Below are 42,933 nucleotides of genomic sequence, written 5' to 3' on the forward strand. Positions count from 1 at the left end.
CTCCGTCTCCAGCGGCGAATGCTCCAACAGCTCCTCCAGCGGCGGCAGTTCGGGCGTCTCCGCCTCCTCCACGACCGGCGCCTCCGCCGTATCGGCGACGACCTTCGCGGCGGACCGCAACTGCGCGTCCGTCGCCGCGTCCAGGAAGCGCAGCAGCTCCACCGGGAACGGCAGCACGAGCGTCGAGTTCTTCTCCGCCGCCACCTCCACCACGGTCTGCAGCAGCCGCAGTTGGAGCGCCGCCGGGGTCGCGCTCATCACCGCGGCCGCCTCCGACAACCGCGCCGACGCCTGGTACTCGCCGTCCGCCGTGATGATCCGCGCCCGGCGCTCCCGCTCGGCCTCCGCCTGCCGAGCGATCGAGCGCTTCATCGACTCCGGCAGGGCGACGTCCTTGATCTCCACCCGGTCGATCTGGATGCCCCAGCCCAGCGCCGGACTGTCGATCATCAGTTCCAGGCCCTGGTTGATCGGCTCGCGGTTGGCCAGCAGGTCGTCCAGCTCGCTCTTGCCGATGATCGACCGCAGGGAGGTCTGCGCGACCTGGGAGATCGCGAAGTGGTAGTCCTGCACGTTGACCGTCGCCCGCACCGGGTCCTCCACCCGGAAGTACACCACCGCGTCCACCCGGACGGTCACGTTGTCCCGGGTGATGCCCTCCTGCGCCGGGATCGGCATCGTCACGATCTGCACGTTCACCTTGCGCAGCCTGTCCGCGATCGGCACCAGCGCGACCAGCCCGGGCTCGCGCACCTGCTCCCGCACCCGGCCGAAACGGAACACCACGCCCTTCTGGAACTGCTGGACCACCCGGACGCTCATGCTCGCCCAGAGCGCCCCCAGACCCACCAGCCCCCCGATCGCCCCCAGCACCGCATCGACGATCATCGCGGCCTCCTCGCGCGCCAGCCAGGCCCGGCCGTCGCCGACCCGGGCCGACCGGGGGCCGCCGGAGCAGCTGATTCCACGCTACGCCTGCGCAGACGCCGCCGGAACGCGCTCGTGGGTGCCCTGAACGTGCTCCTCGCGCCCCCTAGGATCATCGCCATGCCGCTGTCCCCCGCCGACGACCCCGGCCACCCCCGCCACCCCGCCGAGGCCGCCGCCCGCGCCACCGGACTGGCCGCCCTGGACCGCGTCGTCACCGGCTGCCGCGCCTGCCCGCGCCTCGTCGACTGGCGCGAGGAGACCGCCCGCACCAAGCGCCGCGCCTACCAGAACTGGGACTACTGGGCCCGCCCGATCCCCGGCTTCGGCCCGCCCGACGCCCCCCTCGTCCTCGTCGGCCTCGCCCCCGCCGCCCACGGCGCCAACCGCACCGGCCGGATCTTCACCGGCGACCCGTCGGGGGACCTGCTGTACGCGGCGCTGTACGAGCTGGGGCTCGCCAACCGCCCCGAGTCCGTCCGGTACGGGGACGGGCTGGAGCTGTACGGCGTCCGCATCACCGACCCGGTCCGCTGCGCCCCGCCCGACAACAAGCCGACGACGGCCGAACGCGACACCTGCCGGCCGTGGATCACCCGCGAACTGGAACTGCTCCGCCCCACCGTCCGCACCGTCGTGGCCCTCGGCGGCTTCGCCTGGCAGGCCCTCCTCCCGGCCGTGGCGGCCGCCGACTGGCAGGTCCCGCGCCCCCGGCCCGCCTTCGGCCACGCGGCTCACGTCACGCTCCCCGCCACGGACGGCGGCGCGCCACTCCAGCTGTACGGCTGCTACCACGTGAGCCCCCGCAACACCAACACCGGCCGCCTCACCACGGAGATGCTCCGCGCCCTCCTGCGCACCGCCGCCACCTCGGCCGGCCTCACCCCGGCCCCGGAGAACCCGGTCACCGGGCCCAACGGCTGACAGCGGCCTCCCGACGCGCCTTACGCGAAGCGCGCCAGGCCCCGCCCCGCCGCGCGCTCCCAGACCTCCGGCAACCGCTCGCGCGCCGCCTCCGCGTCGGCCAGCTGCCGGCCGTACAGCACCCCGTAGCCGAACGGCTCTCCACTCCCGTCCGCCTGGGCGGCCAGGGCTGCGGCGGCCACCACGGCGTCCTGGTGTTCGCCGAGGACCTCCTGCACGGCCTTCATCCGCTCCGCGTACTTCTCCGCCGCCGCGCCGACGGCCGGGGTCGCGGTCTCCCCGGCGTAGCGGGCGCGTTTGGCGGCCTTCCGGGCATCGTGCAGGGCGCTGTCGCGGTCCGACGCCTCCGCGGCCATCGCCGCCCGCACCCGCTGGCCCGTCCTCCGCTGCTCGCGGGCGGCGACGCGGGCCAGCTCGGGGACGGCACGACGGCCGGCCCGGCCGCGCAGGGGCGGGTCGGCGAGGAGGGTGGCAAGGGCGTCGGCGAGGGCGCGGCGGCGAGGGCTGTCGAGGGCGGCCACCACCTCGGGCCAGACCTCCCGGTACTCGGCGCCGCCCCACCGCTCCAGCTCCGCCGCGACCCGCTCCGGCCCGCATTCGGCGGGCAGCTCCCGCGCCCGCGCCGCCAGCCGTTCGGCGAGCACCTCCCGGTCCCGCGCGCGACCCAGTGCGGCGGCCAGCCATCGCAGCTCGGCGACCAGCTCATCGGTGGCCCCCGCCACGAACAGCCGCCGGTACGTCTGCAAGGCGCTCCGCAGCCGCCGGCAGGCGACCCGCATGCGGTGGACCGCGTCGGGTTCGTCCGCCCGGACGGCGTCGTCGAGCCCCGCAAGCACCATCACCTGTGCCTCGATGCGGGCGAGCAGGACCTGCCCCACCGTGGTCTCGGGCCGGGCCATGAGCGTTCACCCCCTCGTCGGAGTCACCGGAAACGGGGTCGCCGGAAACGGGGTCGCCGGAAACGGGGTCGCCGGAACGCCTTCCAGGCTAGTCCGCCCACCCCTGTTGTCCACCGCGCGTCATGGCCGTCAGGCCGCTGACGACCGGTCACCCGGATGAACGAACGGCCACCGCCGGGCAAGCGGGCGAAGCAGTCCCCGACGCGACCTCGTGCCGGGGGTAAGGCTCGTGGCATACTCCGGGACGTGACGACCTCCTCCCACGCGACCAGGGCCCTGCGGGCCGCGGTGTTCACCGCGCTCGCCGTGCCGCTGTCCGCGCTGGGCCAGGTGGTGATCACGGGTCGCCCGCTGCCGCTCTCGCTGGTGGTCGCCGCGACCGCCGTCGTCTTCCTGGTGTCGGCCGCGCTGGCCGGCGGGGAGCGGCGGCTGCTGCACATCACCGGCGTGATGGTGCCGGTGGAGCTGCTGCTCAACACGACGTTCAACCTGGGCCAGACGGGCTGTGGCCCGATCCTGACCGAGCATGTGCAGGCGCGCGGCATGAACCTGCTGGTGTGCGGCGGCGGTTCGGTGGACGGGTCGCTGCTGTCCGGTCCGCTGGGGCACGACGGGCCGGTCGCGCCGGTCGCCACCCAGCTGCTGGTCCTGCTGGTGCATCTGCTGATCGCGCTGGCCGCCTCCGCCTGGCTGCGGCTGGGCGACTCTGCTCTCTCCGGACTGGCCCACGCGCTGCGCGTGCTGCGCCAGTCGGTGGCGGCGCCGCTGCGCGCGCTGCTTCTGCTGCTGATCCCGGCTCCGGTGCGTCCGGTGCTGCGGGTGCCGCTTCCGGTGTCGGACCGGGAGCGTCCGCGCCGCGAGGACGTGGTCCTCAGCCCGGCGCCCCGGCGCGGTCCGCCGGTCTTCGCGCCTGCCTGCTGATCCTCGGCCGTTCGGCCGCCCGCAGGCACGGCGCACAACTCCCGCGTTCACCGACCCCGCCCCTCGGCATGCCTCCCGGCACGCCCGTGCGGGCATCCCGCGCGCACCCGCGCGCCGCGTACAGGAGTTGACTCCCCATGGCTCAGGCCAACAGCAAGCAGCAGTCCCAGCGCGTCAGCGCCCGCGACCGGATCCAGGAGGCGCAGCGCCGCGAGCAGGCGGCCGCCAAGCGCCGTCAGCGGATCGTCATCACCGTCTCGGCCGTCGCCGTGCTCGCCCTGGCCGGCGGAACGGCGCTGGCGATCAACTCGGCGGGCAAGGACGACAAGAAGTCCTCCGCCGAGGCGGCCGCGCCGACCGCGCTGGTCGTGCCGGCGAACACCTCCGGCCAGGACGGCACGGTGATCACGTACGGCAAGGCCGACGCCCCGCACACCATGGAGGTGTACGAGGACTTCCGCTGCCCGGTGTGCAAGCACTTCGAGGCGGCCAACGGCGAGACCGTCAAGAAGCTCACCGAGGACGGCCAGATCAAGGTGCAGTTCCACCTGGCCGCCTTCCTGGACAAGGCGCTCGGCGGCAAGGGCTCGCACACCGCGCTGGCCGCCGCCGGCGCCGCGCTGAACGAGGGCGTGGACAAGTTCAAGCAGTTCCACGACGTGCTCTACGCCAACCAGCCCGACGAGAAGAACGACGGCTTCGGTGACGTCAACCGCATCCTGGAGCTGGCCGACCAGGTGCCGGGGCTGAAGACGGACGCCTTCGTCAAGGCGGTCACCGACAAGACGTACGCGCCGTGGGCGGCGAAGGTCGCGGACGCGTTCAACGACAGCGGGGTGGAGGGCACCCCGACGGTCAAGGTGGACGGCAAGCCGGTCACGCTGTTCAGCGGCCGCAACACGGTGACGCCGGAGCAGTTCACCGCGCAGGTGAAGCAGGCCACCGGCCTGTAGTGAGCACCACCGGCCCGGCCGAACTCCCGGCCGGGCCGGCCCCTCCCAGCCATCGGAGCGTGCTGTCATGACCGCCTCGACCTCCGTGCACCTCTCCAGTCCCGCCTCCGGCACCGCCCCGGACCCCGCCCCGGTCGGCGCGGGCCGGGCGTTCTCGCTGCTGCTGTTCCTCGGCGGGCTGATCGGGCTGGCGGCCTCGGCCGTCCTGACCTTCGACAAGCTCCGCATCCTGGAGAACCCGTCCTACGTCCCCAGTTGCAACATCAACCCGGTGATCAGCTGCGGCTCGGTGATGCGCACCGAGCAGGCGGGGGTGTTCGGCTTCCCGAACCCGCTGATCGGGCTGGCGGCCTTCGGCGCGCTGGCGGCGATCGGCGCGGGGCTGCTGGCCGGTGCCGCGTACCGCCGCTGGTTCTGGCTGGGCCTGCACGCGGGCACCCTGCTGGGCCTGGTGTTCGTGCACTGGCTGATCGACCAGGCGCTGTACGCGATCGGCGCGCTGTGCCCGTACTGCATCGTGGTGTGGGTGACGGTGGTGGTGCTGTTCTGGTACACGACGCTGCACAACCTGCGCTCGGGCGTGATCCCGGTGGGCCCGCGGCTGCGGCCGGTGGTACGGGAGGCGGCGCGCTACCACTGGGCGCTGCCGGCGCTGTGGGCGGCGGTGATCGCGCTGATGATCCTCAACCGGTTCTGGTACTACTGGAGCACGCTGATCTGACGATGCGTCAGCCGAGGTACCCCGTCGAGTGCAGCAGCCCGGTGGTTCCGGTCCACTCTGCCGCAATTTCCCACCCTGGCACGGTGGTTCGTGCCACATCCACCCGATCGGGTGCCCCCGGGCCGCTCAGCCGAAGACGGCGGTCCGGAAGGCGTTGCGCAGGTCGGTGAGCGGCTGGATCTCGCGGTCGTAGTGGACCTTGTTGGTGAGCAGCAGCGCCCAGCGGCCGAGCCGGCGGGAGATCCAGATGCCGGTGCCGGTGAACCCGTAGTGGACGAAGGTGCCGTCGGCCGGGTCGGTGCCGGGCGCGCACAGCCAGGAGAGGCCGCGGGCGGGGGTGAGTCCGCCGGTCTGCTCGCGCAGCGATTCGGCGATCCAGGGCTCGCCCCAGGACAGCCCGGGCGGCTGGTCGAGCAGGGCGGTGAGGAAGCGGGCGAGGTCGCGGGCGGTGGAGAACGCGCCCGCGTTGCCCGAGATGCCGCCGAGCAGCCGGGCGGAGGGGTCGTGGACGACTCCGCGCAGGTGGGCGCCGGCGGCCTCGTCGTACTCGGTGGGCGCGGTGTGGGCGGCGTCGCCGGGGCCGAGCGGCCCGTACCGGGTGTCGGCCATGCCGAGGGGCCGCCAGATCCAGCGCGCGGCGAGTTCGTCGAGCGGGGCGCCGCCGAGGTGTTCGACGAGGTGGCCGAGCAGCACGGCAGCGCGGTCGGTGTACTCGACGGCCGTGCCGGGGGTGCGGTGCAGCGGGGCGGCGATGACCCCGGCCCGGATCGCGGCGAGGCCGCGGCCGTAGAGTTGTTCGAAGTTGGTCCGCGGGAGCAGTCCGGCGGTGTGGGTGAGGAGTTGACGGACCGTCACTTCGCCGGACGGCTTCCCGGCGGCGGCCGGCCAGTAGCTTCCCAGCGGTTCGTCGAGCGGGAGCCGCCCGGACTGCCACAGCACGCCGGCGCACGGCCAGAGCGCGACGATCTTGGTGAGGCTGGCGAGGTCGTACCGGGTGTCCGGCCCGGGCGACAGCCGCGCGTACGGGCCCTGCCCGAGCACCCCGTGGCTGCCCTGCCCGATGATGCCCTCGACGCCGCCGACGGCCCAAACAGCGCCCGCGCCGACGCGGCGCACGCCGTCGCGGACCAGCCGGTCCAGCTCCCCGCCGGGTGCGGCCAGGGCCGGGAGTTGGTCGGATGCGGGCGGTTCGTGGTTCATCCGTCCCCCTGGGCGTTCCCCCGAACTCGTCTGCCGGGAGCCTACCCGCCGGACGGGCCGTCAGACGGAAGCGGCGGTGAACCCCTTGCCGAGGCAGATGCACTCCGGGTGGTCGCGGTAGATGCCGAACTTCTGTATCGCCGTGTACCCCTCGGACCCGTAGAGCGCGACCGCCTCGGGCTGTTCGGTGCCGGTCTCCAGGATGAAGCGGGTGCGCCCGGCCTCGGCCGCGGTCTGCTCCAGGCGGCGCAGCACCCCCCGGGCGAGGCCGCGGCCGCGGGCGGCGGGGACGACGAACATCCGCTTCAGCTCGGCGTCGCCGTCGCGCAGCCCGTACGGACCGGCCTGCTTGGCCCGCCAGCCACCGCAGGCGACCGGCCGGCCGTCCAGGTAGGCGATCAGGAACAGCCCGGCCGGCGCCTCGAAGTCGGCGGAGTGCAGCACGGTGTCGTCCGGCTCGCCGTAGCGGCGGACGTACTCCTGCTGCACCTCGGCCGACAGGGCCTGGGCGTCGGGGTGGCCGTAGCCGGTGACGCGGAATTCGACGGTGCCGGTGTCCCGGGCTGCGCTGCTCTCCATGGTTGAAAAGCCTACGACCTCGGTTCAGCGGCCCTCGAACCGGGCGACCAGGTCCTCCTTGCCGAACATCCGGGCGGTGTCGACGGCGGACGGCGTGCCGGCCTGCGGGTCGGCGCCGCCGACCAGCAGCGCGGCGAGCACGTCCTCGGCGCCCTTGAAGACGGCGCCGGCGAGCGGGGTCTGGCCTCGGTCGTTGGCGCGGTTCGGGTCGGCGCCGCGCTCGATCAGCGCGGTGACGGTGGCGGCGTGGCCGTGGTAGGCGGCGAGCATGACCAGGGTGTCGCCGCGGTCGTTGGTGAGGTCCGCGGGCGCACCCGCGTCGACGTAGGCGGCCAGGGTGGCGGTGTCCCCGGCCCGGGCCGCGTCGAAGAGCTTCCCGGCCAGCGCGATCACCTCGGCGTCGGGGGCGTCGGCGGGCTGCTGGCTGGCGGCGTCGGTCATGTCTGGCGGCCTTTCACGGTAGGCGGGGCGGGATCTGCGCGTACGCACCGTAGCGGCCGGGCGCACGGGCGGGCCAGCACGCGTCCGGATGGCGGATGCCGGCTTTCCCCGGGCACGACACGCCGGCGGGAAGGTTGCGCAGCCATTCGAGCGAACTTACCCGGCCAACCGGAAACGTCCCGCCCACCCGCCGGGAATGCCTCGTCGCACCGAAACAGAGCGGCAAACAGCCCCCACCCGGGCCGGTTCGCATACCCCCGTCCGGGCCCCGGAGCGGTATTGAACGGCAAAACCACCCATTTGCACCGTTCCATCATCTATTACTTTTTGTCACGATTAAGGCACTTTCCGTGACACTGCCCCCTGTCCCCCTCCCCGAGGAGCAGACCGTGATCCTCTCGATTTCCGGCATCGTCCTGTTCGGCACCATCGCCTTTCTCTTCTTCCGCAGGGACGGACTAAAGGTCTCCCACGCGGTCGTCTGCTCCCTCTTCGGCTTCTATGTCGCCGGTTCCTCGATCGCACCGAGCATCACCGCGGGCGGCGCCAGCCTCGCCGGCCTGCTCGGCGGCCTCAAGTTCTAGCGCCGCCACTCCCCGTACGGGCCCGGGCGCGGATCCCACCGCCCCGGGCCCCGTCGTACCCCAGCCTCATCCCCCACCCGTCCCACTCGCCCGGGGAGTCAAGGAATGCCGCTCCACCGCCATCTCAGCAAGAGCCGTGACATCGCCCGAACCGCCGGGGACCACGCCTCCGACATGTTCGCCCCGCTCACCGTCATCGGCCGGGGCCTGCGCCACCACGCCGGCTGGGCCAAGGACCGCTGGCAGACCACCCCCAAAGACCGCCGCGGCCCCACGCTGTTCCTCACCGCCGCGACGCTCATCGGCATCTACCTGCTGCCGCACGGCCTGCTGTTCGCCCTGATCGCGCTCATGGCCAGCACCGCCTGGGCCGGCCGGGCCCCCAAGGCGCCGTCGGCCCCGCCCGCGCCGGACGTCTCCGACGTCAAGCTCAGCGCGCTCTACTCGGCCCTGACCCCGTACGTCTGCAGCCCCGAGGACGGCAACCCGCTGTACCACTTCGAGGGCAGCTACAAGAACGTCTTCAGCGCCTGGGAGTTCGACGGCGACGGCCGGCTCTCCCGGCTGGAGCTCACCTACCCCGCGTACTTCACCGACACCGAGCCGGGCGCCCGGGCCCGGATCGAGCAGGTCGTCCAGGGCAAGGCCGGGCGGGCCCGGGAGTACCGCTTCGACTGGGACGAGGAGTCCAACAAGCTGCGGATCACCGCGATGACGCCGCTGCCCACCGACATCGTCGCCCAGCGCTTCGTGGCAGCCCCCGGCGAGATCGTGCTCGGCTTCACCGACGAGGACGGCACCGCCCGCACCATCCCGGTCGGCCAGGGCGGCGCCCTCACCCAGCAGCCGCCGGTGGTCTGGCGCACCGGGCCGCGCTCGGCCGAGCCGCACCTGCTGGCGCTCGGCGTCACCGGCTACGGCACCTCCAGCCTGATCCGCTCGATCGCGCTCCAGGCGCTCCCGTACGGCGACCTCGTGGTGGTCGACGGCGCCGGCACCGGCGAGCACGCCTGCCTGGTCAACCGGCCCGGCGTGCACACCGTGGAGACCAGCCTGCACGGCGCGCTCGCCGCGCTGGAGTGGGCCGCCCAGGAGACCGAACGCCGACTCGCCGCCCTGAACGCCGCCCGGCACACCGGCACCGCACCGCCCGAGGACGCCACCCGGCCGCTGTGGCTCCTGCTCGACCACCCGACCGAGCTCAGCGAGCTCGCCCATGCCGAGGGCCGCCAGGACCCGCAGGACCTGCTGGAACTGCCGCTGCGGCACGGCCGCGCCGCCCGCGTCACCGTGGTGATCGCCGACGACATCGAGGCCCGGGACCGGATCACCCCCACCGTCCGGGCCACCACCCGGGCCCGCGTGCTGCTCGGCCCGGCCCGACCCGAGGAGGGCCACGCCGCGCTCGGCGCCCCGCTGGACATCGTGCCCGCCGCGCAGGCCCCGGTCGGCCGCGGCTACGCCCGGATCGGCAACGGCACCCCGGTCCGGCTCCAGGTGCCCGCCACCGTCGACCCGCTGGACGAGGAGGCCCCGGCCGCGCTGCGGGACGCGGTGATCGCGCTGCTGCCGCACCGCGACACCCGCACCGAGGCCGCCGCCGCGGTACCGCCGCGCCCCGAGCAGCCACCACTTGTTCGCCCGGCCGATCCGGCCCCCGCGTCCCGCCCGGTCGACCTGGCCAAGGGCGAGCCGATGATCCGTTCCCGTCCGATCTCCTGACGGCAAGGATCGGGGGCGGCCGACGGCTCCGAATCCCGTCCCGGTAGGCTCATCATGAAAAAGCCGACCGATCACCAGATGTGAAATAGGCGACACCTGGGGTGATATCACCGGCCAGATGTGACAAATCGGGCGCTGGTGGGTACAAACAGGGGCGGCACGACAGACGACGCATGTCCCGGGACGGGAATCTTCGTCGGAAGCCGAGCGTTGACCGAACGACGAAGAACAGCGACCACTAGTCCTGTGGGCCATAAGCCCGGGAGGCACGATTCATGAGCGAGCGAGCTCTCCGCGGCACGCGACTCGGGGCCACTAGCTACGAGACCGACCGTGGTATCGATCTGGCTCCCCGCCAGACCGTCGAGTACGCATGTCAGAACGGACACCGATTCGAGGTTCCTTTCTCGGTCGAGGCGGAGATCCCCTCGACCTGGGAATGCCGCTTCTGTGGCCAGGAGGCAGCACTTCTCGACGGCGACGAGCCGGAGGAGAAGAAAACCAAGCCCACGCGCACCCATTGGGACATGCTGATGGAGCGCCGGACGCGCGAGGAGCTGGAGGAGGTACTGGCCGAGCGGCTGGCCGTGCTCCGCTCCGGCGGGATGAACCTCGCGGTGCACCCGCGGGACACCCGCAAGAGCGCCTGACCTCGCTCCCGCCACGGCGGGAGGACGCGAAAAGGGACCCTGGTCACCAGGGTCCCTTTCGCGTTGCCGGGCTGGGCTTCAGGTTGCCGGGCTCAGCCGGTGATCGGCGGACGGTACGTGGTGTCCGGGCCCTGCGGGCCGGCCTCCGGCTCCACGACCTCGCCCGGGATCACCTTGCCGTCCGGGCGGTGGATGCGCATCTGCTCCTGCAGCCGCATCGCGTCCGCGAACGGGTCGGCGCCCACCGCGGAGGTGCTGCGCAGCGCCTTGTCGGCCAGCCGCCGGCCGGCCGCCCGCCAGAGCGCCCGGGTGGGCGGGAACAGCAGGGTGAGCGCCACCAGGTCCGAGAGGAAGCCCGGGAGGATCAGCAGCAGGCCGGCCAGGACGGTCATGGTGGTACCGGTCTGGGGCTGCTGCGGCTTCGGGTCCCGGCTCTGCTCGATCGCCGCGGACAGCGCCTTCAGCCCGGCCCGCTTGATCAGCGAGCCGCCGATCACGGCACCGGCGATGAGCAGCAGCAGGACGGTGAGGCCGCCCAGCCAGGAGCCCACCTGGACCAGCAGCCAGATCTCCAGCACCAGCCAGGCGGTGATCAGCAGCGGCAGCACCCGGCGGAGCTTTCCGCGCGGGGCCGGACGGGCGGGGGTAGCTTGCTGGGTCACGGTACGAATCCACTCCAAGCGGTGCTCTGCGCGCCGCACGGGAGGTCCGGACCGGCTACGGCACCACCTGCTCCAACGATTCCCCGGCAGCCGGTGTTCCGGCGGTCGGACGGCGGCGCCGGGCCACCAGCACGCCGGCGCCGCAGGCCAGCAGGCCTCCGACGGCGAGCGTCCACTCCGGGACGGCGCCGACCCGGTCGGCCACCGTGGTGCCGTCGCGCAGCGGGACGGTCGCGGACAGCTCGGCCGGCGTCAGCTCCGCGGTGCGCTGCTCGACCGTGCCGTCCGGGGCGATCACCGCGCTGATGCCGCTGGTGGCGGCGATCAGCACGGCCCGGCCGTGCTCGACCGCGCGCAGCCGGGACATCGCGAGCTGCTGCTCGGGCTGGCCGGTCTCGGCGTAGGTGGCGTTGTTGGTCTGCACGACCAGGACCCGGGCGCCGCTGTCGACGGTGTCGCGCACGATCTCGTCGTAGGCGACCTCGAAGCAGATCACGTCGCCGATCCGGGCCGGACCGAGCTGCATGACGCCGTTGTGGTCGCCGGGGTAGAAGTCCCTGGCGACCCGCTGGAGGCGGGTGATCACCTTCATCAGCTGGTCGCGGAACGGCACGTACTCGCCGAACGGGACGGGGTGCTGCTTGGTGTAGGAGGCGCCGGGGCCGGTCGTCGGGTCCCAGACGATGCCCTCGTTCTGGACGTGCTGCGCGTCCGGGCCGTCCACCAGGGTGCCGACCAGGGTCGGCACGCCGACCGCTCTCACGGCCTGGTCGATGCGCTGGAAGGCGAGCGGGTCGCTGAACGGGTCGAGGTCGGAGGAGTTCTCCGGCCAGATCACCACGTCGGGGCGCTCGGTCCTGCCCGCCTTGATGTCGGCGGCCAGGCGCTCGGTCGCCGAGGCGTGGTTGTTGAGGACCATCATCGGGCGGCCGAGGAAGTCCATGCCGGGGTTGGGGACGTTGCCCTGGACGATCGCGACCTTCACGGTGTCGTCGGCCTTCGTCGCCACCGGGACGAGGTAGCCGACGAGCAGCGCGGCCACGGCGCCGAGGGCGGCCAGCGCGGCGGCCCTCGGGGCCTTGCCCGGGCCGCGCACGCGCAGGGCCGCCCAGGCCAGCAGCGCGCCGGACAGCGCGACCGCGAAGGTCACCAGCGGGGCGCCGCCGATCGCGGCCAGCGGGGTGTACGGGGTCGCGGTGTTGGCGAAGGCGAGGCGGCCCCAGGGGAAGCCGCCGAGCGGCAGCCGGTCGCGCGCCCACTCCTGGGTGACCCAGAGGCAGGCGGCCCACAGCGGCCAGGCGGGCAGCCGGGAGGTGACGGCCAGGCCCGCGCCGAGCAGCAGCATGAACAGCGCCTCGACGACCGACAGGCCGACCGTCGCGTCCCAGCCGACCACGCGCAGCCAGCTGAGCAGCATCAGGAAGAACGGGAAGCCGAAGGCGAAGCCCGTCCAGGCCGCCTGGCGGACCGTCCGGCCCCGGGTGAGCAGGGAGAGTGCGGCGACGCCGAGCAGCGACAGCGGCCACAGGTCGTACGGCGGGAAGGCGAGGGCGAGCAGCAGACCGGCCAGTGCGGCGAGCCCGGTCCGGGGCAGCCCGGCGCGGACCTTGGCGAGGGCCCGGGCGGCCCGGCCGGGCCGGTGCTCCGGGCTCGGCGGCTCGGCCGCGGACCGCTCCTGGGTGACGGACATGGTCACCGGCGCACCATCTCTCTGTGGCTTGCTGTTCGGATGCTGTCCGAAGAAGGTACCCCGGCACGGACGTGCGCCGGGAGGCGAGGGTGCGGGTACGGAGGGGCCTGGGGCCCGGTCAGCGGGGGGTGTAGGAGGCGTTGCGCTGCTCGCCCGGGGGCTCCGGGCGGAAGCCCCCTGCGAGCAGCGTGCGCGGGACGGCGACCTACTCGGCCGCGCGGTGGACCGTGCGGCCGCGGACGACCGTGCGCAGACAGGTCGGGAGGGGGTGGCCGGGGGTGAGGTCGGGCAGGCCCGGGGTGCCGGAACGCGGGTCGGTGGACCAGCCGGCGACGCGGGCGTCGGGGGCCTGGACGACCAGCTCGTCGGCGGCCCAGATCGCGTAGCTGGCGACCGCGCCCGGGACGAGGACGCCGTCCTGGTCCCGGCCGATCGCCCGCCAGCCGCCGCGGGTGTGCGCGGTGAAGGCGGCGCGGACGGAGATCCGGTGGTCCAGCGTCCGGTGGAAGGCAGCCGCACGGACGGTGCCCCACGGGTCGAGCGGGGTGACCGGGGCGTCCGAGCCGAAGGCGAGCGGGACGCCGGCGCGCAGCAGGGCGGCGAACGGGTTGAGGGTGGCCGCCCGGTCGGCGCCGAGGCGCTGGACGTACATGCCGTCCGGCCCGCCCCAGGCGGCGTCGAAGGCGGGCTGGACGGAGGCGGTGAGGCCGAGTTCGGCGAAGGCTGCGATGGCCTTGTCGTCCAGGGCCTCGGCGTGCTCGACGCGATGGCGCAGGGCCCTGACCCGGTCGGCGCCGACCCGCTCGCCGGCCGCCCGGACGCCCTCGATCACCGCGGCCACGGCGGCGTCGCCGATGGCGTGGAAGCCCGCCTGGAGCCCGGCCTCGGTGCAGGCGGCGACGTGGTCGGCGACCTGCTCGGCGGTCAGGTAGGCGGTGCCGGTGTGGTCGGCGTCGGCGTAGGCGGTGTGCAGGCAGGCGGTGTGCGACCCGAGCGCGCCGTCGACGAACAGGTCGCCGCCGGCGCCTACCGCGCCGAGCCGGCGGGCCGTCTCGACGCCGCCCAACTCGCCCCAGTAGCCGAAGACTTCGGGCCCCTCGCCATCGGCGGCCAGAGCCAGCAGGGCGGCCAGGTCCTGCTCGGAGGAGATCTCCGGGCCGGCGCACTCGTGCAGCGCGCCGATGCCGAGTTCGGCGGCGCGGGCGAGGGTGGCGCGCTGGGCGCGGCGGCGCTGCTCGGGGGTGAGGTGGGCGAGCGCGGTCTGCCGGACGGCGTGGTGGGCGTCCTTGGTGAGCGGGCCCTCGGCGGAGTGTCCGGGCCGCTCGGCGAGGCCCTCGGTGAGGGTGCGCAGCGCGGTGGTGGCGAGCGCCGAGTGGACGTCGGTGCGGGAGAGGTAGACAGCGGCGCCGCGGGCGGCGGCGTCCAGCTCGTCGAGCGTGGGCGGGCGGCCCTCCGGCCAGCCGGTCTCGTCCCAGCCGTGGCCGATGAGCACCCCGCCCGGCTCGGGCTGCGCCTCGACGAAGGCGGTGAGGGCGGCCAGGGCGGCGGCCAGGGAGGGGCTGCCGGTGAGGTCGAGGCCGGTGAGCGCCAGGCCGGTGGAGGTGGCGTGCACGTGGGCGTCGACGAACGCGGGGGTGACCAGGGCGCCGTCCAGCTCGACGGTCTCGTCGGCGGTCCCGGCGTACGCCTCGGCGGCGCCGTCGCTGCCGACCCAGGCGATGTGCTCGCCCTCGACGAGCATCGCGGTGGCGAAGGGGTCGGCGGGGCTGTAGACGGCGCCGCCGCGCAGCAGGACGGTCCGGGGGGTGCGTTCGGTCATGCGCCCAAGTCTGCACCCCCCGGATTCGTCCTCAGATCTTCGGGGGTCGCGCCTCGTAGGGGGTGGAGAGGACGACGGTGGTGCGGGTGGAGACGCCGGCGGCGCTGCGGATGCGGGCGAGCAGGTCCTCCAGGTCGCCGGGGGCGCCGACGCGGACCTTGAGGATGTAGTTCTCGTCGCCGGCGACGCTGTGGCAGGCCTCGATCTCGGGCAGGCCGGCCAGGCGTTCGGGGGTGTCGTCCGGGGCGCTGGGGTCGAAGGGTTTGACCGAGATGAACGCGGTCAGCGCCAGGTCGACGGCGTCGGGGTCGACGATCGCGGTGTAGCCGCGGATCACCCCGCGCTGTTCCAGGCGGCGCACGCGCTGGTGCACCGCCGAGGTGGACAGGCCGGTGGCCTTGCCCAGGTCCGTATAGCTCATCCGGCCGTCCTCCAGGAGCAGCTGGACGATGCGTTGGTCGAGATCCTCCACAGTGCGCAAACCTACCCGGTCGGGGGCGCGCGGGGTGCCCCGGTGGGCGCACGCGGTGTCACCGGGGGCTGGCTGGGGTGTCAGGCGGCACATGCCGAGCGAATGTGGCCAAGGACACAACCCGGTGCATCACGGTGCACCGGACCGCAGGGTTATGAGTCCGCACGGCAGGGAAGTGCTGGTTGTGGCCCCGGGCGACCACGCCGGGCCCGATCCGAGGGGGATCCTCATGCTTGCCACTGACCAGCGTGCCCTGGGCTCCGACGAGACCGACGATATGACCGGCCGCGACGAACTCGCGGTCGAGGACGGCCCCACGCCGAACGCCGACCCGGGCGACGGCGAGATGTGGGAGATCTTCCGGGTGCACTGCCCCGAGTGCCGCCGCCCGATCGCCCTCGTGGCGGACGAGGAACGGCTGCCGCTGCACGCCCTGCTGCCGACCGCGTGGAACCCCTTCGCCCCCGCGATCTGCCCGGGCTCGGGCACGCCGACCGACGACCTGGCCGAGGTGCAGACCCCGGAGGACAGCCGGCCGACCGGCTTCGACGCGCTGTTCAAGCTGCCCACCGAGCTGGACTGGCGCACCCAGCCGTTCTCGCACGCGGTGGCGCACCGGCCGGTGCGGGTCGCCGCGGTCACCCCGGTGATCCCCGAGCAGCGCCGCCGTCTGATCCGACACTGACCCGCTTTTCGGCACTCTCACAAGCCAGTTGACGATACGTCAAAAACCTCCGGCCGTCACTCCGCACCCTGGAGTGACGGCCGGAGGCCGTACCTGGAAGGCCTCACTTGGTGAGGTGGCGGCCGATCACCAGTCGCTGGATCTGGTTGGTGCCCTCGACGATCTGCAGCACCTTCGCCTCGCGCATGTACCGCTCGGCCGGGAAGTCCTGGGTGTAGCCGTAGCCGCCGAGCACCTGGACGGCGTCGGTGGTCACCCGCATCACGGTGTCGGTGCAGAACAGCTTGGCCATCGCCGCCTCCTTGGAGAACGGCAGGCCGGCGTCACGCAGCCGCGCGGCGGACAGGTAGAGCGCCCGGCCGGCCTCGATCTGGGTGGCCATGTCGGCGAGCATGAACGACAGGCCCTGGAACTCGGCGATCGGACGGCCGAACTGCCGGCGGGTACGGGCGTAGTCGACCGCGAGGTCGAGCGCGGCCTGGGCGACGCCTATGGCACACGCGGCGATGCCGAGCCGGCCGGAGTCCAGCGCGGCGAGGGCGATCTGGAAGCCCTGGCCCTCCGCACCGACCAGCCGGTCTCGCGAGACCCGGGCGCCGTCGAAGTGCAGCTGCGCGGTCGGCGAGGAGCGCATGCCCATCTTGTGCTCCGGCGGGGCGGCCGACAGGCCGGCCTGGTCGCCGGGGACCAGCAGGCAGCTGATGCCCTTCGGGCCGTCCACGCCGGTGCGCACCAGGGCGCTGTAGAAGTCCGCCTGCCCGCCGTGGGTGATCCACGCCTTGGTGCCGTTCACCACGTACTCGTCGCCGTCGAGGTCGGCGCGGGTGCGCAGCGCGGCGGCGTCCGAGCCGGACTGCGGCTCGGAGAGGCAGTAGGCGCCGAGCTGCTCGCCGGAGAGCATGCCGGGCAGCCAGGTGGCGCGCTGCTCCTCGGTGCCGAAGGTGGCCAGCGCGTGGCAGGACAGGGTGTGCACGCTCACGCCGAGGCCGATGGCCAGCCAGCCGGCCGACAGCTCCTCCAGGACCTGGAGGTACACCTCGTAGGGCTGCTCGCCGCCGCCGTACTTCTCGTCGTACGGGAGGGAGAGCAGGCCCGCCTCGCCGAGGGTGCGGAAGACCTCGCGCGGGAAGCGGCCGGCGGCCTCGTCCTCCGCCGCGCGGGGCTGGAGCTCGCGCTGGACCAGCTCCCGGGTGAGGTTGAGCAGCTCGCGGGCCTCCTCGGTGGGCAGCTGGCGGTCCACGGCTTTCGCAGGGGAGGGGGTCATGGCGGCGGTCGCCTCCTCGATCGGGCACCGGGACCCTGGTTCGGCAGGTCCGGCGCGGGTGTGGCAGGTCGGCCCGACCGGCACCGGGTTGCGGTGAACGGCCGTTCACAGGCGTGGCGAAGTGAGTATGCCCGAAAGCCGCGCTGCCGTCACGACCTGCGCAGATGAACTGTCCGGAGTGGCCGGGTACGGCACCGTAGGGTTGACGTTGTGGCTGCTTCCGATTCCCCGCACGCTCCCGACGGCCCTGTCCCGCCCAACGGCCTTCACGCTCTCGCCGCGGAGCTGCGCGCGCTGCCGCCCTCCTGCGGACCGGTGCGGCTGGTGGCGGTGGACGGGCACGCGGGCTCGGGCAAGACGACCTTCGCCGGGCGGCTGGCCGGGGTGCTCGGCGGGGCGCCGGTGGTGCATCTCGACGACCTGGCCACCCACGCCGAGCCGTTCGGCTGGGCCGGGCGGCTGCGCGAACAGGTGCTGGAACCGCTGGCGGCGGGCCGGGACACCGCGTACCGGGTGTACGACTGGACGCTGCGGCGGTTCGCGACCACCGCCGAGGTGTCGGCGGCACCGGTGGTGCTGGTGGAGGGCGTCGGGGCCGGGCGGCGGGCGGTGCGCCCGTGGCTGGCCCGGGTGATCTGGATGGAGCTGGACGCCGCGGCGGCCCGGCGGCGCGGGGAGGAGCGGGACGGGCCGGAACTCGCCGAGTTCTGGGTCGGCTGGGCGCGCGCCGAATCGGCGCATTTCGCCGACGATCCGAGCCGCCCGTACGCCGGGACGCGGGTCGACGGGGTGACCGGACGGATCTTGTCGGGCACCGTCGGTGAACCTTCAACGTTCCCTTGACCTGCGCAGTCGCCAGGATTTAGGTTCTCCTCAGTCGACGGAACACGAAGTTCCGGTCGGCTCGGACCCGGCGCCCCCGGCTTGTTCCCCCGTGAGCCGGGGGCGCCGTCCCCTTCTCTCCGCGCCCCGACGTCGACTCAACGCCCGCGCGCGCGATCGTATTTGACTCAGTGCGGCACCCTTCCGGATCAGCGCGGCCCCGGTACGATTTCAGGCAGGCGCATCTGCGCCCCGGGGGCTTGCGACCACCGGCCGGCTCCGCGCAGGCGGCCCGCCGGCCGAGCCCCGGGCCACACCGCGGGGGGCGTGAGTGACGACGGTGGACAGTTCCGACAGCAACGCGGGCGGCCCGGACCTGCTCGCCGACCGCGCCTGGCTGCGCGCCATGGACGCCTACACGGCGGGCGCGTACGCCCGCGCCGAGGAGGAGTTCCGCGCGGCCGTCCGGTTGGACCCGGGCATGGCCGACGCCTGGCTCGGCCTGCACGCCCTGCGCAGCGACACCTCCGCCGCCCTGCTCGCCATGCACCGCAACCAGAAGCGCTTCGGCGAGCAGCGCCGCCGCCACCGGCGCCCGCTCAGTTCCTGGTACTGGCTGGGCTGGTGGGTGCAGCCGGTGCTGGAGGACCCGCGCGACCTCGCGCTGGCGCACGCCTCGCACTGGCTGGACGGCCGCCATCTTGCCGAGCTGGACCGGGCGTTGGAGCAGTGCCCGGCGCCCAGCGAGGACCCGTCCGCCCAGTTCCTCTACGCCTGCCGGTCCTATCTGCTCAAGGACTGGGAGCAGTTGATCCGGGACACCGACCGGCTGCTCGACGATCCGCTGCTCGGCATCGAGGCCGGACTGTTCGCCGGGATGGCGCGCGTCCGGCTGGACATGTGCGCCCAGGCGCAGGCGCCGCTGGCCGCGTCACTGGCCCGCTGCCGCTCCGAGCAGCCGCAGCGCAAGGAGCTGCGGTACTGGCTGGGCCGGGCGTACGAGGGGGCCGGGCGCAGCGCGGCCGCGCTGCCGCTGTACCGGGCGGTGCACCGGGCCGACCCGGCGTTCATGGACACCGCCGCCCGGCTGGCCGCGATCTCGGCGGACGACGCCCTCGCGGACGGCCTGCTGGAGGGCGGGCGCCCGGCCGAGGTGGAGGAGGCGTACCCGGAGGAGGAGGTGGAGTACCAGGACGAGGCCGGGTACGGCCAGGAGCCGGAGTTCGCGGAGGGCGTCGGGTACGCCGAGGAGCCCGCTATCGGTGACGCCGCCCCGCAGGCCGCGGGTGAGCGCTCGGGTTCGGCATCGGCCGCCCCGGCCGGCTCCGGCGCGGCGCCCGTGCCGCTGCCCCTCCGGGGCGAGGCCCAGCCTCGTACGGCTCCCGCCGGGGCAGCCCAACAGGCGAGCAACGAACGGGAGTTGGATGCCGCCCTGGCCGAACTCGCACTGATGGTGGGCCTGGAGCCGGTCAAGCGCCAAGTACGGGCGCTGTCAGCGCAGTTGCGGATGGCCGGGCTGCGCGCCGAGCAGGGCCTGCCGGTCCAGCCGCCCAAGCGCCACTTCGTCTTCTCCGGCCCCTCCGGCACCGGCAAGACCACCGTGGCCCGGATCCTCGGGCGGGTCTTCCACGCCCTCGGGCTGCTCTCCGGCGACCATCTGGTGGAGGCCCAACGAGCCGACCTGGTCGGCGAGTTCCTCGGCCAGACCGCCGTCAAGGCGAACGAGCTGATCGACTCCGCGCTGGACGGCGTGCTCTTCATCGACGAGGCCTACAGTCTCTCCAACTCCGGCTACACCAAGGGCGACGCGTACGGCGACGAGGCCCTCCAGGTCCTGCTCAAGCGCGCCGAGGACAACCGCGACCGGCTGGTGGTGATCCTCGCCGGGTACCCCGAGGGCATGAACCGGCTGCTCGCCACCAACCCCGGCCTCAACTCCCGCTTCACCACCCGGGTGGACTTCCCCAGCTACCGCCCCAACGAGCTGACGGCGATCGGCGCCGCGCTGGCCGGCCGGGACGGCGACGGCTGGGACGAGGACGCCGCCGAGGAGCTGGCCAGCATCTGCACCCACGTGGTGCGCGAGGGCTGGATCGACGAGCTGGGCAACGGGCGGTTCATCCGCACCCTGTACGAGAAGTCCTGCGCATACCGGGACCTGCGGCTCTCGCTGCTGCGCGAGCCGCCGGGCCGGGAGGACCTGGCGACGCTGCGGCTGCCGGACCTCGTGCAGGCGTACGGGGAGCTGATCGACGGCCGGGGCTGAGCCCCGGCCGTCGATCGGCCCCGGTTCACCCTTGGCTCAGCCCTCGGTTCAGCCCTCGGTTCAGCCCTTGAGGAGCTCGGCCTCGCGCTCGGGGTCGAGCCCGACGTTCGGGCGGTCGGCGCGCTGCGGGGCGCTGCCGCCGATGGACTGCAGCCAGGCCCAGGTGTCCTCGACCGTCTCGGTCACCGGGCGGCAGCGCAGCCCGGCCCCGACCGCCCGGGCGACGGACGCGCCGTGCAGGAAGTCGTACAGTTCCCCGGGTGCCAGCCAGATCGGCAGCTCCGTCCACGGCTCGATGCCGGCCGCGACGATGCGCTCGGGGTCGGTCCAGCGCAGGTCCGCGTCCGAGCCGGTGGCCCACACACAGGCCTCCAGCAGCTCGCCCATCGTGGTGTGCCCGGCCGGGCTGACCACGTTGTACGCGCCGCCGAGCCGGGCCGCGGTGGCGTCCAGCATCCAGATGGCGAGGTCGCGGGCGTCGATGTACTGGAGGGCGAGATCGTGCGGGCCGGGGGCGAGCACCGGGCCGCCGCGGGCGATCCGGTTCAGCCACCAGGGCAGCCGGCCGATGTTCTCGTGCGGGCCGAGGATCAGCCCGGCCCGGGCGAGCAGGGCGCGCCCGCCGAACTCGGCCTCCAGCGCCAGCTCTGCACCGCGCTTGGCCTCCGCGTAGGGCACCTCGCCCTCGATGTCCGGGGAGGACTCGACCACCTTCGCCGACTCGTCCGCGCCGCCCACCAGCGGGTAGTCGTACACCGACCGGCTGGAGACGTACGCGTAGTGGCCGACCCGGCCGTTGAGCAGCCGGGCGCTGTCGCGCACCGCCGCCGGGGCCCAGGACCAGGTGTCCACCACCGCGTCCCACTCCCCCGAGGCCAGCGCCGCGAGCCCGCCCTCGGCGGTGCGGTCGCCCTTCACCACGGTCACGCCCTCGGGCGCGGGCTGCGTGCCGCGGTTGAGGGCCGTCACCTCCCATCCCCTGGCCAGCGCCTCCTCGGCGATGACCCGTCCGACGAACTTCGTTCCGCCCAGCAAGAGAAGCCTCATGCCGACCACCCTGCGCCTCGGGTGGCCGGCATGGGAACAGCTGAACGCTCTGGGCGGAATCGCGCGCAGCGGACACGCCGTCAGCGAAAAGGGGAACCTCAGGCGGTGGAGCGGTGGTCCGGGTCGTGCATCTCGCCGACCAGCTCCTCCAGGACGTCCTCCAGCATGACCACGCCGAGCGTGCGCCCGTCCTGGTCGAGGACGGCCGCCAGGTGGCAGGTCGCCCGGCGCATCGCGCCGAGCGCGTCGTCCAGCGGGAGGCTGCCGCGCAGCACCGTGATCGGGCGCCACAGGCGGGCCGGGACGGGCAGCGACGGGTCGTCGACGTCGAGGATGTCCTTGAGGTGCAGGTAGCCCAGGTAGCCGTCGCCGGCCGGGTCGCCGTCGGTGACCGGGAAGCGTGAGAAGCCGGTGCGCAGCGCCAGCTCCTCGACCTGCGCGGCGGTCACCTTGGTGTCCACGGTGACCAGCTGCTCGGGCTTGAGCAGGACCTCGGTGACCGGGCGGCGGCCCAGCTCCAGGGCGTCCTCGAGGCGCTCCTGGCGGTCCTCGTCGAGGAGGCCGGCGTCCCGGGAGTCGACCAGCAGGTACATCAGCTGCTCGGTGGTGAAGACCGACTCGACCTCGTCCTTGGGCTCGACCTTGAACAGCCTCAGCACGCCGTTGGCGAAGGCGTTCAGGAAGCGGATCACCGGGGTGAGCCAGCGGGCCAGCCGGTCCAGCGGCGGGCCGAGCCAGAGCGCGGCCTTCTCCGGGCCGGCCAGCGCCATGTTCTTCGGCACCATCTCGCCCATCACCATGTGCAGGAAGACCACGGCGGCGAGCGAGATCCCGTACGAGAGCGGGTGCATCAGGCCGGACGGGAGGCCGATCGCGTGGAACGGGCCCTCCAGCAGGCTCGCGATGGTCGGCTCGGCGAGCGCGCCGAGGCCCAGCGAGCAGACGGTGATGCCGAGCTGAGCGGCGGCGAGCATCGCGGAGACGTTCGACAGCGCGTGCAGCACGGTGCGGGCGCGCTTGTGGCCGGCCTCGGCGAGCGGTTCGATCTGGCTGCGGCGCACCGAGATCACGGCGAACTCAGCGCCGACGAAGAACGCGTTGCCGAGCAGCAGCAGGAGGGCGACGGCCAGTTGGAGCGCGGTCATCGGGTCCCGTCCTCGTCACCGAACTCCGGATGCGCGGAGCTGCGTTCCACCCGGACCCGGCTGGTCCGGTGCCGGTCGACGGCCTCCACGGTCAGCAGCCATCCCGGCAAGTGGGCCTGCTCGCCCGGCTCGGGGAGCTTGCCGAGCAGGTCGGCGACCAGGCCGGCCAGGGTCTCGTACGGGCCGTCCGGGGCGAACAGGCCGATCGTCTCCAGCTGGTCGATCCGGGCCCGGCCGTCGGCCTCCCAGACCGGCCGGCCGTCCACCGCGGCCAGCGGGACCAGTTCGGGGGTGTCGGCCGGGTCGTGCTCGTCCTGCACCTCGCCGACGATCTCCTCGACGATGTCCTCGACCGTCACGACGCCGGCGGTGCCGCCGTACTCGTCGACCACGATCGCCATCGGCTGGAGCCGGCGCAGCCGGTCGAGCAGCCGCTCGGCGGGCAGCGTCTCGGGCACCAGCAGCGGCGGCGATGCGAGCTCGCCGACCCGGACCCGGCCGCGGTGGACGGCCGGGACGGCCAGGGCGTCCTTGAGCGTGACGATGCCGGTGACCTCGTCCAGGCTGTCGATGTAGACCGGGAAGCGGGACAGTCCGGTGGCCCGGGTCAGGTTGACCACGTCGGAGGCGGTGGCGTTGCGCTGCAGGGCGGCGACGTCCAGGCGCGGGGTCATCACGGACTCCGCGGTGAGCTCGCCGAGGCCCAGGGTGCGGACGAACAGGGTCGCCGACTCCTCGTCTATCGCGCCGGCCCTGGCCGAGTGCCGGGCCAGCGAGACCAGCTCGGCGGGGGTGCGGGCGTGCGCCAGCTCCTCCTGCGGCTCGATGCCGAAGGCGCGGACCGTCCGGTCGGCGGCCCCGTTGAGGAAGCTGATCACCGGGCGGCAGGCGCGGGAGAACGCCACGTGCGGCGCGGCGACCGCGCGGGCCACCCGGAGCGGCCGGGAGATCGCCCAGTTCTTCGGGACCAGCTCGCCGATCACCATCTGCAGGACGGTGGCCAGCAGCATGCCGATGATCACCGCGGTGCCGTGGGCGACCGCGTCAGGCAGGCCGATGCCGCGGAAGACCGGGCTCAGCAGCGTGGACAGCGCCGGCTCGGCGAGCATGCCGACCACCAGCGAGGTGACGGTGATGCCCAGCTGGGCGCCGGAGAGTTCGAAGGAGAGGTGCCGCAGGGCCCTCGCGACCCGGTCGGACTTGGCGTCGCCCGCCTCGGCGGCTCGGTCCACCGCCCCGCGCTCGACGGTCACGAAGGCGAACTCGGCGGCCACGAACAGGCCGTTGGCGAGGATGAGCAGGAAGGCCGCGAGCAGCAGCAGCCAGGCGATGATCACAGTGCCGCCTGCCTTCCGGGGGTCGGAAGTGAGGCGGCGCAGGTACTACCGGACGGATCGTCCATCGAGGGGAGGTGTCACTCCTCAGGTCGTTTTCGAGCAGTCTTTCGGGCAGGGCAGTCGCTTTCGGGCAGGCCACGACCTTTGCCCTGCTTTTACCAGCGTAGACCATAGCGGTTTCGACGGCAGGAGGTGTGTTCGAACCCACCGGGCTCGCCGGGCCATGGAATCGCAGGTCCGCGGCCCCGGCGGGTTCAGACCTGGGCGTGGTGCTCGACCAGGTCGCGCAGCGCGCGGGCGTTCGCGATGGCCTGGGACTTGCCGACGCCGGACTGGATGCCGACCGCGGCCAGCGAGGTGCCGTCAGCGAGGTCGAGGGTGGCCCACGGGTCGCCCTGGCGGAAGTTGACCCGGACGATCTCCGCCCAGGCGAGCCGGCGGCGGCGGACGAAGTTGACCACCGTCACGCCCTCGGCGTCGGCCGTCACCCGGGGGCGGGCCAGCATCAGGCCGACGCACGCGAAGGCCACGCCGCTGCCGACCATCATGATCCGGTCGTTGAGCTGCCAGTTCTCCGGGAGCGCGAAGGCCATCGCGGCGAACAGCACCACCAGCAGCGCGCAGACCGGCAGCAGCACGGCGCGGGTGCGGCGCGGGGCCCAGGTGACGGGGAACTCGACGGGCGTGGACACGTGGGGTCTCCGGTGGGGGTGGTTCGGGTGGCTCGGGTGGTCCGGGTGCTTGGGGTACTTCGGGTGCTTGCAGCGAAAGGGCGGGGACGCCGACCGGCGTCCCCGCCCTATTCAACCGTTCCTTACTCGCGCGACAGCAGGAGAGGTCAGAGGCGGCAGGCGTGGATGTTGGTGACCAGGATCGCCCGGGCGCCGATGCTCCACAGGTCGTCCATGATCCGCTGGGCCTCCTTGCGGAGCACCATCGAACGGACGGCCACCCAGCCCTCGGTGTGCAGCGGAGAGACGGTCGGCGACTCCAGGCCCGGAGTGAGCGCGACGGCGGCGCTGACCTTCTCGGCGCGGATGTCGTAGTCCATCAGCACGTATCGGCGGGCCACCAGCACGCCCTGGAGGCGGCGCAGGAACTGGTCCACCCCCGCGTCCTCGCCCGCGCCCTTGGGGCGGATCACCACGGCGTCGGAGATCAGGATCGGCTCGCCGAACACCTCCAGGCCGGCGTTGCGCAGGCTGGTGCCGGTCTCCACGACGTCGGCGATCACGTCGGCGACGCCCAGCTGCACCGCGGTCTCGACGGCGCCGTCCAGCTTGGTGACGGTCGCCTTCACCCCGTGGTCGGCGAGGTGCTGCTCGACCAGGCCGGTGTAGGAGGTCGCGATCCGCAGGCCCTCCAGGCCCTTCACGTCCTCGACGGCGACGCCCTCGGGACGGGCGAAGCGGAAGGTCGACCCGCCGAAGCCGAGGGCGAGCACCTCCTCGGCGTTGGAGTGAGAGTCCAGCAGCAGGTCGCGGCCGGTGATGCCGACGTCCAGGCGGCCGGAGCCGACGTAGACGGCGATGTCGCGCGGGCGGAGGAAGAAGAACTCGACCTGGTTGTCCGGGTCGACGAGGACGAGCTCCTTGGGATCCTTCCGCTGGCGGTAGCCGGCCTCATGGAGCATCTCCGCCGCGGGACCCGAGAGAGAACCCTTGTTGGGGACGGCGATGCGCAGCATGGGAGGTCAGTTCCTTACCTGTGTGGGAGGTGGGAGGGTGTGATGTTCGGAGCGGGTCTAGAGGTACTTGTAGACGTCGTCGAGCGTCAGTCCGCGGGCAACCATCATCACCTGAAGGTGGTAGAGGAGCTGCGAGATCTCCTCCGCCGTCTGCTCGTCCGACTGGAACTCGGCGGCCATCCAGACCTCGGCGGCCTCCTCGACGACCTTCTTGCCGATCGCATGGACGCCCTGCTGGACGAGCTGCGCGGTACGGGAGGACGAGGGGTCGCCGGTGGCGGCCTTCTGCTGGAGCTCGGCGAAGAGCTCCTCGAATGTCTTCGAAGCCATGATGGACTCACCTTACGGCGTGCGGGCTGACGGACGGTAAACGGTCCCGGACCGTGGACAGTCACGTGGACGTCCACGGTCCGGGACCGGCGGGCGATGTCAGAGGGCGATGTCAGAGTGTGCTGAGCACCATGGCGGTGGCGACGGCAGCCGTGACGGCCTCGTGGCCCTTGTCCTCGGCGGAGCCCGGCAGGCCCGCGCGGTCGAGCGCCTGTTCCTCGTTGTCGCACGTCAGCACGCCGAAGCCGACCGGGACGCCGGTGTCCACGCTGACCTGGGTGAGGCCGGCGGTGGCCGCCTGGCACACGTAGTCGAAGTGCGGGGTGCCGCCGCGGATGACCACACCGAGGGCGATCACCGCGTCGTAGTGGCTGTCGGCGAGGCACTTGGCGGCGACCGGCAGTTCGAAGGTGCCGGGGACGCGCAGGACGGTCGGCTCGGCGATGCCGAGCTCCTTGAGCGCGCGGTGGGCGCCGTCCAGCAGGCCGTTCATCACCTTGTCGTGCCACTGGGCGGCGACGATCGCGACCTTGAGGTCGGCGGCGCCGTCGATGGTCAGCTCGGGGGCTCCGTGGCCACTCATGTGCTTACTTCCTGTTCGTCGGGGGTCGGGTTCGGGCGTGTTCAGGAGCCGAGGCCGGGCAGGTCGTGGCCCATCCGGTCGCGCTTGGTGCGCAGGTAGCGCAGGTTGTGCTCGGAGGGCGCGATCTCGACCGGTTCGCGCCCCTTGACCTTGAGGCCGTGCTCGGTGAGCGCGGTGAGCTTCTCGGGGTTGTTGGTCAGCAGGGTCAGCGAGCGCACCCCGAGGTCGACCAGCATCTGGGCGCCGATGCTGTAGTCGCGCGCGTCCGCCGGTAGGCCGAGGTCGAGGTTGGCGTCGACGGTGTCCCGCCCCTGTTCCTGCAGCTCGTAGGCGCGCAGCTTGTGGGCCAGGCCGATCCCCCGGCCCTCGTGGCCGCGCAGGTAGAGCACCACGCCACGGCCGGCCTCGGCGACCCGGCGCAGCGAGGCCTCCAGCTGCGGGCCGCAGTCGCAGCGCAGCGAGCCGAGGACGTCGCCGGTCAGGCACTCGGAGTGGACCCGAACGAGCACGTCCTCGCCGTCCGGCAGCCGTCCGTCCGCGCCGAGTCCGCCCGCCACCAGGGCGATGTGCTCGATGCCGTCGATGGTGCCCTTGTAGCCGACGGCGGTGAACTCGCCGTGGACGGTGGGCAGGGAGGTGGTCGCGGCCCGGTCGACGTGCAGTTCGGTGCGGCGGCGGTAGGCGATCAGTTCCTCGATGGAGATGATCGCAAGGCCGTGCTCGCGGGCGAAGACGATCAGCTCGGGCAGCCGGGCCATGCTGCCGTCGTCGTTGACCACCTCGGCGATCGCGCCGGCCGGCGACAGCCCGGCGAGCCGGGCCAGGTCCACGGCGGCCTCGGTGTGCCCGGGGCGGACCAGCACGCCGCCCTCGACGGCGCGCAGCGGGAAGACGTGCCCGGGGCGGGTCAGGTCACCCGGCTCGGTGCCGGGCGAGGACAGCAGCCGGACGGTGCGGGCGCGGTCGGCGGCGGAGATGCCGGTGTCGACCCCCTCGCGGGCGTCCACCGAGACGGTGTACGCGGTGCCCTTGCGGTCCTCGTTGACCTGCGTCATCGGCGGGAGCTTGAGCCGGTCCAGCTCGTCGCCGGTCATCGGGGCGCAGATCACGCCGGAGCTGTAGCGGATGGTGAAGGCCATCAGCTCGGGAGTGGCGGCGGAGGCGGCGAAGACGATGTCGCCCTCGTTCTCGCGGTCCTCGTCGTCGACCACGATCACGGCGCGGCCGAGGGCGATGTCGGCGATGGCCCGCTCGACCGGGTCGAGCACGAACTCGTCGGCGTGGCCGTCGGTCTGATGGGTGGTCATGCGGTGACTCCCTGCGGGACGGTGACGGACTGGGGACGGGGCTCACGGGTGCTCAGCCACCAGGCACGCAGGCCGAGCAGCACCAGGACGAAGTAGATCGAGTAGGTGAGGCCGGAGAAGGAGTAGCCGCTGTTGAAGGCGAGCGGGACGCCGACCACGTCGACGGCGATCCAGGCGAACCAGAACTCCAGCCAGCCGCGCGCCTGGGCGACCATCGCGGCCAGCGTGCCGACGAAGATGTAGGCGTCCGACCACGGGCTCCAGGACAGGCTGGGGTAGGCCTGGAACAGCAGGGCCAGGCCTACTGTCCCGGCCGCGGTGCCGCCCACCAGGGCCGCGCGCTCGGGCCAGGTGGCGAAGCGGACGGCGATCGTGCCGGTGTCCCGGCGGCCGCGCTGCCACTGGGACCAGCCCCAGGCGGCGGTGACGATGACGATCAGCTGCTTGCCGATCAGGCCCGGGACGTGGCCGCCCAGGTAGGCGGCGATCAGCACGGCGCCGGAGAGCAGCTGGACCGGCCAGCTCCACACCGAGCGGCGCCAGCCGAGTGCGAGCCCGGTCAGGCCGAGCAGGTTGCCGAACATGTCGGCCCACTTCACGTGTTCGCCGAGGACGGTGAACGCCTCGCCGCTGAGCCAGCTCACTTGGACTCCCCCGAATCGATGGTGCTGACGGTGCTGTCGATGGTGCCGACGGTGCTGATGATGTCGCTGGGCAGGTTCGTCCCCGGCAGGTTCGGCAGGGTGCGGGACTCCAGCAGCCGCTCCACGTACTTGGCGAGGACGTCCACTTCGAGGTTGACGCTCTCGCCGACGGCCTTGGCGCCGAGCGTGGTCAGCGCGAGGGTGGCCGGGATCAGGCTGACGGTGAAGCTGTCGCGGGCCGCCTCGACGACGGTGAGGCTGACGCCGTCGACGGTGATCGAGCCCTTCTCCACCAGGTAGCGGGAGATGGTGTCCGGCAGCGAGAACCGCAGGACCTCCCACCGGAGTTCGCCGGCCGCGTCGCGCTCGCCCGGCTCGCGGCCCAGCAGCGTGCCGGTGGCGTCCACGTGGCCCTGGACGAGGTGGCCGCCGAGCCGGTCGCCGAGCGCCATCGCGCGCTCCAGGTTGACCGGGGAGCCGGGCCGCAACTCGCCGAGGCTGGAGCGGTGCAGCGTCTCGGCCATCACGTCGGCGCTGAACTCACCGGTTCCGGCGGCCAGTTGGTCGCGGGTGTCGACGACGGTCAGGCAGACGCCGTTGACCGCGATGGAGTCACCGTGACGGGCACCCGCACAGACCACCGGGCCGCGCAGGCGGATCCGCGAGGACTCGCCGATCTCCTCGATCGACACGACCTCGCCGAGCTCTTCGATGATGCCGGTGAACACCCGGGTTCTCCTCGCGCTTGGGGCGCGGACTCCGGGGCGGCAAGGGAGATGACACGGACGGGCACCGGTGCACAAGCCGACGGCACGGCCCGTCGCCGGGGTGCCGGGACCGCCGGGAGATCGCTCGCCCGGCACGGAAGCGCGTGCGCTCCCGCCGTCCACCTGACCGTGGACCACCGGGGGTCCACGGGTACTGCTCTTCGTCCGCCCGCGCACGCCTCCCATCCGGACTTTAACCGTCGGTCCAGGAATTTCACCTGGTCAACCGGCCGCTGGCTGCGGACGGGTCGCGGACTGTAACCGCCGGTTCGGATTTTCACCGACCCCGGAGTGCGCTGAACGTCACTGCTGTTGCCGTCATTGTGCCACGGGCCGCGCGAGCCCAGGGAGAGGCTTTCGCTGTGGGCTGTTTCACGCGGCCGCGGGGAATGCGCGGCGCGGTGGCGACGGGGTGGCGACGGGGTGGTGGCGGGGTGGTAGCGCGCGGGCGGGGGGCGCAGGCTGGTGGTAGGGGCCGGTGAGGAAGGGTCTGGAAGGTTCGGCAGGTTCGAGAGGTTCGAGAGGTTCGAGAGGTTCGGAGGCAAGGGCGATGGCGAAGTTCATGGACGTCCACCACGGGATGACCGGGATCACCGCCGAGCAGCTCAAGCAGGCGCACGCGGCCGACCTGGCGGTCGAGGGCGAGGAGGGCGTGCACTTCGAGCAGGCGTGGGCCGACCCCGAGTCCGGCACGGTGTACTGCCTCTCCGAGGCGCCGTCCAAGGAGGCCGTGCAGCGGGTCCATGCGCGCACCGGCCACCCGGCGGACGAGATCCACCCGCTGCCGATCTCGGTGTGAGGGACCGGGCGGGCGCGGGTCGGAGCGGTTCCGGGAGTCTGCGGGTTCAGAGCGTCGCGGGCGCGGCGATCGGCATGAAATGGGTGACCTCGGGCGGGTGCGCGAGGTAGCACAGCTCGCCCTCCGACCAGACCGGCCGGATCCGCCACATCGGCCCCGCGTACCCGCGCAGGGCCTCCTCGTCGCGCCAACGGCTGACCACGAGCACCCGGTGCCCGTCCTCGGTCACCGAGCGCAGCAGCTCGCCGCCCAGGCAGCCGTCCGTCCGCCCGAGCTGCGGGATCACCTGCGTCGTCAGCAACGCGCAGAACTCCTCGATGCGCCCGGCCATGACCTGCCCGGCCCAGATCCTGACGATCACGACCACCACCTCCCGTGGAAGCCCTTTGGCCCCATTATCAGCGGAAAAGCGCTGGTGGGGAGGGGTAGGGCGAGGTTCTCACCGAGGGCGGCCCGACCCGCTCGGCTATCGTCCCCGGTATGACCAGCACATCGGAAGCTTCCGTACCGTCAAACTCCCTGCCGGACGGCCCCGGCAGCCTGTTCGCTGCGCTCCAGGCGGGGGCCCTGCGCGATCCGGAGCAGTTGCGCGAGATCTACGAGCAGCCCGGGGATCGTGCGCGCCGCAAGGAGGTGGACCGCCTGCACGAGGTGGCGCGGCGGCTGATCGCCTGCGCGTCCATGGTCTTCGTGGCCAGCTCCGACGCCGCCGGGCGCTGCGACGTCTCCCCGCGCGGCGGGCCGGCCGGGCTGGTATCGGTGCTCGACGAGTACACGCTGGCCATACCGGACGCCACCGGCAACAAGCGGCTGGACACCCTGCACAACATCCTGGAGAACGGCCAGGTCGGGCTGCTCTTCGTCGTCCCGGGCCGGGACACCACGCTGCGGGTCAACGGGCGGGCCTGCGTGTCCACCGACCCGGAGCTGCTGCGGCAGCTGACCGCCGTCGGCAAGCCCCCGCGCAGCGCGATCGTGGTGGCCGTCGATGAGGTGTACGCGCACTGCCCGAAGGCGTTCCTGCGCGGCTCGGCGTGGAAGCCGGAGAACTGGCTGGCCAAGGACGCGCAGCCGAGCTCGGCCGAGGTCACGCTCTCGCACCTGCGGGACGACGCGCTGACCATCGAGATGATCGAGCAGGACGAGCGGGACGCACTGCTGTACCGCTACGAGTGAGGCGCGACGCCCTGCGGTTGGCGCGCGCCCGTGCTGCTGTCACCCGTCCGGCCCGTGCACTCGGTCGGGGGCCGGGCGGGTGAGGCCGCGCCGCGGGCCGTTTGCGGGGGCGCCGGGGGCGGCGGGCGGCGGGTTGAATGGACGGATGGACTGCGTCTTCTGTGCCGTCGTGGCGGGCACCGAGCCCGCGCACCTGGTGCTGGACGACGAGGCCGCGGTGGCCTTCCTGGACAGCCGGCCACTCTTCCCCGGGCATGTGCTGGTCGTGCCACGCGCCCACCACCACACCCTGGCCGACCTGCCGGCCGCCGAGGTGGGGCCGTTCTTCCTGCAGGTCCAGCGGGTGGCCGCAGCGGTGGAGCGCGGGATGGGTGCGGCGGGCAGCTTCGTCGCGGCCAACAACCGGATCAGCCAGTCGGTGCCACATCTGCACGTCCACGTGGTGCCGCGCAATCCGAAGGACGGACTGCGCGGGTTCTTCTGGCCGCGCGGGAAGTACCCGGACGAGACGAGCGCGGCCGAGATCGCCGCGCGGCTGCGGGCGGCGTTGGAGGGGTAGGCGCTTCTCGGGGGGAACGCCTCCACCGCGTACACCGGCGGCGCGCCCGTCTCCTACAACGGGCACAGCTGGACCGCCAAGTGGTGGACCTAGAACGAGCCCCCCAGCACCGTCGCCGAGACGATCCGCAGCATCAGCAGCGCGCTGGAGTGCAACGGCAGCAACACCGCGCAGATGCAGCACCGGATCAAGCCTCTACCAGAGCTTCGCCCAGATCCTCGGGGTCGGCCCCGGGGCGAGCCTGAGCTGCTGAGGCTTCGGTCCGTCAGACGCCCCGCTGTGCTCGGGTACTTCCTCGTACCTCGCCGAGCGCAGCGGGACGTACTCCTGGGGGCGCAGCGGGAGGCGGTCGAGATCACCGTACGGGCTGACGAATTCGCAGGTGGGCGCGCCTAGGCTCACAGTCATGAACGAACTCGCCTGCCTCGTGCAGCAGACCGTCGACCGGCTCGCCGGCCGGCACGTCGGCGCGGTCGTCGCCGGGCTGGCCGGCGGCGCGGTGGAGATCCGTGGCGCCGGGCGCACAGGGCCGGGCGGCGGCGCGCCCGGGCCGCGCACCCTGTTCGAAATCGGCTCCGTCACCAAGGTGTTCACCTCGCTCGCGCTCGCCCGGCTGGTCCTCGACGGCTCGGCGGAGCCGGACGAGCCGGTCGGCGCGCTGCTGCCGGACGGTGTCCAGGTCCCCTTTCGGGGTGGGCAGGCGATCACCCTGCGGCACCTCGCCACCCACACCTCGGGGCTCCCCCGGCTGCCGCGGGGGATATTCACGAGCGCCCTGTTCACCGCGCGCAGGTCCGATCCGTACGCCCACTGCACGGCCGACCACGTGCTCGCCGGGCTTGCGCGGACCAGGCTGCGGGCCGTGCCGGGGCGCAGCTTCCGCTACTCCAACCTCGGCGCCGGGCTGCTCGGCCTCGCCCTCGCCCACCGGGCCGGCATCGGCTACGAGGAGTTGGTGCGGCGCGAGGTCTGCGTGCCGCTGGGGCTCGCGGACACCGTGGTGACGCCGGGCGAGGACCGGTCCGGGCGGCTCGCCCCGGGGCACGCGCCGGGCGGGCGGCCGGTGCCGTACTGGAGCCTCGCCGATCTCGGAGGCATGGGGGCGCTCCGCTCGACCGCCGCCGACCTCGCGATACTCCTGCGGGCCCAGCTCGCCGCCGGCCGCGAGCCGGACGGGCCGCTGGCGCCCGCGATAACGCTCACCAGGGAGGTGAGGCACCGGGTCAACCCGTTCGCCTGGATGCACCTGGGGTGGCTCGGCCACCGCCTGCACACCCAGCAGGGCGGCCACCTGCAGATCTGGCACAACGGCGGTACGGGCGGGTTCCGGTCCTTCGTGGCCTTCGATCCGGAGAAGCAGGTGGGGGTGGTCGTGCTGGTCAACACCAGCCGATCGGTCGATGCGGCCGGGACGGCGCTGCTGCGCAGGCTGCAGAACGAGTTCGCGACGACGTGAGGGAGGGTGCGGGTGGTAGGCGCGGGCGGGTAGGCGCAGGTGGTGGCAGAACGGTCCCGATGAGCCGAGCGCCTAGAAGGTTGGATTCTCGGACTCACTAGTCCTATAGTGAGTTTGCTTTTCCAACCACCTTCACAGGAAAGGCGGCCGTCATGCGTGACGCCGTGATCGTCGAAGCCGTTCGCACGCCCGTCGGGAAGGGCAAGCCAGGAGGCGCGCTCTCCGGCGTCCACCCGGTGGAGCTGCTCTCGCACACCCTTCAGGCGCTGATCGGGCGCAGCGGCATCGACCCGGCCCTGGTCGACGACGTGATCGGCGGCTGCGTCGACCAGGTCGCCGAGCAGGCGATGAACACCACCCGCTACGCCTGGCTCGCGGCCGGGTTCCCGGATTCGGTCCCGGCCACCACCGTCGACCGGCAGTGCGGCTCCTCCCAGCAGGCCGTTCACTTCGCCGCGCAGGGCGTGATCGCGGGCGCCTACGACGTGGTGGTGGCGTGCGGGATCGAGTCGATGAGCCGGGTGCCGATGTGGTCCAACGTGCCGCCCGGGGCGGACCCGTTCGGGGCATCGGTGGCCGCGCGCTACCCGGGCGGATTGGTCCCGCAGGGCGTCAGCGCCGAGCTGATCGCCGCGAAGTGGTCGATCTCGCGCGAGGCGATGGACGTCTTCTCCGCAGACTCGCACGCCAAGGCGGCGCAGGCCCACGCGGACGGCCTGTTCGAGGCCGAACTCGCGCCGGTGCCCACGTCGAACGGTCTGGTGAGCATGGACGAGTCGGTGCGTCCGGGCACCACGCCGGAGGTGCTGGCAGGGCTCCGTCCGTCCTTCGCCGACCCGGGCTTCGCCGAGCGGTTCCCGCAGATCACCTGGTCGGTGACGGCCGGCAACAGCAGCCCGATCAACGACGGCGCCTCCGCCGTCCTGATCACCAGCAGCGAGACCGCCGCCCGGCTCGGCCTGCGCCCGCTGGCCCGGCTGCACTCCTTCGCGGTCACCGGCTCGGATCCGCTGCTGATGCTCACCGGCGTGCTGCCCGCCACCGAGAAGGTCCTGCGACGCTCCGGGCTCGGGCTCGCCGACATCGACCTGTTCGAGGTGAACGAGGCGTTCGCCAGCGTCGTCCTGGCCTGGCTGCAGGAGACCGGCGCCGACCCGGCGAAGGTCAACGTCAACGGCGGCGCGATCGCCCTCGGCCACCCGCTGGGCGCGAGCGGCACGCGGCTGATGACCACCCTGGTGCACACGATGCGCCGACGCGGGGCCCGGTACGCGCTGCAGACGATGTGCGAGGCGGGCGGCCTTGCCAACGCGACCGTCCTGGAGGCGCTCGACTGACCCTGCCGGTGACACCCCTAAGGGTCCGGCGTCATCCTGCGAGAGGAGAACCGTCATCCCTCCGGCAACACCCTTACATCGCTGAGGCGACGTCAACTGCCTTACCTGCCGCCTAATCTCCCATTCATGACCGGAATTCGTCGCACTGCCGCGGCGGCGGCACTCCTGCTCGCCCTGCCGCTGTCCGTCGTCGCTGCCGCTCCCGCGCTGGCCACGCCCACCGCCCCCGTCCCGGCCACCGCGCCGGCCACCGCCACCGTGCCGGCCGGCGTCCACGTCGACCTCCCGCGCCCGACCGGCCCGCACGCGGTCGGCCGGGAGATCCTGCACCTCGTCGACCAGGACCGGCCCGACCCGTGGGTCCCGTCGGCGGGCCCGCGCCGGCTGATGGTGTCGATGTACTACCCCGCCAAGGCCGGGACGGGCGGGCCGGCCCCGTACATGACGCCCGAGGCCGCGAGGCTCATGCTGGACGGGAAGCTGCCCGGCAACACGATCCCCACCGAAGCCGTCACCGGCACCGGGACGTGGGCGGAGTCCGACGCGCACCCCGAGCACGGCCGGTACCCGCTGGTGCTGCTCTCCCCCGGCTTCACCATGCCGCGCACCGAACTGACCAGCCTCGCCGAGGACCTGGCCAGCCGCGGCTATGTCGTCGCACTCGTCGACCACACGTACGAGAACACCGGGACGACCTTCCCCGACGGGCGGACGCTGCCCTGCGCGATCTGCGGCACCTTCCCCCCGGGCGGCCCCGAGGCCGTGGACGCGAGCCGGGCGAAGGACATGTCGTTCGTCGTCGACCGGTTGACCGCCCACCCGCACCCCGCCTGGCGCTACGCCCGCATGATCGACGCCGACCGGATCGGCATGGCCGGGCACTCGATCGGCGGCTCGGCCGCCATCCCGGCCCTGCTCACGGACGACCGCATCCAGGCCGGGGTGAACCTGGACGGCACGATGGACTACAAGGTGCCCGACACCGGACTCGACGGCAAGCCGTTCATGATGATCGGCCACCCGCTCGGCGGCGGCCACGAAGATCCCACCTGGACGGACGCCTGGGCCAAGCTCGACGGCTGGAAGCGCTGGCTGACCGTGGCCGGCTCCAACCACGGCACCTTCACCGACAACCCGTTGTTCTTCGAGAAGCTCGGCCTCCCCCAGCCTCCCGGCACCACGATCACCGCTGAGCGGGGGGTGCAGCTCACCCGGGAGTACGTCGCGGCCTTCTTCGACCTGCAGCTGAAGGGGATCGACCAGCCGATCCTCGACGGGCCGACCCCGGATAACCCGGAGATCGGCTTCCACCCGTAGCGCACCTCGTCCAGTGAGGCCGCCGACAGCATGTCGGCGGCCTCATCGGCGTTGCGGGGACCGCTACTTGGCGTCCGCCGCCGAGGCGATCGGTTCCAGCAGCCGATGCGGACGGGCGAGCGCGCGCGAGACGGGGTCGGTGCGCGGGGCGGCGGAACGGCCGGGGTTGGGGCGCATCACGACCTCGGCGGCCGGGACGGCCGGGCCTCCGCAGTGCGGACAGGCGCCGGCGAGGTCGAGGTCGGTGCCGCACGCTGCGTGCGCGAAGAGGTGGTGCGGGCCTCCGGGGGTCGCGTGCCGGCCGCCCCAGCGGCTCAACAGGTAGAGCGGCGGCCACAGTTCGAGCCCGGCGTCGGTGAGCAGGTAACCGTGGCGCAGCGGCGCCTGCTGGTAGGGCTCCTTGCGCAGGACGCCCGCCGCGACGAGGGCGTTGAGCCGGGCGGTGAGGACGGCGCGCGGGATGCCGAGGTGGGTGAGGAAGTCGTTGAAGCGCTGCACGCCGTAGAACGCGTCGCGCACGATCAGGAGGCTCCAGCGTTCGCCGACCACCTCCAGGGCGCGGGCGAGTGCGCAGTCCTGCAGTTCGTAGTCGGTTCCCAGCGCCATGCCGGTCAGCCTAGTCCAGAGGGCGAGTGGGTTCAATCAACAGACTTGAAGTGGTACCATACCGCCCCGAGAGAAGGTTCGTTCACCAGACTCACGCTCGGGAGGGAACACCCATGTCCCCCGCACCACCCCACCCCGCGCCCGTCCGGCCCGGTGCCACGCTGCTCGTCACCGCGCTCACGACCGCGCTGGTCACCGTCGCCTACACGGCCCCCACCGCCTCGCTCGCCGCCACCGCCGAGGCCGCCCACCTCGGGGCCTCCGGGCGCACCTGGATCCTCACCGGCACCCTCGTCGGCATCTCGGCGCTGCTGCTCACGGCCGGGAGCGCGGCCGACGACCACGGGCGCAAGCGGGTCTTCACGGTCGGTGTGGCGGTGTTCGCCGCCGCCGAGGCGCTCGCCGCGCTCGCCCCCGGCGGCACCGTCTACCTCGCCGCGCGGGTGCTGCTCGGCGCCGGGTCGGCGGCGATCCTGGCGCCCGCGCTCGGCCTGATCAGCCACGCCGTCCCGCCGGGGCCGGCCCGGATCAGGGCGCTCGGCGGGTGGGGCGCCGCCGTCGGCCTCGGGATCGCGGTCGGCCCGGTCTACGGCGCGCTGGTCGAGCAGTGGGCCGGGTGGCGCGCGGTCAACGGCGGGCTCGCCGTGGTGTCCGCGGCGCTCGCGGCCGTCGCCTCCGCCGTCCTCACCGAGTCCCGCGCCGACCGGCCGCGAGCGCTCGACCCGTACGGCGTGCTGACGCTGGCCGCCGGGACGTCGTGCCTGATCGCCGGGCTGGCCCAGGGCCGCAGCGGGTGGGGACGGCCGGTGGTGCTGGTGCTGCTGGCGCTCGGGGTGCTGCTGCTGGTGCTGTTCGCGGTGGTGGAGGCGAGGGTCCGGGAGCCGATGCTGGACCTCGCGCTGTTCCGAAGCCCCGGCTTCATCGCCGCCACCGGCGGGGCGATGTTCACCGGGCTGTCGCTGGTCGGCTTCATGAGCTACCTGCCGGCGCTACTCCAGGGCGTCCTCGGCCTGTCCGGCCTGGCGGCCGGCGGGGTGCTGGCCATCTGGTCGGGCCTCTCGGTGGTCGCCGCACTGCAGGCCCGGCGACTGGCCGCGCGCCTGTCGGCGACCACGCAGGTCGCGCTCGGGCTGCTGGCCTGCGGCGCGGGCGAGGCGGGGCTGTACGGGCTGGGGCCGGACTCCACCTGGGTGCGGCTGGCGCCCGGGCTGGTGGTCGCGGGGATCGGCAGCGGGGTGCTGAACGCGGCGCTCGCCCGGCTGGCGGTCAGCAGCGTGCCGCCGCACCGGGCGGCGATGGGCTCGGGCGCCAACAACACGTCCCGGTACCTGGGTTCGGCGCTCGGCGTCGCGGTCACGGTGGCGGTGGCGGCCTCCTCCCGCCCGACCGGCCCGGGCCACGAGGCGGCGGCCCGCGCCCTGGCGGCGGGCACCGACCGGGCCGTCCTGGTCGCCGCCGGACTCTGCCTCGCCGGCGCGCTGCTGGCGGTGGCCGCGCGAGCGGCGGAGGCCCGGGCCGGCGCCGAGGCGGAGGCCGAGGCCCCCGCCCGTGAGCGGGTCGCCGCAGGGTGAGGGCGCGAGAAGTCGGCCGGGTCGACTTCCTGCGTACGGGGAGGGCTTGGGCTGGGCCGGATTCAAAAGTCGGCCCAGCCGGCTTCCCGCGCGCCGAGCGGCAAGGCACCACTATCCGGGCCCGATAGCCGTACGGTGAGCGCTCCGACGGGCCTGCGTGCGAAGATGGCAGGGCTGGTGGAAACGATCTCCGGACGGTTCTCTGGCCATGGTGAACGAGAACGAGCGGGACCAGGGCGAGCCGCGGCAGGACGGCCTGCTGATGGTGCCGATCGCCACGGCGTTGGTCGAGGCCGACGGGCGGATCCTGCACTGGAGCGGCGACGCGGAGGCACTGCTCGGTTACACCGCGGCCGAGGCGCTCGGGGCCAAGGCCGCCAAGCTGCTCACCTCGGACGAGCGGCGGTCCGAGGTGCTGGAGCTGTTCCAGCGGATCCTGGACGGGCGCGGCTGGTCGGGCGTGTTCCCGGTCCGGCACCGGGACGGACACCTCGTGGACCTGGAGTTCCGCACCCACCCGATCATCGGCCCCGGCGGTCGGCCGCTCGTGCTGGCCGTCGCCGCGGACGTGACGTCGCTGCGCCGGATCCAGGCGGATCTGGCGGTCCTCGACGGGTTCTTCACCCAGTCCCCGGTCGGGATGGGCGTCTTCGACCCCGAGCTGCGGTTCGTCCGGCTGAACGAGGCGCTGGCCCGGGCCAACGGGCTGCCCGCCGAGACGCATCTGGGCCACCGGCTCACCGAGCTGCTGCCCGGGATCAGCGGCGCGGAGGCGGAGGCCGTGATGCGCCAGGTGCTGGAGACGGGCGCGCCCGTCGTGGACACCTGGTCGCACGGCCGCACCCCGACCGACCCGCGGCACGACCACGCCTGGTCCGCCTCGTACTTCCGGCTGGAGGCCCCCGGCGGCCGGGTACTCGGGGTCAGTTCGACGGTCATCGACATCACCGAGCGGTTCCGCGCGGACGCGCGCGCCGCCCGGGCGCAGGAGCGGCTGGCCCTGCTGGTCGACGCGACGGCCTCGATCGGCACCACGCTGGACCTGCGGCAGACCGCCCGGGAGCTGGCCGGCGCCATGGTGCCCAGGGTGGCCGACATCAGCGGCGTGTTCGCCCTGGAGGCGCTGGTCGCCGGTCGTGACGTCGAGCCGCCGGAACCGAACTCCTCCCCGCTGGTGCGCCGCCTGGCCCTCGCCACCACGGACCCGGCGCTGTATACGGCGGACATCCTGCCGATCGACGCGGTGTACGAGCTGCCGCCCGACTCCCCGTACACGCGGGCCCTCGCCACCGGGCGCACGGTCGTCGTGTCGTCCTGGGAACTGCCGCTGCTGAGCGAGGGCCTCACCGAGAGCCACCGCTGGGCCTACATCGGCGACCGGCCGCACGCGGTGCGGATCACCCCGCTGGTGGCGCGGGGCACCACGCTCGGCATGGTGGTGTACTCGCGGCGCGGCGCCCGTGAGTCCTTCGCGGAGGCGGACATCACCCTCGGCGACGAACTCGCCTCGCGCGCCGCCGTCGCGATCGACAACGCCCGGCTGTACCTCCGCCAGCACCAGACCGTGCTGGCCCGCCAACAGGCGCTGCGCGAGGCGAAGGCCGCGCAGGAGCGGCTGGCACTGGTCAACGCCGCCTCCGCCCGGATCGGCACCACGCTCGATCTCGACCGCACGGCCCAGGAGTTGGCCGAGGTGGCGACGCCCCGGCTGGCCGACACCGTGGTCGTGGAAGTGCTGGACGACCTGGTCCGCGGCGAGCGCGAGGCCCGCGCCACGGCGGACGGCTCCGCCCTGCTGCGGCGGATGGCGTTCCACTCGGTGCCCGGCTCCACCATGCAGCCGATCGCCCGGCCCGGCGGCGTGCACCGCTTCCTGCCCGGCTCGCCGTACGCGTGGTGCCTGGCCAACCGCAAGCCCGTGCTGGTGCCGCGGATGGACGAGGCGGGAATGGCCTGGTTCGCCGACGACCCGGTGCGCACGGCGGCGGTGCGGGAGCAGAACGTCCGCTCGTTCATGGTCGTCCCGCTGATCGCGCGCGGCACGCCGATCGGCGTCGCGGGCTTCTACCGCACTCTCGTCGAGCACCCGTACGAGGACGCCGACCTCGCGCTGGCAGGGGAGTTGGCGGTGCGGGCGGCGGTGTCGATCGACAACGCGCTGCTGTTCACCCGGGAGCACGATGCGGCCGCCGCCCGGCAGCGCGCCCTCGACGAGGCGCGGGCGGCGCAGCAGCGGCTGTCGCTGCTCAACGAGGCGAGCAAGCGGATCGGCACCACCCTCGATCTCCACCGCACCGCACGGGAGTTGGTGGAGATGGTGATCCCGCGCTTCGCCGACTTCGTCACCGTCGACCTGCGCGACGCGGTGCTCGGCGGCGAGGAGCCCGGTCCCGTCCCGGCCGACGGCTCGGTGCTGATGCGGGCGGTCGCGATCGGCGAGGCGTCCGCGGACGCCACCATGACCGGCGCCGCCGACGAGGTGGGCGAGACCTCGCAGTCCGCCGAGATATACGCGGAGAGCCTGCGCACGGGGCGCTCGATCCTGGTCTCGGAGGTCACCGAGGCGGAGCTGCGCCGGATCGTCGCCTCGCCCGACCGGGTCCAGCCCGGCCTGGACGCCGGGATCCACTCGTACCTGATGGTGCCGCTGGTGGCGCGCGGACTCGTGCTCGGCGGGGCCGAGTTCGTCCGCACCCGCAACCCGGCGGCGTTCGGGCAGGCCGACCGGTCGCTCGCCGAGGAGCTGGCCGCCCGCACCGCCCTGGCCATCGACAACGGGCGGCTCTACCGGCGCGAGCGGGACACCGCACTCACGCTCCAACGGAGCCTGCTGCCACAGGAGATCCACCGTACGCTCGGCCTGGAGATCGCCTACCGCTACCTGCCCAGCAGTGTGGTCAGCGAGGTCGGCGGCGACTGGTTCGACGTCGTGCCGCTCTCCTCCGAGCGGGTCGCACTGATCGTCGGCGACGTCATGGGACACGGCATCCGGGCCGCCGCCACGATGGGCCAACTGCGAACCGTCGCCCGCACGTTGATCACCCTCGACCTGGACCCGGAGCGGGTCCTGTACCGACTGGACGAGGCCACCACCGCCATCGGCGAAGGGCAGTTCGCCACCTGCGTCTGCGTCGTTTTCGACCCGGTCGACCGCCGCTGCGCCGCCGCCTGCGCCGGCCACCTGCCCCCGGTGGTGGCGGACCCGGAGGGGGGAGCCCGACTGGTCGGGCTGCCGCCAGGCGCGCCGCTCGGGGTGGGCGGAGTCCCGTTCGAGAGCGTCGAGTTCACCCTCCCCGAGGACGCCATCCTCGCCCTTTACACCGACGGGCTGGTCGAGCGCCGGGGCCACGACATCGACGAGGGCCTGCGCCTGCTCTGCCGCACGGTCGCCGACCGGCGCCGCTCGCTGGAGCAGACCTGCGACGCCGTCCTGGCCGAGCTCACCGGCCGCACCAGCGAGGACGACATCGCCGTCATCATGGCGCAGGTCCGCCCCGTCGGCACCGACCGGATCGCGACCCTGCCGCTCACCGGCGACCACGCGATGGTCGGGCACTCGCGGCGCTTCACCCGCAAGACGCTCACCGCGTGGGGGCTCGAAACGCTCGCCGACTGGGCCGAGCTGCTCACCAGCGAACTGATCACCAACGCCCTCGTGCACGCCGGATCGCCCACCCAGCTACGGCTGTTCTGCAGCCGGCTGCTCACCGTCGAGGTCGCCGACCGGGAGAGCGAGGCCCCCCGGATCCGGCGCGCCCGCGCCGAGGACGAGGGCGGGCGCGGCATGCACCTGGTCAACGAGCTCGCGCACCGGTGGGGCAGCCGGCGGACGAAGGACGGCAAGGTGGTCTGGTTCGAGCTGGAGCTGCCGCCCGGGAGCTCGCCTCCCTGACCTGCGGCACCTTCCTGAACTGCGCCGACAACTCCTGGTTGTCGGGCTCCCGCTGCGGTTGTTGGCCCGGCGGGACGGGTGGGCGGTTATCTGGTGGCACGGCGGGACAGCCCCGGCCGAACGGACCAGAGGAGCCACTCACCATGAACCAGCTCGACGCCCGCACCGTTGTCACCGACTACGTCACCGCCATCGCCGACGGCGACCTCGACACCGCGATCGCCTGCTTCGCCGACGACGCCACCTGGGAGTACCCGGGCAACCTGCCGCTGTCGCGGGTCTGGCGCGGCAAGGACGCCATCCTCACCGACTTCCTCGGCTCGGTGCGGACCCTCTTCGCCCCCGACACCGCCCTGGAGGTGACGCTCACCCAGGTCCTCGCGGACGGCCCGCAGGCGGTCGCCGAGTGGACCGCCAAGGGCACGGCCGCGAACGGCGCCGCGTACGAGAACCACTGCGCCGCCGTGTTCACCGTGGAGAACGGCCTGATCACCGCTGTCCGCGAGTACCTTGACACCCAGCACGTGGCCCAGACCCTGTTCGCCGGATGAGGAATCACTCCGGCAGGAGCAGGTTCACGTCGCCGAACTCGTGCCAGAGGTAGTGGTGGTGGACGGCCTCGCGGTAGCAGTGGGCGAGGAGGGGGAGGCCGGCGACGGCGGCGAGCATGTGGAGGTGGGAGGCGCGGGGTTCGTGCCAGCCGGTGAGGAGGCCGGCGACGGCGCGGACACCGCGCTCGGGGGTGATCACCAACTCCGTCCAGCCGTCGGCCTCGTGGACGGTGCCGTCCGGGTCGGCGGCGGACTCCAGAGCGCGGACCACGGTGGTGCCGACGGCGATCACCCGGCCGCCGTCGGCGCGGACGTGGCCGACCAGCCGGGCGGTGGCCGCCGGGACGTGGAAGCGTTCGGCGTAGGGGGCCTCGTGGGCCTCGGGGGACGCGACGCCGGTGTGCAGGGTGATCGGCGCGACCAGGACGCCGCGACCGGCCAGGCGGGCCACCACCTCGGCGGTGAACGGACGGGCGGCGCTTGGCATTTCGCTGCTGCCGGGGACGGTCGCGAACACCGTCTGGTAGGCCTCGATCGGCCAGTCGCGGTCCACGTAGCCGTACCGGATCGCCCGGCCGTGCAGCGCAAGGTAGGACAACAGCTGGGCGGGGAGGGTGAGTT

General features: G+C 73.3%; 43 protein-coding genes, 1 pseudogene and 1 riboswitch (1 of these 45 cut by a window edge). Of the genes and pseudogenes, 20 read left to right on the forward strand and 24 right to left on the reverse strand.

Annotated features, from left to right (window positions below; translation table 11 throughout):
* Positions 1-885, reverse strand: the 5' portion of a protein-coding gene (locus KV557_RS13525) for an SPFH domain-containing protein (protein ID WP_374106624.1). Its footprint begins 42 nt before the window's first position; only the first 885 of its 927 coding nucleotides appear in the window; its start codon is at positions 883-885; its stop codon lies off the left edge, out of view.
* Positions 886-1,047: 162 nt separating this feature from the next.
* On the opposite strand from KV557_RS13525, the gene KV557_RS13530 reads away from it, so the two are divergent.
* Entirely contained in the window at positions 1,048-1,851 is an 804-nt protein-coding gene (locus KV557_RS13530) for a uracil-DNA glycosylase (RefSeq protein WP_218200133.1), read from the forward strand.
* Between the two features lie 20 nt (positions 1,852-1,871).
* On the opposite strand, the gene KV557_RS13535 is transcribed toward KV557_RS13530, so the two are convergent.
* On the reverse strand, positions 1,872-2,750 hold the full coding sequence (locus KV557_RS13535) for a CHAD domain-containing protein (protein ID WP_218200134.1): 879 nt from the start codon (positions 2,748-2,750) through the stop codon (positions 1,872-1,874).
* 246 nt (positions 2,751-2,996) lie between these two features.
* Between KV557_RS13535 and KV557_RS13540 the strand changes: the two genes are divergently transcribed.
* The 3 genes from KV557_RS13540 (at position 2,997) to KV557_RS13550 (ending at position 5,345) form a co-directional block, all read left to right on the forward strand.
* Positions 2,997-3,671, forward strand: coding sequence for a hypothetical protein (locus tag KV557_RS13540; protein WP_218200135.1), 675 nt, complete (start codon positions 2,997-2,999; stop codon positions 3,669-3,671).
* A gap of 137 nt (positions 3,672-3,808) precedes the next feature.
* Positions 3,809-4,624, forward strand: coding sequence for a DsbA family protein (locus KV557_RS13545; protein ID WP_218200136.1), 816 nt, complete (start codon positions 3,809-3,811; stop codon positions 4,622-4,624).
* Between the two features lie 67 nt (positions 4,625-4,691).
* Positions 4,692-5,345, forward strand: coding sequence for a vitamin K epoxide reductase family protein (locus KV557_RS13550; protein WP_218200137.1), 654 nt, complete (start codon positions 4,692-4,694; stop codon positions 5,343-5,345).
* Between the two features lie 126 nt (positions 5,346-5,471).
* Here KV557_RS13550 and KV557_RS13555 read toward each other — a convergent pair whose 3' ends face one another.
* Genes KV557_RS13555 through KV557_RS13565 form a run of 3 tightly spaced genes read right to left on the reverse strand, consistent with a single transcriptional unit; the run spans position 5,472 to position 7,565 of the window.
* Positions 5,472-6,545 carry a serine hydrolase domain-containing protein gene (locus KV557_RS13555; protein ID WP_218200138.1) on the reverse strand — a complete coding sequence of 358 codons (1,074 nt, stop codon included), beginning with the start codon at positions 6,543-6,545 and terminating at the stop codon, positions 5,472-5,474.
* 60 nt (positions 6,546-6,605) lie between these two features.
* On the reverse strand, positions 6,606-7,124 hold the full coding sequence (locus tag KV557_RS13560; RefSeq protein ID WP_218200139.1) for a GNAT family N-acetyltransferase: 519 nt from the start codon (positions 7,122-7,124) through the stop codon (positions 6,606-6,608).
* A 24-nt stretch (positions 7,125-7,148) separates the two neighbouring features.
* Positions 7,149-7,565 carry an ankyrin repeat domain-containing protein gene (locus KV557_RS13565; RefSeq protein ID WP_218200140.1) on the reverse strand — a complete coding sequence of 139 codons (417 nt, stop codon included), beginning with the start codon at positions 7,563-7,565 and terminating at the stop codon, positions 7,149-7,151.
* Positions 7,566-7,954: 389 nt separating this feature from the next.
* Between KV557_RS13565 and KV557_RS13570 the strand changes: the two genes are divergently transcribed.
* The 3 genes from KV557_RS13570 to KV557_RS13580 all read left to right on the forward strand — a co-directional run bounded on the left by KV557_RS13570 (position 7,955) and on the right by KV557_RS13580 (position 10,521).
* Positions 7,955-8,149: a hypothetical protein gene (locus KV557_RS13570; protein ID WP_218200141.1), complete on the forward strand. Its 195-nt coding sequence runs from the start codon at positions 7,955-7,957 to the stop codon at positions 8,147-8,149.
* Positions 8,150-8,254: 105 nt separating this feature from the next.
* A complete protein-coding gene (locus KV557_RS13575; RefSeq protein ID WP_218200142.1) occupies positions 8,255-9,871 on the forward strand; it encodes a hypothetical protein in 1,617 nt (538 codons plus the stop codon).
* Between the two features lie 275 nt (positions 9,872-10,146).
* On the forward strand, positions 10,147-10,521 hold the full coding sequence (locus KV557_RS13580; RefSeq protein ID WP_188300504.1) for an RNA polymerase-binding protein RbpA: 375 nt from the start codon (positions 10,147-10,149) through the stop codon (positions 10,519-10,521).
* 92 nt (positions 10,522-10,613) lie between these two features.
* Here the strand turns inward: KV557_RS13580 and fxsA are convergent, their stop codons facing one another.
* From fxsA to KV557_RS13600, 4 genes are all read right to left on the reverse strand, one after another.
* Positions 10,614-11,183: an FxsA family membrane protein gene (gene fxsA / locus KV557_RS13585; RefSeq protein ID WP_218200143.1), complete on the reverse strand. Its 570-nt coding sequence runs from the start codon at positions 11,181-11,183 to the stop codon at positions 10,614-10,616.
* 55 nt (positions 11,184-11,238) lie between these two features.
* Entirely contained in the window at positions 11,239-12,873 is a 1,635-nt protein-coding gene (gene lnt, locus KV557_RS13590; RefSeq protein ID WP_218200175.1) for an apolipoprotein N-acyltransferase, read from the reverse strand.
* 205 nt (positions 12,874-13,078) lie between these two features.
* Positions 13,079-14,692 (reverse strand): amidohydrolase, encoded by a 1,614-nt coding sequence (locus KV557_RS13595; protein WP_218200144.1) that lies wholly within the window; start codon positions 14,690-14,692, stop codon positions 13,079-13,081.
* A gap of 31 nt (positions 14,693-14,723) precedes the next feature.
* Entirely contained in the window at positions 14,724-15,164 is a 441-nt protein-coding gene (locus KV557_RS13600) for an Lrp/AsnC family transcriptional regulator (protein ID WP_218200145.1), read from the reverse strand.
* A 229-nt stretch (positions 15,165-15,393) separates the two neighbouring features.
* Between KV557_RS13600 and KV557_RS13605 the strand changes: the two genes are divergently transcribed.
* Positions 15,394-15,849: a hypothetical protein gene (locus tag KV557_RS13605; RefSeq protein WP_256177354.1), complete on the forward strand. Its 456-nt coding sequence runs from the start codon at positions 15,394-15,396 to the stop codon at positions 15,847-15,849.
* Between the two features lie 103 nt (positions 15,850-15,952).
* Here KV557_RS13605 and KV557_RS13610 read toward each other — a convergent pair whose 3' ends face one another.
* Complete coding sequence (locus KV557_RS13610) at positions 15,953-17,113, reverse strand: acyl-CoA dehydrogenase family protein (protein ID WP_218200146.1); 1,161 nt, start codon at positions 17,111-17,113, stop codon at positions 15,953-15,955.
* Positions 17,114-17,323: 210 nt separating this feature from the next.
* Between KV557_RS13610 and KV557_RS13615 the strand changes: the two genes are divergently transcribed.
* Positions 17,324-17,956, forward strand: a complete 633-nt coding sequence (locus KV557_RS13615) for a uridine kinase family protein (protein WP_374106622.1) — start codon at positions 17,324-17,326, stop codon at positions 17,954-17,956.
* A 385-nt stretch (positions 17,957-18,341) separates the two neighbouring features.
* Complete coding sequence (locus KV557_RS13620) at positions 18,342-20,201, forward strand: AAA family ATPase (RefSeq protein WP_218200178.1); 1,860 nt, start codon at positions 18,342-18,344, stop codon at positions 20,199-20,201.
* A gap of 60 nt (positions 20,202-20,261) precedes the next feature.
* On the opposite strand, the gene KV557_RS13625 is transcribed toward KV557_RS13620, so the two are convergent.
* From KV557_RS13625 to KV557_RS13670, 10 genes are all read right to left on the reverse strand, one after another.
* A complete protein-coding gene (locus KV557_RS13625; protein WP_218200147.1) occupies positions 20,262-21,248 on the reverse strand; it encodes an NAD-dependent epimerase/dehydratase family protein in 987 nt (328 codons plus the stop codon).
* Positions 21,249-21,346: 98 nt separating this feature from the next.
* The gene (locus KV557_RS13630; RefSeq protein WP_218200148.1) at positions 21,347-22,393 is read right to left on the reverse strand and encodes a hemolysin family protein; all 1,047 of its coding nucleotides are present in this window, start codon (positions 22,391-22,393) and stop codon (positions 21,347-21,349) included.
* Positions 22,390-23,730 (reverse strand): hemolysin family protein, encoded by a 1,341-nt coding sequence (locus tag KV557_RS13635; RefSeq protein WP_218200149.1) that lies wholly within the window; start codon positions 23,728-23,730, stop codon positions 22,390-22,392. Before KV557_RS13635 ends, KV557_RS13630 begins: the two co-directional genes overlap by 4 nt.
* A 254-nt stretch (positions 23,731-23,984) precedes the next feature.
* On the reverse strand, positions 23,985-24,422 hold the full coding sequence (locus tag KV557_RS13640) for a PH domain-containing protein (protein ID WP_308129886.1): 438 nt from the start codon (positions 24,420-24,422) through the stop codon (positions 23,985-23,987).
* A 146-nt stretch (positions 24,423-24,568) separates the two neighbouring features.
* A complete protein-coding gene (hisG, locus tag KV557_RS13645) occupies positions 24,569-25,417 on the reverse strand; it encodes an ATP phosphoribosyltransferase (protein WP_218200150.1) in 849 nt (282 codons plus the stop codon).
* A gap of 57 nt (positions 25,418-25,474) precedes the next feature.
* Entirely contained in the window at positions 25,475-25,747 is a 273-nt protein-coding gene (locus KV557_RS13650; protein ID WP_218200151.1) for a phosphoribosyl-ATP diphosphatase, read from the reverse strand.
* Between the two features lie 112 nt (positions 25,748-25,859).
* Positions 25,860-26,330, reverse strand: a complete 471-nt coding sequence (ribH, locus tag KV557_RS13655) for a 6,7-dimethyl-8-ribityllumazine synthase (RefSeq protein WP_218200152.1) — start codon at positions 26,328-26,330, stop codon at positions 25,860-25,862.
* 41 nt (positions 26,331-26,371) lie between these two features.
* Positions 26,372-27,637, reverse strand: coding sequence for a bifunctional 3,4-dihydroxy-2-butanone-4-phosphate synthase/GTP cyclohydrolase II (locus KV557_RS13660; protein WP_256177355.1), 1,266 nt, complete (start codon positions 27,635-27,637; stop codon positions 26,372-26,374).
* Positions 27,634-28,281: a nicotinamide mononucleotide transporter family protein gene (locus KV557_RS13665; RefSeq protein ID WP_374106623.1), complete on the reverse strand. Its 648-nt coding sequence runs from the start codon at positions 28,279-28,281 to the stop codon at positions 27,634-27,636. The genes KV557_RS13660 and KV557_RS13665 overlap by 4 nt, the downstream gene beginning before the upstream one ends.
* Positions 28,278-29,009: a riboflavin synthase gene (locus tag KV557_RS13670; protein WP_218200153.1), complete on the reverse strand. Its 732-nt coding sequence runs from the start codon at positions 29,007-29,009 to the stop codon at positions 28,278-28,280. The genes KV557_RS13665 and KV557_RS13670 overlap by 4 nt, the downstream gene beginning before the upstream one ends.
* A 209-nt stretch (positions 29,010-29,218) precedes the next feature.
* Positions 29,219-29,346, reverse strand: a riboswitch (FMN riboswitch).
* Between the two features lie 252 nt (positions 29,347-29,598).
* Here KV557_RS13670 and KV557_RS13675 point away from each other — a divergent pair.
* Positions 29,599-29,847 (forward strand): SCO4226 family nickel-binding protein, encoded by a 249-nt coding sequence (locus KV557_RS13675; RefSeq protein WP_218200154.1) that lies wholly within the window; start codon positions 29,599-29,601, stop codon positions 29,845-29,847.
* Between the two features lie 46 nt (positions 29,848-29,893).
* Here KV557_RS13675 and KV557_RS13680 read toward each other — a convergent pair whose 3' ends face one another.
* Positions 29,894-30,208, reverse strand: coding sequence for an antibiotic biosynthesis monooxygenase family protein (locus KV557_RS13680; RefSeq protein ID WP_218200155.1), 315 nt, complete (start codon positions 30,206-30,208; stop codon positions 29,894-29,896).
* A gap of 119 nt (positions 30,209-30,327) precedes the next feature.
* On the opposite strand from KV557_RS13680, the gene KV557_RS13685 reads away from it, so the two are divergent.
* The 3 genes and pseudogenes from KV557_RS13685 to KV557_RS44850 form a co-directional block, all read left to right on the forward strand.
* Positions 30,328-31,023, forward strand: coding sequence for an MSMEG_1061 family FMN-dependent PPOX-type flavoprotein (locus KV557_RS13685; protein ID WP_218200156.1), 696 nt, complete (start codon positions 30,328-30,330; stop codon positions 31,021-31,023).
* A gap of 145 nt (positions 31,024-31,168) precedes the next feature.
* Positions 31,169-31,582: an HIT family protein gene (locus KV557_RS13690; protein WP_218200157.1), complete on the forward strand. Its 414-nt coding sequence runs from the start codon at positions 31,169-31,171 to the stop codon at positions 31,580-31,582.
* Between the two features lie 27 nt (positions 31,583-31,609).
* A pseudogene (locus tag KV557_RS44850) lies at positions 31,610-31,675 on the forward strand (carbohydrate-binding protein); the annotation flags it as partial.
* A 102-nt stretch (positions 31,676-31,777) separates the two neighbouring features.
* Here KV557_RS44850 and KV557_RS13695 read toward each other — a convergent pair.
* A complete protein-coding gene (locus KV557_RS13695) occupies positions 31,778-31,990 on the reverse strand; it encodes a hypothetical protein (RefSeq protein WP_218200158.1) in 213 nt (70 codons plus the stop codon).
* Here KV557_RS13695 and KV557_RS13700 point away from each other — a divergent pair.
* The 3 genes from KV557_RS13700 to KV557_RS13710 all read left to right on the forward strand — a co-directional run bounded on the left by KV557_RS13700 (position 31,989) and on the right by KV557_RS13710 (position 35,692).
* Entirely contained in the window at positions 31,989-33,038 is a 1,050-nt protein-coding gene (locus KV557_RS13700; RefSeq protein WP_218200159.1) for a serine hydrolase domain-containing protein, read from the forward strand. The genes KV557_RS13695 and KV557_RS13700 overlap by 2 nt on opposite strands.
* A 152-nt stretch (positions 33,039-33,190) precedes the next feature.
* Entirely contained in the window at positions 33,191-34,375 is a 1,185-nt protein-coding gene (locus KV557_RS13705; RefSeq protein WP_218200160.1) for a thiolase family protein, read from the forward strand.
* 126 nt (positions 34,376-34,501) lie between these two features.
* Entirely contained in the window at positions 34,502-35,692 is a 1,191-nt protein-coding gene (locus KV557_RS13710; protein WP_218200161.1) for an alpha/beta hydrolase family protein, read from the forward strand.
* 63 nt (positions 35,693-35,755) lie between these two features.
* Here the strand turns inward: KV557_RS13710 and KV557_RS13715 are convergent, their stop codons facing one another.
* Positions 35,756-36,298: a winged helix-turn-helix transcriptional regulator gene (locus KV557_RS13715; RefSeq protein WP_218200162.1), complete on the reverse strand. Its 543-nt coding sequence runs from the start codon at positions 36,296-36,298 to the stop codon at positions 35,756-35,758.
* A gap of 113 nt (positions 36,299-36,411) precedes the next feature.
* Here KV557_RS13715 and KV557_RS13720 point away from each other — a divergent pair, with 113 nt between their 5' ends.
* From KV557_RS13720 to KV557_RS13730, 3 genes are all read left to right on the forward strand, one after another.
* Positions 36,412-37,869: an MFS transporter gene (locus KV557_RS13720; protein ID WP_218200163.1), complete on the forward strand. Its 1,458-nt coding sequence runs from the start codon at positions 36,412-36,414 to the stop codon at positions 37,867-37,869.
* 208 nt (positions 37,870-38,077) lie between these two features.
* Positions 38,078-41,761 carry a SpoIIE family protein phosphatase gene (locus tag KV557_RS13725; RefSeq protein ID WP_218200164.1) on the forward strand — a complete coding sequence of 1,228 codons (3,684 nt, stop codon included), beginning with the start codon at positions 38,078-38,080 and terminating at the stop codon, positions 41,759-41,761.
* Between the two features lie 143 nt (positions 41,762-41,904).
* Positions 41,905-42,312 carry a nuclear transport factor 2 family protein gene (locus KV557_RS13730; RefSeq protein ID WP_218200165.1) on the forward strand — a complete coding sequence of 136 codons (408 nt, stop codon included), beginning with the start codon at positions 41,905-41,907 and terminating at the stop codon, positions 42,310-42,312.
* A 4-nt stretch (positions 42,313-42,316) separates the two neighbouring features.
* Here the strand turns inward: KV557_RS13730 and KV557_RS13735 are convergent.
* Positions 42,317-42,933 (reverse strand): S-adenosylmethionine:tRNA ribosyltransferase-isomerase (locus KV557_RS13735; protein WP_218200166.1); only part of this gene is annotated, 617 nt, incomplete at its 5' end.

This window comes from Kitasatospora aureofaciens (assembly GCF_019192735.1).
In the GTDB taxonomy this organism is placed as follows: Bacteria; Actinomycetota; Actinomycetes; order Streptomycetales; family Streptomycetaceae; genus Kitasatospora; species Kitasatospora aureofaciens_A.

Excerpts from the sequence above, each read along its gene's own strand:
- KV557_RS13685 (WP_218200156.1), top strand. The coding sequence starts at position 30,328 with ATGACCAGCACATCGGAAGCTTCCGTACCGTCAAACTCCCTGCCGGAC.
- KV557_RS13675 (WP_218200154.1), top strand. The coding sequence starts at position 29,599 with ATGGCGAAGTTCATGGACGTCCACCACGGGATGACCGGGATCACCGCC.
- KV557_RS13705 (WP_218200160.1), top strand. The coding sequence starts at position 33,191 with ATGCGTGACGCCGTGATCGTCGAAGCCGTTCGCACGCCCGTCGGGAAG.
- KV557_RS13700 (WP_218200159.1), top strand. The coding sequence starts at position 31,989 with ATGAACGAACTCGCCTGCCTCGTGCAGCAGACCGTCGACCGGCTCGCC.
- KV557_RS13560 (WP_218200139.1), bottom strand. The coding sequence starts at position 7,124 with ATGGAGAGCAGCGCAGCCCGGGACACCGGCACCGTCGAATTCCGCGTC.
- KV557_RS13695 (WP_218200158.1), bottom strand. The coding sequence starts at position 31,990 with ATGACTGTGAGCCTAGGCGCGCCCACCTGCGAATTCGTCAGCCCGTAC.
- KV557_RS13725 (WP_218200164.1), top strand. The coding sequence starts at position 38,078 with ATGGTGAACGAGAACGAGCGGGACCAGGGCGAGCCGCGGCAGGACGGC.
- KV557_RS13630 (WP_218200148.1), bottom strand. The coding sequence starts at position 22,393 with ATGACCGCGCTCCAACTGGCCGTCGCCCTCCTGCTGCTGCTCGGCAAC.
- KV557_RS13690 (WP_218200157.1), top strand. The coding sequence starts at position 31,169 with ATGGACTGCGTCTTCTGTGCCGTCGTGGCGGGCACCGAGCCCGCGCAC.
- KV557_RS13555 (WP_218200138.1), bottom strand. The coding sequence starts at position 6,545 with ATGAACCACGAACCGCCCGCATCCGACCAACTCCCGGCCCTGGCCGCA.
- KV557_RS13650 (WP_218200151.1), bottom strand. The coding sequence starts at position 25,747 with ATGGCTTCGAAGACATTCGAGGAGCTCTTCGCCGAGCTCCAGCAGAAG.
- KV557_RS13660 (WP_256177355.1), bottom strand. The coding sequence starts at position 27,637 with ATGACCACCCATCAGACCGACGGCCACGCCGACGAGTTCGTGCTCGAC.
- KV557_RS13550 (WP_218200137.1), top strand. The coding sequence starts at position 4,692 with ATGACCGCCTCGACCTCCGTGCACCTCTCCAGTCCCGCCTCCGGCACC.
- KV557_RS13715 (WP_218200162.1), bottom strand. The coding sequence starts at position 36,298 with ATGGCGCTGGGAACCGACTACGAACTGCAGGACTGCGCACTCGCCCGC.
- KV557_RS13530 (WP_218200133.1), top strand. The coding sequence starts at position 1,048 with ATGCCGCTGTCCCCCGCCGACGACCCCGGCCACCCCCGCCACCCCGCC.
- KV557_RS13545 (WP_218200136.1), top strand. The coding sequence starts at position 3,809 with ATGGCTCAGGCCAACAGCAAGCAGCAGTCCCAGCGCGTCAGCGCCCGC.
- KV557_RS13730 (WP_218200165.1), top strand. The coding sequence starts at position 41,905 with ATGAACCAGCTCGACGCCCGCACCGTTGTCACCGACTACGTCACCGCC.
- KV557_RS13580 (WP_188300504.1), top strand. The coding sequence starts at position 10,147 with ATGAGCGAGCGAGCTCTCCGCGGCACGCGACTCGGGGCCACTAGCTAC.
- KV557_RS13575 (WP_218200142.1), top strand. The coding sequence starts at position 8,255 with ATGCCGCTCCACCGCCATCTCAGCAAGAGCCGTGACATCGCCCGAACC.
- lnt (WP_218200175.1), bottom strand. The coding sequence starts at position 12,873 with ATGTCCGTCACCCAGGAGCGGTCCGCGGCCGAGCCGCCGAGCCCGGAG.
- KV557_RS13710 (WP_218200161.1), top strand. The coding sequence starts at position 34,502 with ATGACCGGAATTCGTCGCACTGCCGCGGCGGCGGCACTCCTGCTCGCC.
- KV557_RS13720 (WP_218200163.1), top strand. The coding sequence starts at position 36,412 with ATGTCCCCCGCACCACCCCACCCCGCGCCCGTCCGGCCCGGTGCCACG.
- ribH (WP_218200152.1), bottom strand. The coding sequence starts at position 26,330 with ATGAGTGGCCACGGAGCCCCCGAGCTGACCATCGACGGCGCCGCCGAC.
- KV557_RS13625 (WP_218200147.1), bottom strand. The coding sequence starts at position 21,248 with ATGAGGCTTCTCTTGCTGGGCGGAACGAAGTTCGTCGGACGGGTCATC.
- KV557_RS13565 (WP_218200140.1), bottom strand. The coding sequence starts at position 7,565 with ATGACCGACGCCGCCAGCCAGCAGCCCGCCGACGCCCCCGACGCCGAG.
- KV557_RS13605 (WP_256177354.1), top strand. The coding sequence starts at position 15,394 with ATGCTTGCCACTGACCAGCGTGCCCTGGGCTCCGACGAGACCGACGAT.
- KV557_RS13535 (WP_218200134.1), bottom strand. The coding sequence starts at position 2,750 with ATGGCCCGGCCCGAGACCACGGTGGGGCAGGTCCTGCTCGCCCGCATC.
- KV557_RS13610 (WP_218200146.1), bottom strand. The coding sequence starts at position 17,113 with ATGACCCCCTCCCCTGCGAAAGCCGTGGACCGCCAGCTGCCCACCGAG.
- KV557_RS13620 (WP_218200178.1), top strand. The coding sequence starts at position 18,342 with ATGGACGCCTACACGGCGGGCGCGTACGCCCGCGCCGAGGAGGAGTTC.
- KV557_RS13595 (WP_218200144.1), bottom strand. The coding sequence starts at position 14,692 with ATGACCGAACGCACCCCCCGGACCGTCCTGCTGCGCGGCGGCGCCGTC.
- hisG (WP_218200150.1), bottom strand. The coding sequence starts at position 25,417 with ATGCTGCGCATCGCCGTCCCCAACAAGGGTTCTCTCTCGGGTCCCGCG.